General features: G+C 62.6%; 49 protein-coding genes and 2 tRNA genes (1 of these 51 only partly in view). 27 read left to right on the top strand and 24 right to left on the bottom strand.

Going from position 1 to position 56643, the window contains the following annotated elements; translation table 11 throughout:
- A protein-coding gene (locus HHL26_RS10070) for a TraB/GumN family protein (RefSeq protein WP_197672713.1) crosses the window boundary here: on the bottom strand, positions 1 to 58 show its 5' portion. It extends 839 nt beyond the left edge of the window; only the first 58 of its 897 coding nucleotides appear in the window; its start codon is at positions 56 to 58; the stop codon falls past the left edge of the window.
- A 1-nt stretch (position 59) separates the two neighbouring features.
- Positions 60 to 989 (bottom strand): TraB/GumN family protein, encoded by a 930-nt coding sequence (locus HHL26_RS10065; RefSeq protein ID WP_066557974.1) that lies wholly within the window; start codon positions 987 to 989, stop codon positions 60 to 62.
- Between the two features lie 176 nt (positions 990 to 1165).
- On the opposite strand from HHL26_RS10065, the gene HHL26_RS10060 reads away from it, so the two are divergent.
- From HHL26_RS10060 to ppdK, 3 genes are all read left to right on the top strand, one after another.
- Positions 1166 to 2038, top strand: coding sequence for a glycine--tRNA ligase subunit alpha (locus tag HHL26_RS10060; protein WP_066557971.1), 873 nt, complete (start codon positions 1166 to 1168; stop codon positions 2036 to 2038).
- Positions 2038 to 4203, top strand: a complete 2166-nt coding sequence (gene glyS / locus HHL26_RS10055; protein ID WP_169576102.1) for a glycine--tRNA ligase subunit beta — start codon at positions 2038 to 2040, stop codon at positions 4201 to 4203. The genes HHL26_RS10060 and glyS overlap by 1 nt, the downstream gene beginning before the upstream one ends.
- A 145-nt stretch (positions 4204 to 4348) precedes the next feature.
- Positions 4349 to 7051, top strand: coding sequence for a pyruvate, phosphate dikinase (gene ppdK / locus HHL26_RS10050; RefSeq protein WP_066557968.1), 2703 nt, complete (start codon positions 4349 to 4351; stop codon positions 7049 to 7051).
- A 36-nt stretch (positions 7052 to 7087) separates the two neighbouring features.
- Here the strand turns inward: ppdK and HHL26_RS10045 are convergent, their stop codons facing one another.
- Positions 7088 to 7588 carry a hypothetical protein gene (locus tag HHL26_RS10045; RefSeq protein WP_066557965.1) on the bottom strand — a complete coding sequence of 167 codons (501 nt, stop codon included), beginning with the start codon at positions 7586 to 7588 and terminating at the stop codon, positions 7088 to 7090.
- Positions 7589 to 7728: 140 nt separating this feature from the next.
- Between HHL26_RS10045 and HHL26_RS10040 the strand changes: the two genes are divergently transcribed.
- Positions 7729 to 7805, top strand: a tRNA-Arg gene (locus HHL26_RS10040).
- Between the two features lie 150 nt (positions 7806 to 7955).
- Positions 7956 to 8032, top strand: a tRNA-Arg gene (locus HHL26_RS10035).
- Between the two features lie 69 nt (positions 8033 to 8101).
- Here the strand turns inward: HHL26_RS10035 and HHL26_RS10030 are convergent.
- From HHL26_RS10030 to HHL26_RS09990, 9 genes are all read right to left on the bottom strand, one after another.
- Positions 8102 to 9484 carry an HlyD family type I secretion periplasmic adaptor subunit gene (locus tag HHL26_RS10030; RefSeq protein WP_066557963.1) on the bottom strand — a complete coding sequence of 461 codons (1383 nt, stop codon included), beginning with the start codon at positions 9482 to 9484 and terminating at the stop codon, positions 8102 to 8104.
- 7 nt (positions 9485 to 9491) lie between these two features.
- Positions 9492 to 11204 (bottom strand): type I secretion system permease/ATPase, encoded by a 1713-nt coding sequence (locus HHL26_RS10025; protein WP_082748598.1) that lies wholly within the window; start codon positions 11202 to 11204, stop codon positions 9492 to 9494.
- A 190-nt stretch (positions 11205 to 11394) separates the two neighbouring features.
- Positions 11395 to 12846 (bottom strand): cobyric acid synthase, encoded by a 1452-nt coding sequence (locus HHL26_RS10020; RefSeq protein WP_066557961.1) that lies wholly within the window; start codon positions 12844 to 12846, stop codon positions 11395 to 11397.
- Between the two features lie 38 nt (positions 12847 to 12884).
- Complete coding sequence (locus tag HHL26_RS10015; RefSeq protein WP_066557959.1) at positions 12885 to 13112, bottom strand: hypothetical protein; 228 nt, start codon at positions 13110 to 13112, stop codon at positions 12885 to 12887.
- A 25-nt stretch (positions 13113 to 13137) separates the two neighbouring features.
- Entirely contained in the window at positions 13138 to 14397 is a 1260-nt protein-coding gene (locus HHL26_RS10010; protein ID WP_066557957.1) for an N-succinylarginine dihydrolase, read from the bottom strand.
- The gene (locus HHL26_RS10005; protein WP_066557954.1) at positions 14394 to 15413 is read right to left on the bottom strand and encodes an arginine N-succinyltransferase; all 1020 of its coding nucleotides are present in this window, start codon (positions 15411 to 15413) and stop codon (positions 14394 to 14396) included. The genes HHL26_RS10010 and HHL26_RS10005 overlap by 4 nt, the downstream gene beginning before the upstream one ends.
- Positions 15410 to 16633, bottom strand: coding sequence for a hydrolase (locus HHL26_RS10000; protein WP_066557951.1), 1224 nt, complete (start codon positions 16631 to 16633; stop codon positions 15410 to 15412). The genes HHL26_RS10005 and HHL26_RS10000 overlap by 4 nt, the downstream gene beginning before the upstream one ends.
- Before the next feature lie 46 nt (positions 16634 to 16679).
- Positions 16680 to 17579, bottom strand: a complete 900-nt coding sequence (locus tag HHL26_RS09995) for a DUF481 domain-containing protein (RefSeq protein WP_066557948.1) — start codon at positions 17577 to 17579, stop codon at positions 16680 to 16682.
- 42 nt (positions 17580 to 17621) lie between these two features.
- Complete coding sequence (locus HHL26_RS09990; protein WP_066557946.1) at positions 17622 to 18107, bottom strand: RNA pyrophosphohydrolase; 486 nt, start codon at positions 18105 to 18107, stop codon at positions 17622 to 17624.
- A 199-nt stretch (positions 18108 to 18306) separates the two neighbouring features.
- Between HHL26_RS09990 and HHL26_RS09985 the strand changes: the two genes are divergently transcribed.
- Positions 18307 to 19683 (top strand): deoxyribodipyrimidine photo-lyase, encoded by a 1377-nt coding sequence (locus HHL26_RS09985; RefSeq protein ID WP_066561767.1) that lies wholly within the window; start codon positions 18307 to 18309, stop codon positions 19681 to 19683.
- A gap of 35 nt (positions 19684 to 19718) precedes the next feature.
- Entirely contained in the window at positions 19719 to 20984 is a 1266-nt protein-coding gene (locus HHL26_RS09980) for a cyclopropane-fatty-acyl-phospholipid synthase family protein (protein WP_066557944.1), read from the top strand.
- A gap of 185 nt (positions 20985 to 21169) precedes the next feature.
- On the opposite strand, the gene HHL26_RS09975 is transcribed toward HHL26_RS09980, so the two are convergent.
- Both HHL26_RS09975 and purF read right to left on the bottom strand, forming a co-directional pair.
- Positions 21170 to 21895, bottom strand: a complete 726-nt coding sequence (locus HHL26_RS09975; protein ID WP_066557935.1) for an SDR family NAD(P)-dependent oxidoreductase — start codon at positions 21893 to 21895, stop codon at positions 21170 to 21172.
- An 84-nt stretch (positions 21896 to 21979) separates the two neighbouring features.
- Entirely contained in the window at positions 21980 to 23458 is a 1479-nt protein-coding gene (gene purF / locus HHL26_RS09970; protein WP_066557927.1) for an amidophosphoribosyltransferase, read from the bottom strand.
- Positions 23459 to 23642: 184 nt separating this feature from the next.
- Between purF and ccmC the strand changes: the two genes are divergently transcribed.
- The 8 genes from ccmC (at position 23643) to HHL26_RS09935 (ending at position 30534) form a co-directional block, all read left to right on the top strand.
- Entirely contained in the window at positions 23643 to 24365 is a 723-nt protein-coding gene (ccmC, locus tag HHL26_RS09965; protein WP_066557925.1) for a heme ABC transporter permease CcmC, read from the top strand.
- A gap of 3 nt (positions 24366 to 24368) precedes the next feature.
- The gene (locus HHL26_RS24490) at positions 24369 to 24494 is read left to right on the top strand and encodes a hypothetical protein (RefSeq protein ID WP_254911672.1); all 126 of its coding nucleotides are present in this window, start codon (positions 24369 to 24371) and stop codon (positions 24492 to 24494) included.
- A complete protein-coding gene (ccmE, locus tag HHL26_RS09960) occupies positions 24491 to 24937 on the top strand; it encodes a cytochrome c maturation protein CcmE (RefSeq protein ID WP_066557923.1) in 447 nt (148 codons plus the stop codon). The genes HHL26_RS24490 and ccmE overlap by 4 nt, the downstream gene beginning before the upstream one ends.
- Before the next feature lie 12 nt (positions 24938 to 24949).
- A complete protein-coding gene (locus HHL26_RS09955; protein ID WP_066557922.1) occupies positions 24950 to 26890 on the top strand; it encodes a heme lyase CcmF/NrfE family subunit in 1941 nt (646 codons plus the stop codon).
- Positions 26887 to 27414 (top strand): redoxin family protein, encoded by a 528-nt coding sequence (locus HHL26_RS09950; RefSeq protein WP_197672712.1) that lies wholly within the window; start codon positions 26887 to 26889, stop codon positions 27412 to 27414. Before HHL26_RS09955 ends, HHL26_RS09950 begins: the two co-directional genes overlap by 4 nt.
- Positions 27411 to 27821, top strand: a complete 411-nt coding sequence (locus HHL26_RS09945) for a cytochrome c-type biogenesis protein (protein WP_066557918.1) — start codon at positions 27411 to 27413, stop codon at positions 27819 to 27821. The genes HHL26_RS09950 and HHL26_RS09945 overlap by 4 nt, the downstream gene beginning before the upstream one ends.
- Positions 27818 to 28465, top strand: a complete 648-nt coding sequence (locus tag HHL26_RS09940; RefSeq protein WP_066557916.1) for a cytochrome C biosynthesis protein — start codon at positions 27818 to 27820, stop codon at positions 28463 to 28465. Before HHL26_RS09945 ends, HHL26_RS09940 begins: the two co-directional genes overlap by 4 nt.
- 140 nt (positions 28466 to 28605) lie before the next feature.
- On the top strand, positions 28606 to 30534 hold the full coding sequence (locus tag HHL26_RS09935) for a potassium transporter Kup (RefSeq protein WP_066557914.1): 1929 nt from the start codon (positions 28606 to 28608) through the stop codon (positions 30532 to 30534).
- A 55-nt stretch (positions 30535 to 30589) separates the two neighbouring features.
- Here the strand turns inward: HHL26_RS09935 and HHL26_RS09930 are convergent, their stop codons facing one another.
- Positions 30590 to 31054 (bottom strand): Hsp20 family protein, encoded by a 465-nt coding sequence (locus tag HHL26_RS09930; RefSeq protein ID WP_066557912.1) that lies wholly within the window; start codon positions 31052 to 31054, stop codon positions 30590 to 30592.
- Between the two features lie 481 nt (positions 31055 to 31535).
- Here HHL26_RS09930 and HHL26_RS09925 point away from each other — a divergent pair, with 481 nt between their 5' ends.
- Both HHL26_RS09925 and HHL26_RS09920 read left to right on the top strand, forming a co-directional pair.
- Positions 31536 to 32786 (top strand): lipoprotein-releasing ABC transporter permease subunit, encoded by a 1251-nt coding sequence (locus tag HHL26_RS09925; protein ID WP_066561765.1) that lies wholly within the window; start codon positions 31536 to 31538, stop codon positions 32784 to 32786.
- Entirely contained in the window at positions 32779 to 33468 is a 690-nt protein-coding gene (locus HHL26_RS09920; protein WP_066557910.1) for an ABC transporter ATP-binding protein, read from the top strand. The genes HHL26_RS09925 and HHL26_RS09920 overlap by 8 nt, the downstream gene beginning before the upstream one ends.
- On the opposite strand, the gene HHL26_RS09915 is transcribed toward HHL26_RS09920, so the two are convergent.
- On the bottom strand, positions 33454 to 35262 hold the full coding sequence (locus tag HHL26_RS09915; RefSeq protein WP_066557908.1) for a diguanylate cyclase: 1809 nt from the start codon (positions 35260 to 35262) through the stop codon (positions 33454 to 33456). The genes HHL26_RS09920 and HHL26_RS09915 overlap by 15 nt on opposite strands.
- A 128-nt stretch (positions 35263 to 35390) precedes the next feature.
- On the opposite strand from HHL26_RS09915, the gene dnaE reads away from it, so the two are divergent.
- Entirely contained in the window at positions 35391 to 38927 is a 3537-nt protein-coding gene (gene dnaE, locus HHL26_RS09910) for a DNA polymerase III subunit alpha (RefSeq protein WP_066557907.1), read from the top strand.
- Between the two features lie 8 nt (positions 38928 to 38935).
- Here dnaE and HHL26_RS09905 read toward each other — a convergent pair whose 3' ends face one another.
- Positions 38936 to 40003 carry a PA0069 family radical SAM protein gene (locus HHL26_RS09905; RefSeq protein ID WP_066557904.1) on the bottom strand — a complete coding sequence of 356 codons (1068 nt, stop codon included), beginning with the start codon at positions 40001 to 40003 and terminating at the stop codon, positions 38936 to 38938.
- A gap of 81 nt (positions 40004 to 40084) precedes the next feature.
- On the opposite strand from HHL26_RS09905, the gene HHL26_RS09900 reads away from it, so the two are divergent.
- Positions 40085 to 40594 carry a YbjN domain-containing protein gene (locus HHL26_RS09900; RefSeq protein ID WP_066557902.1) on the top strand — a complete coding sequence of 170 codons (510 nt, stop codon included), beginning with the start codon at positions 40085 to 40087 and terminating at the stop codon, positions 40592 to 40594.
- A 13-nt stretch (positions 40595 to 40607) separates the two neighbouring features.
- Here HHL26_RS09900 and moaB read toward each other — a convergent pair whose 3' ends face one another.
- The 3 genes from moaB to HHL26_RS09885 are packed head-to-tail and all read right to left on the bottom strand — an operon-like array spanning position 40608 to position 43398.
- On the bottom strand, positions 40608 to 41135 hold the full coding sequence (gene moaB / locus HHL26_RS09895) for a molybdenum cofactor biosynthesis protein B (protein ID WP_066557901.1): 528 nt from the start codon (positions 41133 to 41135) through the stop codon (positions 40608 to 40610).
- A complete protein-coding gene (locus HHL26_RS09890; RefSeq protein WP_066557885.1) occupies positions 41135 to 42937 on the bottom strand; it encodes a lytic transglycosylase domain-containing protein in 1803 nt (600 codons plus the stop codon). Before HHL26_RS09890 ends, moaB begins: the two co-directional genes overlap by 1 nt.
- Positions 42934 to 43398, bottom strand: coding sequence for a uracil-DNA glycosylase family protein (locus tag HHL26_RS09885; RefSeq protein ID WP_237229794.1), 465 nt, complete (start codon positions 43396 to 43398; stop codon positions 42934 to 42936). Before HHL26_RS09885 ends, HHL26_RS09890 begins: the two co-directional genes overlap by 4 nt.
- Before the next feature lie 380 nt (positions 43399 to 43778).
- Here HHL26_RS09885 and HHL26_RS09880 point away from each other — a divergent pair, with 380 nt between their 5' ends.
- The 7 genes from HHL26_RS09880 to HHL26_RS09850 all read left to right on the top strand — a co-directional run bounded on the left by HHL26_RS09880 (position 43779) and on the right by HHL26_RS09850 (position 51679).
- On the top strand, positions 43779 to 45431 hold the full coding sequence (locus HHL26_RS09880) for an electron transfer flavoprotein-ubiquinone oxidoreductase (RefSeq protein WP_066557880.1): 1653 nt from the start codon (positions 43779 to 43781) through the stop codon (positions 45429 to 45431).
- Positions 45432 to 45450: 19 nt separating this feature from the next.
- Entirely contained in the window at positions 45451 to 47073 is a 1623-nt protein-coding gene (locus tag HHL26_RS09875; protein ID WP_066561763.1) for a tetratricopeptide repeat protein, read from the top strand.
- Positions 47060 to 47959, top strand: a complete 900-nt coding sequence (locus HHL26_RS09870) for a 4-(cytidine 5'-diphospho)-2-C-methyl-D-erythritol kinase (protein ID WP_066557878.1) — start codon at positions 47060 to 47062, stop codon at positions 47957 to 47959. The genes HHL26_RS09875 and HHL26_RS09870 overlap by 14 nt, the downstream gene beginning before the upstream one ends.
- Positions 47956 to 48672 (top strand): N-formylglutamate amidohydrolase, encoded by a 717-nt coding sequence (locus tag HHL26_RS09865; protein ID WP_066561762.1) that lies wholly within the window; start codon positions 47956 to 47958, stop codon positions 48670 to 48672. The genes HHL26_RS09870 and HHL26_RS09865 overlap by 4 nt, the downstream gene beginning before the upstream one ends.
- Positions 48673 to 48805: 133 nt before the next feature.
- Positions 48806 to 49072, top strand: coding sequence for a hypothetical protein (locus HHL26_RS09860; protein ID WP_335339734.1), 267 nt, complete (start codon positions 48806 to 48808; stop codon positions 49070 to 49072).
- Positions 49062 to 50456: an NAD(P)H-hydrate dehydratase gene (locus tag HHL26_RS09855; RefSeq protein ID WP_082748904.1), complete on the top strand. Its 1395-nt coding sequence runs from the start codon at positions 49062 to 49064 to the stop codon at positions 50454 to 50456. Before HHL26_RS09860 ends, HHL26_RS09855 begins: the two co-directional genes overlap by 11 nt.
- A gap of 14 nt (positions 50457 to 50470) precedes the next feature.
- The gene (locus tag HHL26_RS09850) at positions 50471 to 51679 is read left to right on the top strand and encodes a class I SAM-dependent RNA methyltransferase (RefSeq protein WP_066557866.1); all 1209 of its coding nucleotides are present in this window, start codon (positions 50471 to 50473) and stop codon (positions 51677 to 51679) included.
- 70 nt (positions 51680 to 51749) lie between these two features.
- On the opposite strand, the gene HHL26_RS09845 is transcribed toward HHL26_RS09850, so the two are convergent.
- From HHL26_RS09845 to HHL26_RS09830, 4 genes are all read right to left on the bottom strand, one after another.
- Entirely contained in the window at positions 51750 to 52943 is a 1194-nt protein-coding gene (locus HHL26_RS09845; protein WP_066557864.1) for a type III PLP-dependent enzyme, read from the bottom strand.
- Between the two features lie 147 nt (positions 52944 to 53090).
- A complete protein-coding gene (locus HHL26_RS09840; RefSeq protein WP_066557862.1) occupies positions 53091 to 54278 on the bottom strand; it encodes a carboxynorspermidine decarboxylase in 1188 nt (395 codons plus the stop codon).
- Positions 54279 to 54369: 91 nt separating this feature from the next.
- A complete protein-coding gene (locus HHL26_RS09835) occupies positions 54370 to 55575 on the bottom strand; it encodes a saccharopine dehydrogenase family protein (RefSeq protein WP_066561760.1) in 1206 nt (401 codons plus the stop codon).
- Positions 55576 to 55659: 84 nt separating this feature from the next.
- Positions 55660 to 56010: a GFA family protein gene (locus tag HHL26_RS09830; RefSeq protein ID WP_066557861.1), complete on the bottom strand. Its 351-nt coding sequence runs from the start codon at positions 56008 to 56010 to the stop codon at positions 55660 to 55662.
- Positions 56011 to 56141: 131 nt separating this feature from the next.
- Between HHL26_RS09830 and HHL26_RS09825 the strand changes: the two genes are divergently transcribed.
- Positions 56142 to 56471 carry a hypothetical protein gene (locus HHL26_RS09825; RefSeq protein ID WP_145907328.1) on the top strand — a complete coding sequence of 110 codons (330 nt, stop codon included), beginning with the start codon at positions 56142 to 56144 and terminating at the stop codon, positions 56469 to 56471.
- The last annotated feature ends 172 nt before the right edge of the window (positions 56472 to 56643 follow it).

Here is a 56643-nt window from a genome sequence, read left to right as displayed (position 1 = left end):
GAAATAAGGCCGCCAGTCCAAGCTCCAGGGTCAGCCAACGCGCCCACCGGCGCATCATTTTACTGCTTCACCCGCGCCGAAGAGACGCCCAGCGCCTTCAACTGATCCTGCACGCTGCCCTTGCCCGCCAGATGCCCGGCGCCCACGGCAATGAACACTATGCCCGGCCGGTCGAGCCGCTGTTTGATCCACTTCGCCCAATTGGCGTTGCGCTGGATCAGCAGCACCTTCGCCAGCTCCGGCGTCGCCTCCAGCGATTCGTTCATTTCGACCGCCAGCTTCTCCGGCTCGCCACCCTGCCAATGCGCGACCAGGCTGGCGAATTCCTTGTCCATGTCGGGCAAACCCTCGATGGTCGCGGTCAGGAACTTCACCTGCTGCTCCATCGGCAGCCCCGCAAAATAGCCGAGCTGTTGCTCGACCGTCTCCAGCGCGTCGACCTTCTTGCCCGAAGCCCTGGCCGCCGCAGTCAGCACCTTCTCCGCGCCAAGATCGGACTTATACCCCAGCTTCTCCAGCGGCTGCACCGACAGCGCCATGCCCGCCATCCAGGGATTGAACATCTCGAAAGCTTGCCAGGGCAGGCCATTGACGGTCATCGCCGTCAGATATTTGCTCCGCTCGTCCGCGCCCAGCCGGTCCGACAGCTTCACCCCGTCCCGCGCCAGGGCTGCCCCCGCCATGGTCGACGCCAAGGCATTGGAATCTTCCGGCTCGACGATTTCCAGAACCAGCTCGTCCGACCGTTCGAAGGCCGATTTGACCCCGCCCTTATACCAATCGACCCCCGGCTTCATCACATGCACCGTGCCGAACAGATAGATGGTGGTGTCGGCATCCTTCACTGTCCACAGCGCGGGCGTCACATAGGTCGAGCGCGCCGCCGTATCGCGAGCGGAAGCGGGCCGCTCCAGCGCGCATCCGCCAAGCAACATCATGGCGGGCGCCAGCCATTGGAGATTGGGCCAGCGTAAATTGGGCCATTTCATGCGGTTTTTACGTCCATCTGATCGATCTGCCCCCATCCATGCGTCCCCCAACGCGACAGAGCAAGCGGATTTACCCTTCTTCCCGCCCTCTTTCCCTTGACCCTGCGCCCTCGCTGCGCCAAGGCGCGCCGCAATTGAACCGTCATTTTTCGAGCCGTGATTTCTGGGGATCATCCGTGGCGACAAGCAAAGCGCTCTCCTTTCAGGATCTGATCCTGACGCTCCATGCCTATTGGGGTCGCCAAGGCTGCGTCATCCTGCAACCCTATGACATGGAAGTGGGCGCGGGCACCTTCCATCCGGCGACGACGCTGCGCAGCCTTGGCCCGAACGCCTGGAACGCCGCCTATGTGCAGCCCAGCCGCCGCCCGACCGACGGCCGCTATGGCGAAAATCCGAACCGGCTCCAGCATTATTACCAATATCAGGTCATCATGAAGCCGTCCCCGGCGAACCTTCAGGAACTGTATCTGGGGTCGCTGGTCGAGATCGGCATCGATCCGCTGGTCCACGACATCCGCTTTGTCGAGGATGACTGGGAAAGCCCGACGCTGGGCGCGTGGGGCCTTGGCTGGGAAGTCTGGTGCGACGGCATGGAAGTCACCCAGTTCACCTATTTCCAGCAGATGGGCGGCTTCGATTGCAAACCGGTCGCGGGCGAGCTGACCTACGGCCTCGAACGCCTCGCCATGTATATTCAGGGCGTCGACAGCGTTTATGACCTCAAATTCAATGACGCGGGCGTCACCTATGGCGACGTGTTTCTTGAGAATGAGCGGCAGATGTCGAAATGGAATTTCGAGATCGCCGACACTGAAAAGTTGTTCCGCTGGTTCAAGGACGCCGAGGCGGAATGCAAGGCATCGCTGGAGGTCGGGGTTCCGCTCGCCGCCTATGACCAGGCGATCAAGGCAAGCCATGTCTTCAACCTGCTCCAGGCGCGCGGCGTCATTTCGGTGCAGGAACGCGCCAGCTATATCGGCCGCGTGCGCGATCTGGCCAAAGGCGCCTGCGAAAAGTGGATGGAAGTGAACGGGTGGGCCGCGTGATGACCGATTTCCTGCTCGAATTGCGCTGTGAGGAAATTCCGGCGCGCATGCAATTGAAGGCATCGGAAGACCTCGCCCGCCTCTTCACCGAGGAACTGGCGAAGGCTGGTCTGAAGCCGGAGAGCCTCGACAGCTTTGTCACGCCGCGCCGCCTCGCGCTGATCGCGCGCAACCTGCCGCTGGAAACCGCCGCCGTCAGCGAGGAGTTCAAAGGCCCGCGCACGTCGGCGCCTGCGCAGGCGCTCGAAGGCTTCCTTCGCAAGACGGGTTTGACGCAAGATCAACTCGAAGAGCGCGACGGCGTCTGGTTCGCCGTGGTCAACAAGCCCGGCCGCGCCACCGCTGGGGTGCTGGCCGAAGCCGTCCCCACGATCATCCGCGCCTTCCCCTGGCCCAAGTCCATGCGCTGGGGTGCCGCTTCGCAGACGACGGAAAGCCTCCGCTGGGTTCGTCCGTTGCAAGGCATCGTCGCGATCCTGGGCGACGATCTGGTCAATATCGAGATCGAAGGCGTCAGATCGGGCTATGCCACGCTCGGCCACCGCTTCCATCATCCGGGCGAGATCACCATCGGCAGCGCTCATGATTATGTGGAGAAGCTGCGCGCCTGCCATGTGATCGTCAGTCATCAGGAACGCCAGTCGATCATCGAGGCCAAGGCGAATGAAGCCGCCGCCGCCCATGGCTATACGGTGATCGAGGACAAGGGCCTTATCGCGGAAAATGCCGGCCTGACCGAATGGCCGGTACCGCTGCTGGGCGATTTCGCTCCGGCCTTTCTTGAGGTACCCCCTGAAGTCATCCAGCTAACCCTCCGTATCAACCAGAAATATTTTGTTCTGCGGGATAGCGCGGGCAAGCTTGCCCCGGCCTTCATCTGCACCGCCAATATCGAGGCGAAGGATCATGGTGCGGCGATCATCGCGGGCAACCGCAAAGTCCTTGCCGCGCGCCTGTCGGATGCCCGCTTCTTCTGGGAGCAGGATCGCAAGACGAAGTTGGAGGACCACGCGAAGAAGCTGGAGCGGATCACCTTCCACGAAAAGCTCGGCACTGTGGCCGACAAGGTGGATCGCGTCGCAAAACTGGCGCGCTGGTTGGTTGATGCGGATATCGTTAAGCCGGAGGAAGATACGCCGCAGGCTAAGGTTCAGCTTTTCAACAATGTGTACGCAGCCGTCAAGCTCGCCAAAGCCGATCTTGTCACCGAAATGGTCGGTGAGTTCCCCGAGCTTCAGGGCGTCATGGGCGGCTATTATGCCCGCGCTGAGGGCTTGCCCGATGCCGTGGCTGATGCCATCCGCGACCATTACAAGCCGGTGGGCCAAGGCGATGAGGTTCCGGGTGCTCCGGCGACCGTTGCCGTTTCCCTTGCGGATAAGCTGGATATTCTCTGCGGCTTCTTTGCAGCGCGTGAACGGCCCACTGGTTCGAAAGATCCCTTCGCGCTTCGGCGCGCGGCGCTTGGACTCGTTGCTTTGACATTGGAAAATGACCTGCGGTTTTCGTTGTTGAAACTTATTGGTCAGCATGACGCGCTAAACGAGGGCTTCTTCCGAAAGCTTTGGTTGGAAGGTGTCAAAAGTTATGAAGACGGTCTGCCCAAGGGATCGAAGCTCGCACCGGCAAATGAGAGTCACCTGACTTTCGCCTTTGATCTTCTGGACTTCTTCGCAGATCGCCTCAAGGTCCAGCAGAAGGAAGCAGGCGTCCGCCACGACCTGATCGACGCCGTGTTCGCGCTCGGTGGCGAGGACGATCTCGTCCGCCTGCTCGCCCGCGTGAAGGCGCTCCAGTCCTTCATCGTAGCCGATGACGGCGCCAACCTGCTCGCCGGTTACAAGCGCGCCGCCAACATCCTCAAAAAGGAAGGTGTCGAAACCGCCGAGAAGGTCGAATTGACCTACGTCCCCGAACAGGCAGAGGCTGACCTGATCGCCGCCCTCGACGCCGCCGAGCCTCGCGCCACCGCCGCCGTCACGGCGGAGGATTTCGGAGGCGCCATGGCTGCACTTGCAACATTGCGCGCGCCGATCGACGCCTTTTTCGAAAGCGTGACGGTGAACGACGCCGATCCGGCAAAGCGCTCCGCTCGCCTCGCGCTGCTTGCGCGGGTACGGGACGCTGTCCACGCAGTGGCGGATTTCTCGAAAATTACAGGCTGATACCGAAAGATACCCGCCCAAGCGGGAAAATCAGTGAAATAAGAGAGCAATCATCGTAAAAGTGGGTGCGTTTGTCGCCTGCTTGTTGTTAAAGTTTTGTTGCATCGCACAAATACACGGCAATCAGTGCAGGAGAGCCGCGATTATGTTGACAATGGAAGAGGCCAGCATGAGCACGACCGCTACCCGTTATGTTTATCGTTTCGGCGGCGGCGTCGATGACGGCGGCAAGGGCGACAAGAATCTTCTCGGCGGCAAGGGCGCCAATCTGGACGGCATGGCCGCCATTGGCCTGCCCGTGCCTCCGGGCTTCACCATTACGACCGAGATGTGCACCCGCTATTACACCGACGGCGGCGTCTATCCCGAAAGCCTGACCGCGCAAGTCGCGGACGGCATCGCCCATATCGAGGGCATCACCGGCAAGAAGTTCGGTGACAAGGCCGACCCGCTGCTGGTGTCCGTCCGCTCCGGCGCGCGCATTTCGATGCCCGGCATGATGGACACGGTGCTCAACCTTGGCCTCAACGATGAAACCGTGCTCGGCCTAGCCGTCGCTTCGGGCGATGAGCGTTTCGCCTGGGACAGCTATCGCCGTTTCATTCAGATGTATTCCGATGTGGTCCTGGAACTCGACCATGGCGCCTTCGAGGAAGCCCTTGAAATCGCCAAGGAAGACCAGGGTTATACGCTTGACACGGAAATGACCGCTGCCGACTGGAAGGCGCTCGTTGCCGAATATAAGGCTCTTGTTTCAAAGCTTTGGAACAAGCCCTTTCCGCAGGATGTGAACGACCAGCTTTGGGGCGCGATCAGCGCCGTGTTCGGGTCGTGGCAGGCCGACCGCGCCAAGGTCTATCGCCGCCTGAACTCGATCCCGCATGATTGGGGCACTGCCGTCAACGTGCAGGCGATGGTGTTCGGCAATATGGGCGACACCTCAGCCACCGGCGTTGCCTTCACCCGCGACCCCGCGACCGGCGAGAACGCCTATTATGGCGAATATCTCATCAACGCCCAGGGCGAAGACGTGGTGGCGGGCATCCGCACGCCGCAATATCTGACGCTTGCAGCACGCGAGCGGGCAGGGGCCAAGCCGCTGTCGATGGAAGAGGCGATGCCCGAAACCTATGCCGAGCTGGCGCGGGTGTTCGAGATCCTCGAAAAACATTATCGCGACATGCAGGACATCGAGTTCACGGTGCAGCAGGGCAAGCTTTGGATGCTCCAGACCCGCTCAGGCAAGCGCACCGCCAAGGCCGCGCTCAAGATCGCGGTGGATATGGCGAATGAAGGTCTGATCACCGAGGAAGAAGCCGTCGCCCGCGTCGATCCCGCCGCGCTCGACCAGCTTCTTCACCCGACGCTCGATCCCAAGGCGCCCCGCGATGTGCTGACCAAGGGTTTGCCCGCGTCGCCGGGTGCAGCTTCGGGCGCGATCGTGTTCGACGCCGACACCGCCGAGCGTCGCAATGAGCTGGGCGATTCGGTCATCCTCGTCCGCGTGGAAACCTCGCCGGAAGACATTCACGGCATGCACGCGGCCAAGGGCATCCTGACCGCGCGTGGCGGCATGACCAGCCACGCCGCCGTGGTGGCGCGCGGCATGGGCCGCCCCTGCGTCTCCGGTGCAGGCAGCCTGTCGATCGACAACAATGCCAAGACGCTCCGTATTGGCGACCGCACGCTCAAGGAAGGTGACATCCTCACCATTGATGGCGCCACCGGCGAGGTGATGGCAGGCGAGGTGCCGACCGTGCAGCCGGAACTGGCTGGCGATTTCGGCGTGCTGATGGCCTGGGCCGACAAGGTTCGCCGCCTCAAGGTCCGCGCCAATGCCGAAACGCCGCTGGACTGCCAGACCGCCCGCGATTTCGGTGCGGAAGGCGTGGGCCTGTGCCGCACCGAGCATATGTTCTTCGACGCCGCCCGCATCACCGCCGTTCGCGAGATGATCCTCGCTGACAGCGAAAAGGGCCGCCGCGTGGCGCTCGACAAGCTGCTGCCCGAGCAGCGCGATGACTTCGCGCAGATTTTCATGGTGATGGCGGGCCTGCCCGTCACCATCCGCCTGCTCGATCCGCCGCTGCACGAATTCCTGCCGCATGGCGAAGCGGAGTTCGAGGAAGTGGCCAAGGCGGCGGGCGTCGGCGTGGAAACGCTCAAGCGCCGGGCCGCGGAACTGCACGAGTTCAACCCGATGCTGGGCCATCGCGGTTGCCGTCTGGGCGTCACCTATCCTGAAATCTACGAAATGCAGGCCCGCGCCATCTTCGAAGCCGCGCTGATCATCAAGCAGCGCAGCGGTGAAGCGCCGATCCCCGAAATCATGATCCCGCTCGTCGCGACGAAGAAAGAGCTGGAACTGATGAAGGTGATCGTCGATCGCGTCGCCAGCGAAGTATTCGAGGAGCAGGGCGCCAGCGTCGAATATCTGGTCGGCACCATGATCGAACTGCCGCGCGCTGCATTGAGAGCGGGCGAGATCGCTGAAGTGGGCGAGTTCTTCTCCTTCGGTACCAACGACCTGACGCAGACGACCATCGGCATCAGCCGCGACGACGCCGGCCGTTTCCTGACGCAATATGTCGACAAGGGCATCTTTGCCCGCGACCCGTTCGTCAGCATCGATGTCGAAGGCGTGGGTGAGCTCATCCAATTGGCTGCCGAACGTGGCCGTGCAACCCGCAGCGGCATCAAGCTGGGTATCTGCGGCGAACATGGCGGCGACCCGGCCTCCATCGCCTTCTGCGAGCAGACTGGCCTCGATTACGTCTCGGCCTCGCCTTATCGTGTGCCGATCGCTCGCCTTGCCGCTGCCCAGGCGGCGCTGGCGAACCGGAAGTAATAGCCAGGGGCGGGACATGATCCCGCCCCTTATTTTTCAGACATGGGTGGTGCGCTGTTCATAAAGTCGCGCATGCTCATCATCCTTGCGGGCATCGAGCAGACGGGCCTGCTCCCGCCATTCCTCCCGCGAAATCACGCCTTGCCGAAGGCCTAATCGCGTCTCCAGCGCGGCTTCCTGCTCGCTGCTGATGGCGGCGATCTGACCATAGCGCTGATAGCCTGCCTCATGGAGCGCGATTTCATCCTGCGGCGTGATGCCGCGAATAAGGCTGAAATCGTCGCGGCCGTGCACGGTTCCAGCACTTACCGCAGCGCCGCCTCGGCCGATCGGCCCCGACTGGCGTTCCAGTTCCGCGATCCCTTCCTGCGCCGCCGTCAGCCGCGCATCCCGATCCTTGATCGCCTGGGCGTGGGCAAGCTGTTCATCGCGCCAATAGCGCTTATATTTGCCCCGCCCGCTCATGATGAGGCCCAGAACCAGCCCCACGAGCAGCACGATCAGCAGCAGCGCGATTTCGTTGAGGGTGAAGATCATCTCAGCATCCTTTCCTGACCGTCGAACGAGTGGGCCCGGAGAAAGGTTGCGGTTGGGCGCCGCCGATCGGCCGGGCTGTCGGAAAAGTGTAAAAAGGGCTTGCCCAAAGGCGCGGGCGCTTCTATCTGCGCCACTCCAACGCACCCGTAGCTCAGCTGGATAGAGCATCAGACTACGAATCTGAGGGTCGGACGTTCGAATCGTTCCGGGTGCGCCATTTTCCCTTGGATTTGCTGTTGAATCCCGTCCCCAGGGCGATGACCGCGCTCGTCCGCGATGGAAGGCGGATCATATTCTTTTTAATTTGAAATAGTCCAGTTTAGGGGTTGCCAGACTGCTCTGCCCCTTCTATCTGCCCCTCCACAACGCACCCGTAGCTCAGCTGGATAGAGCATCAGACTACGAATCTGAGGGTCGGACGTTCGAATCGTTCCGGGTGCGCCACTTCCCAAATTTGCCGGAAAACAGGTCTCAAGGGCGCATCAGTCCGGAGCTGCAATGACCTGTTGAGGATCAATGCTCCCTGAAAGACAGCCACAGCGATTGGGTGAGCGGTTCGAACGCATATTGCAACGCCGTCCGCCGCCGCAGCGGCACCAGCACTTGCACCGGCATCCCCGCCTTCAGACTGAAATCCTGGCCGCGCACGGTCCTGATGACCTCCAGCTCCTTCGACGGCACGAGCACTTCGGCAGTGTAGAAGGACACGCCCGCCTTTTCGTCCTGAAAGCTGTCCGCCGACAGGCGGGTGATCTGGCCGTCCATGATCGGCAGGTCGCGCTCATGCAGGCTGTTGAACTTGATTTGCGCCTTCTGGCCCGCCTTCAGGTCGTCAATGTCTTCCGGCGAGATCCGCGCCTCTATGACCAGGCCCGCGCGGTCGGGGACGATGTCCATCAACTTCTGTCCGGGGGAAATCACCCCGCCGACGGTAAAGACGTTGAGGCCGACGATCGTGCCCGTCGCGGGAGCCCGAATCTGGAGCCGGGCTAACTGATCCTTCGCCGCGCGATATTTGGGGAGCACTTCGTTGAGCGAGAATTCCACGTCACGCAATTCCGATGCGGCCCGTTCCTTATAAGCCTTTTCCGCCTCCAGCGCTTTCAGCCGGTTTTCGCCCGCTTCCGCGCCGGAGCGAGCGATGCTGGCGGAAAATTGCCCTTCCTGCCCTTGAAGATCGGCCCGCGCCCGCTCCAGCGCTCTGATCCGCGATTTGGAGACGAAGCCCTTTTCCGCCACGTCGCGCAGGCTCTCCAGCTCTTCCCCGATCAGCCTTGCCTGTTCGGTCGACGCCGCCAGTTGCGAATGATAGCCGCGCGCCGTCTGCTGCACCTGACTGGCTTGCTCGCGCAGCACGCCGGTCTGCGCCGTCAGCACTGAGGAGCGGGCATTGAACTGCGTCAATTGAAGGCGGATCGCTTCCTGCGCATCCTCCTGCTCCTGCCCTTTGAGGGTGGTGAATTCGGCGGGCCAATCGATATGGCTGGCGCCTAGCTGCTCGGCTATCAGCCTTGCCCGTTGCGCCTTGAGCGCGATGAACTGCGCGCCATACATGCGCGCCTGGGCCCGTACTTCGGCCGATGCCAGCTCCATCAGCGGCTGGCCCTGCCGAACATGCTGCCCTTCCTTCACGAAGATCGCGCCCACCACGCCCCCGTCGCGATGCTGCACCGATTGCCGTTGCCCGGACACGGTGAGTCGGCCGGGCGCATAGGCCGCCGCATCCAGCCGCGCAAAGGCTGCCCAGCCCAAAAACAGGACGAAGAACAGGACGGTGATGATGGTGCCCGTCCGCATGTCGCGATCCGGCCGGTCATCGATTATCTCGGCGTCTTTGGCGGCAGGGTGGTAGAGCTGGACGGTCCCGCTGGCGTCGCTGATCTGAATATCCCCCATGACGGCCTTACCCCTCCGCAGACTGTGGCGCAGGATGATCTTCGGAGCGGATCGCCTTCAGCCGCCCCAGCACTTCATCGCGCCCGCCAAAGGCTTCCACCCGTCCGTCGCGCATCACCATGATCTTGTCGACCACGCCCAATATCCCCATGCGATGGGCGACGATGACGACGGAAGCGTTCCTCTTCTTGAGGTCGGCCAGCGTCGCCACCAGCCGCACCTCTCCTTCGGCGTCGAGATGCGCATTGGGCTCGTCCAGGAAAATGAGCGGCGGCGCGCCATAGAGAGCCCGGGCGAGCCCCACCCGCTGCGCCTGCCCGGCAGAAAGCCCGCGCCCGCCCCAGCCCAAAGTCAGATTATATCCGCCCGGCAAATGCTGGATCATGTCGTGTGCGCCGCTCAGCCGGGCCGCTTCGATCACGTTGTTGTCGATAGCTTCTTCATCGTCAGACAGGAAATTGCCGAAGCGCGCGATATTCTCCTTGATCGTTCCGGCGAACAGCGAGGTGTCCTGTGGCAGATAGCCGACAAAGCTGGCCAGCCGTTCCGAATCCCAATCCTGAATGTTCGCGCCGTCATAGCGGATCGATCCGCGCAGGGGGCGCGCCGCGCCGGACAACATGCGCAGCAAAGTGGATTTGCCCGCGCCGCTCGGCCCGACGATCGCGACGACTTCGCCCGGTTCCATGGTGAAGTTGATGTCGGCCAATATCGGCTTGTCCAGGCCGGGGGTGAAATAGGTCAGATGTTCGACCGCGACATGCCCGATCGGTGCGGGCAGCCGGGTGAGCGCGATGTCCGCATCCCTGCCGGCCAGCAGATCGTTGAGCGTCGTATAGCTCGCCCGTGCATGGACGACATTACGCCATGCGCCCAGCAACTGGTCGATCGGCGCCAGCGCGCGCCCGATTAGGAAGGAGGAGGCGAAGATCGCGCCTGCCGAAATCTGGTTGTTGATCGCCAGCCACGCGCCAAGGCCCAGCGCCAGCGATTGCAGGACCAGACGGATGAACTTGCTGATGGCGACATAATGGCCGCCCGCGAAGCTCGCATTGGCCTGAAGGTTCAGCATGGCCCGACGTTCGATCAGATGGCGCCGCACCAGCGCGCTTCGCATGCCCAGCGCGCGGATCACCTCCGCCCCGGCAAGCGTCTGCTCCTGGCTGACATAGGCCTTGTTCGCGGCCTCATTGGCCTGTTTCAGCGGGGCGTTGGTCTGTCTTTCATTACATAGGGCGATGAAGAGGAGCGCGCCGCCGCCCACGACCGCCATCGCGGCGATAGCCGGGTGGATCAGGAAGCAGACGATGACGTAAACGGGGCTCCAGGGAAAATCGAAGATCGACAGGATCGTCGGCCCGGTCAGCGCTTGTCGCAGCGTGTCGAATTCGCGCAGAACCTGCTTGTTCATGGCCTCGCCGGTCGAGCCACGCCCGCTCAATGTCGTGTCGAGCAACAGGCCGGAAAGTTGCCGGTCGAACCGGATGCTTGCCCGCACCAGCAGACGGGAGCGCACCTGTTCGAGCAGCGCCAACGTAGCGATGACGAAGATGATGATGATGGTCAGAAAGAAAAGGGTCAGTCTGCCCTGTCCGGCGACGACGCGATCATATACCTGCAGCATATAGAGAACAGGTCCGATATAAAGGACGTTCATCAATGCGCTGAATATCAGAGAAGAAAGAAAATGGCGCCTGCACGATGACAAGGCGGCCTTCATCGGGGCGGCTGGTTTATGAAGGTTACGTAACATAATCTCCCCCTTGCCCCCTGTCTTGCCGGCTATATTATTAGCAATATGCCTAATGTCTTAGTATAATATTTTGCCGATTTTTCGTAAATATAACCAACAGCATAGATGGGCGACCGTCCCGCAATGAGGCAGTCTTCCCTTGCGCGCCGCGACCCTCTCAACGGATGGCGATCCGGACCAGCGCGTCCATGTCCACATGCTCTTCCAACTGCATCGCTATCTGATCCAGCGCGTCGTTCACCGACATTTGATAGTCCCCCAGGGCGGACTCGTGGCCAAGCCGCGCCAGAAAGGCTGCGCGCAACCCGGTACTGGTGAACAGGCCGTGTATATAGGTGCCCATGACCGTGCCGTCCTTGCTCGACCCGCCATCCGGCCGGCCTGCTTCCACGATGGCGAAAGGCTGCGCGCAGTCGGGGCCGTCGGTCATGCCGACATGCATTTCATAGCCCGAAAATGCCTGCCCCAGCGCGGTTCCGCTCGTTCTCTCCAACGTCTTGACCGGGGTCAGCCGGGTTTCCACGGCCAGCAGGCCAAGGCCATCGACACTGCCGGGCGGACCTTCGATCCCGTCCGGATCGTCTATTCGTCGTCCCAACATCTGATAGCCGCCGCAAATGCCCAATATCGGCCTGCCACGCCGATGATGCGCGCGGATATCGATGTCCCACCCCTGATCTCGAACCGCCTGCAAATCCGCGATGGTGGCTTTGGAGCCGGGCAGGATGATGAGCGCGGCCTCTGCCGGGATGGGCTGGCCCGGCGGCACCATGACAACATCGACGCCGGGCTCCAGCTTCAGCGGGTCGAGATCGTCGAAATTGGCGATGCGCGGCAGGATCGGGCAGGCGATCAGCAGCCTTTCGCTCAGACCGTCCTGCCTGCGTTCGAGAACCACTGCGTCTTCGCTTGGCAGGCGGCTGGCCTGACTGAGCCAGGGGATGACGCCAAAGCCCCTCCATCCGGTCAATTGCTCGATATGGCGATAGCCGTCCTCGAAAAGCGCGGGATCGCCCCTGAATTTGTTGATCAGGAAGCCATGGATCATCGCCGCGTCGGCCGGGTCGATCACTGCCTTGGTTCCGGCGATAGCCGCGATCACGCCGCCCCGGTCGATGTCGCCCACCAGGATCACCGGAACATCGGCGGCCCGCGCAAAGCCCATATTGGCGATGTCGCCCGCCCGCAGGTTCACTTCCGCGGGTGATCCGGCGCCTTCGACCACGACAATATCGCATTGCGCCTGCAACCGGCGATAGCTGGCCAGCACAGCCTCCAGCAATTCTCCCCGCGCCGACCGGAAATTCCCGCTGCTGAGTTTCCCCCGCACCTGGCCATGAACGACGAGTTGCGATGTGCGATCGGCCTGCGGTTTCAGCAGGACCGGGTTCATGTCCGTATGCGGTTCGACTCGTGCCGCGATGGCTTGAAGCGCCTGCGCTCGCCCGATTTCTCCGCCATCGGCGGTGACGGCGGCATTATTGGACATATTTTGCGGCTTGAAAGGCCGGACTTCGTATCCGCGATGGACCAGGGCGCGGCAAAGTCCCGCAACCAGCAAGGATTTGCCGACGTCCGATCCCGTTCCCTGAAACATGATGGCAGCCATGACGCCGCTCCTGCATGGGGCAGGCGGCGGATACAAGCTTAATAGGCGCTGTAGGCGCTGCGCCGCATCTCCACGGCGTCCAGGAGCATGCCGCCGGCCATGAACACGCTGCCCGTGCAGGCCAGCGCCAGCAGATGCCCGCCGGTGCCCGGATATTGCTGCATGTAGACAAAGCCCCGCTCGGTCGCGCCAAGCGCCAGGGCGTAGATTACGAGAAACGCCTCGAACTTGGTCTTGATGGTGAAGAGGCGCTTAATCCGTTCCATCTGATTCCGCCCGGCTTGTGTGCCGTCAGGGAATTAAATCGCCCGAAAGTTGCAAATGGTCAACAAGCGTTAACCATGATTGTTCGATGCGGGCGATCAGCCGGGTGTCTGCCAGATCGTCCGGCGCGATGGTTTCGGGCCAATAATCCCGGAGGATGTCGGCAATGCCGTCCAGCTTCGCCTCATCCACCAGGAAGCGGGGATCGATATTGGCAGGATCGGCCACGACGCGCAGGCGTAGGCAAGCAGGGCCGCCGCCATTGGCCATGGACTGTCGTACGTCCACGGGCACCAGTTTCCGGATCGGGCCATTGCCCGCAACCATCTGTTCCAGCCATGACCATATGGCCGGCATATCCCGCGCCTCGGTCGGCAGAATCAGCGCCATGGTGCCATCGGGCAAGGTCACAAGCTGCGCGTTGAAGATATAGCTGCGGATCGCGTCGGACAGGCTGATCGCGCTGGCGGGAACCTCTACGATCTCGACCGAAGGCAGCTTGGCGCGCAGATCGGCGTAGAAGCGCTCCTTGTCGGCAAAGGCCTGTTCATGGGTGAAGAGCACGCGCTCATTGGCGACGGCGACGACGTCATTGTGGAAGGCGCCAGCGGCGATGGCCTCTTCCGATTGCATGACGAACAATGTGCGCTCCGGATCGAGCTGGTGCAGCCGGGCGACGGCCTTGCTCGCCTCGACATGCTGGCGGGCCGGGAAGGGGCCGCCGGACTGGCCATAGACAAATATCTCCACGCCCGCTTCGCCATGGCTGTTGCATAGGCGCATATGATTGGCCGCGCCCTCATCGCCAAAGGGGGCGGGGATGGGGCCATGCACGGCAAAAGCGCTCTGGTCGGAAAAGGCGATCCGCAATTGCGCCAGGGTTTGCGGCCATTCATGGCTGCGATGCGGCATGGTGACGAGATTGGCGACGGTCAGATGCGTGCGTCCGTCCGCCGTGTCGGTTGCGGGTGAGACGGTGGCGGCATTGGCCGCCCACATGGAAGAGGCCGACATGGCGGCCGCGCGGATATGCGCCTCCGCATTGCCGACATCGGTTCCGAGCGCAGCCAGCCATGCGCCGTCGGGCCGCCATTGCGGCAGGAACAGCCCCTGTGTCAGCCCCAGGCGCAGGTTCGATCGCATCTTTTCGATCCCTTGCAACGCTGCCGCTCTGGGATAGGACACCGCTCCCGCATTGCGCGAAGAGGCCAAATTGCCGAGGCTCAAGCCCGCATAATTATGGCTGGGGCCGACCAGACCGTCGAAATTGATTTCCCTTGCCGTCATGCCCGTTCCGCCATGGTGAAATTCTGCCCCGGCTCCAGCCCCAGCAATTGCGCCGAAGCCTGATCGAGCGACATGCTGCCATCCTCCCGTTCGATGACGTAGCCATAAGTGCAGCGATAATCCGCCAGCCGCCCGGTCGCCACCAGCACTTTGTCCCCGCCCTTTTCGTGCACGGCGCCCAGCGTGACGTCGGCGGCGTGGGCGATGGTGCGCAGCGCGTTGATCTGCCCCACCATGGTCGGCCCGCCGTCGAAAATGTCGACATAGCCGGGATTGGTGAAGCCCTCCGTCTCCAGCATCCGCATCGCCGCCCGGCCATTGGGGTGCGGCATGCCGATGACGCCGCGGGCGCTGTCGGTCAACATGGCGGTGTAGATCGGCGTCTTGGGCATCAGGTCCGCGATGAACTGGTTGCCGTTCACCGCATTGAACTCGTCCGCCTCCTGAAAGCTCATGCCGAAGAAGCGCCCGGCCAGACCGTCCCAAAAGGGCGATCCGCCCGCTTCGTCGATCACGCCGCGCAACTCAGCGATGATCCGCTCCCCGAAGCGAGCGCGATGGTTGCGGATGTAGAGATAACGGCTGCGCGCCAGCAGCAGGCCCAGCCCCTCCGCCCGCTCGCGGGGATGCAGGAACAGGCCGCCCACTTCCGTCGATCCCTCCAGATCGGTGACGAGCGAGAGCATCTCGGCCCGGAAGGTCCGCGAAAGCTCCCGGCTATGCTGGGTCAGCACGCCCAGCCGATAGGAATAGAAGGGCCAGTTCTGCCCGACCGTGCTGAATATCTGGCAGGTGCCCCGGACCTGCCCGGTCTCGCTGTTTTCCAGCACCATGACGATCAGCTCGTCCTCGACGCTTTCCGTCTGGCGGGCCAGCGCCTGTTCGGTCCGTTCCAGCTTGGCGGCGAGCGCTTTGCGATCGGGCGGCAAGTTGGTGAAACCACCTCCGGTCAGCTTCGCCATCTCATAAAGGGTCTGCAAATCGTCGGCACGCGCTGTTCGCATGAAAAAACTCATGCCTTCATCCCCTTCGTGAAACGTCCTTCGGCAATCCGAAGCAGCGTCAATGCCGACAATTGTGCCCTTTCGGCCAGGCTGTCGACGATCAGATATTCCGAATCGCTGTGAATATTGCCGCCGCGCACGCCCATGGTGTCGACCACAGGCACGCCACATGCTGCGATATTATTACCGTCGCACACGCCACCCGTGTCCCGCCAGGCAATGGAAAGGCCCAGATCTGCCCCGCATTGCCGCACGAGCCCGAACAAGGCTTCCGCCTGCGCATCCATCGGCTTGGGCGGACGGCCAAAGCCGCCATGGCGGTGCAACGACACGTCATGTTCTTGTGCAACCTGCGCCATGGCGTCTTTCAGCAGGTCGTCGGCGGCCTGTTCGTCAGCCGGCGTCCTGGGCCGGAAATTGACATGCAGAACGGCATGATCGGGCACGACATTATTTGGGCCGCCGCCCTCGATCCGCGCCGGATTGCAGGAAAAGCCGTTCCCGCTGCCCGCCTTCAGCCGCAGTGCGAGATCGGCCGCCGCCAGCAGCGCGTTTCGCCCGTCCTGCGGATTGCGCCCCGCATGCGCGCTCTTGCCGGTGACGATGATGGCGAAGTTGCCGCTGCCCGCCCGCGCACCTGCCAGCGTCCCGTCGGGCAGGGCGGGTTCATAGGTGAAGGCGGCGAGCTTGCCCGCCGCAACCTTGCGCAACAGCGCAGCCGAGGAAGGACTGCCGACTTCCTCATCGCTGTTGATGATCACATCATAGCCAAGCCGCTCCGCGCCCGGCGCCGTCTCCACCGCGCATAAGGCAGCCAGCATGACGGCAAGGCCGCCCTTCATGTCGGCCACGCCCGGCCCGTTCAAGGTCGCCGGGTCGATCCACCGCAGCGCCTGAAAGGCATGATCGACCGGAAAGACCGTATCCATATGGCCGGTGAGCAGGATTTGCACGGGCGCCTCGGGCCGGACCGAGAGGCGAAGATGGCTTCCATGGGTCAAGACTCCCAAGCGCCCATCGGGCCGGACCGTCTCGACAGGGTCGGGATCGACCAGGGTCATCGCGCCCGGCAATCCGGCAAAGGCATCTGCCAGCATCGCCGCCACGGTCGCGAGGCCAGGCAGATTGCGCGACCCGCTGTTCACCGCCGCCCATTTTTCAGTCTGGGCGAGCATGGGCGCGTTTGCCGCGCTTTCCATGACGCTCCGTTCGAACGACGAAATGCCTCTCATCCTGCCGACCCTATCAGAGCGGAGACGGCGCCTCCACCCCTCGGCCCTAAAAGTCGTAGGTGAGGGTCAGGCGGCTCAACGTATCGGAATCCCGGGCCGACAGCAGCGTTTCCGATTCATATTGCACATTATAGGAAAAGGCGGCCGACCAGCGCGTCCCAACCTTCGTCACGAGCGATGTCAGCGAATTGAGCGTATAGACGTCGCTTTCCGCATAGCCCGACGCGGTCTGCTTGAAAATCAGCGTCGGCGCCAGCCGCCAGGCGAAGTCCATGGAGGCGCGGGCTCCCAATTTGGTCTCGCGCTCACCGATGATATATTTGGCGTGACGGATCGAGGGGCCGGCATCCAGCGAAAGGTCGATCGGTTTGCTGACGATCAGCTTGTAACCGATGCCGGCCGAGGCGGTGTAACGCTCGTCATAGCCGATCGATGTGTCCCGCTCGAATTGCGTCAGCCCGTAGGCGAAGCCCCGGGGGTCGAATTCATAACGCGGTTCGTAGCTCGCCGTGTAGCGTTCGCGTGACGTCACGCCATTGGCGCGCCGATAATCGATGCTGGCGGCCAGCTTGTGCGACCATTGGATGCCTGTCCGCTTGATCGCGGCGCTGGCGCTGATGCCGAGTTCGCTGGTGGAGCCGGTGGAGCGGAATCCGCCGGCTTCGACCTTTCCCGTCCACAATTCGGTAAAGCGGGCTTCCCGAATCACGGTTTCCTGCGTGGCCTTGGTCCGTTCCTTCCAACTGTTGACCATGCGCTGGATCTCGTCGGCGGAACCGGGATTGGTCTGCTTGGCGATCTTGGCGACCGTGGCGATCTCGGTCTCATTGCCGTTGGCGATCGCCGCCTCCAGCATCTCCCGCACCGATGGGGGCAGAAGCACGGGATAGTTGGCCCAGGCAGGCGTCGACAGGAGTAGGGGAAGAAGGGCCAGGCAATGAAGCATGCGCCTCCTCATACCGGCATGATCGCTGATTTTAACCCTCTTTCAGATCAAGTCCCTGAATTCCTGTAGAATATCGCGGTATAGCTTGCGTTTGAACGGCACGATCAGGTCGGGCAGGCTTTCTGGCTCGGCCCATTTCCACTCGCGAAATTCCGGGTGCGCCGTCTGGATATCGATGTCCTCGTCAGTGCCCAGAAAGCGGGCGAGGTACCAATATTGCCGCTGGCCGCGATATTTACCGCCCCACAGCTTGCCGATCAGCTCGGGCGGCAAGTCATAGAAATGCTCTTCCCGGGCCTTGGCGATGATTTCGACATGCTCGCGGATGATGCCGGTCTCCTCATTCAGTTCGCGGAGAGCGGCTGCCTTCATGTCTTCGCCGTCATCGATGCCGCCCTGCGGCATCTGCCAGGCTTCGACCGCATTATCGATCCGCTGGCCCACGAAGACCTGGCCATCCATGTTGACGAGCATGATACCGACGCAAGGCCGGTAGGCGAGTTCTGAATCATTCGGCATCGACGCCATCGTTTAGTCCCTGGTCGTTGTCTCCAGCATGCCGCCCCGGCTTTGCGCCCGGCTTGCCGCTTTGTGCAGTGCGAGAATAAGCGGCGCCACGCCGCACGTCCATGGCCGAAAATGTCCGACGCGGCGATTTGTGCAGCGCTTCGCATCAAATGGGGACAAAGGCTTGGAACCGCGCCCCGCCCATGGCATGGCCGCTTCCATGCCGAACCCCGTTCTCGTCTGGTTTCGCCAGGATCTGCGCCTTGCCGATCAGGCCGCGCTGGCCGCCGCCGTGCAGGAGGGGCCGGTGATTCCCGTCTATGTGCTGGACGATCAGGCGCCCCGTCAGTGGAAAATCGGCGGTGCATCGCGCTGGTGGCTGCATCACAGCGTCACCAGTCTGGATGAAAATCTGCGGGACAGGGGTTCCCGCCTGATTCTGAGGCAAGGCGACTGCATCGATCAGCTCACCCAAATTGCCGAGGAGACTGGAGCCCGGCGCGTTCATGCGCTGCACCATTATGAGCCATGGTGGCGCAATGCGGAAAAGGCGCTCGCCAAAAGGCTGGACCTTTGCCTGCACGATGGCGGGTTGTTGTTGCCGCCGGGTGCGGTGCGGACGGGCGGAGGAAACAGCTATCGAATCTACACGCCCTTCGCGCGCGCCGTGATGGAACAGATGCCCCCCGCTGCGCCAGCCCATGCGCCCTCGCATATAGATGCGCCTCCGCAATGGCCGAAAAGCGATTCGCTCGACGATTGGCGGCTTTTGCCGACGAAGCCGGATTGGGCCGCAGCCTTTTCCCGCGATTGGACGCCTGGCGAGGCGGGGGCACGGGCCAATGTCGCGGCATTTCTGGACAAGGCGGCGGATTATGACAGAGCGCGGAACCTGCCGTCGCAGGAGGGAAGCTCGCGCCTTTCGCCCCATCTCCATTTCGGGGAAGTGTCGCCCGCCTATGTCTGGCACCGGGTCGCCGGAGCGCCCGGCGATGCGACCACCTTCCTCAAGGAATTGATCTGGCGCGACTATGCTCACACCCAGATCTGGGCGATGCCCACTTATGGTTCCGAAAATGCGCGGGAGGCGTTCGACGCCATGCCCTGGCGCGATCTTGGAGAGGCCGGAAGCGATTTTGAGGCGTGGAAAACCGGGCGCACCGGCTATCCGATCGTCGATGCGGGGATGCGCCAGCTCTGGACGACCGGCTGGATGCACAATCGCGTCCGCATGATCGCGGCAAGTTTCCTGATCAAGCATCTGCTGATCGACTGGCGGCACGGCGCGCGCTGGTTCTGGGATACGCTGGTCGATGCAAGCTACGCCAATAACAGCGTCAACTGGCAATGGGTTGCGGGCAGCGGCGTCGATGCCAATATCTTTTCGCGTATCATGGCGCCCCTGACACAGTCGGAAAAATTCGACGCCGCCGGCTATATCAGGACATGGGTGCCGGAGCTGGCGCATCTGGACGATGATCGCATTCACGACCCCGACATTCATGGCGTGCGCCCGCCCGATTATCCGGCCAAGTGCATCGGCCACAGGGAAGGACGGGAGAGCGCACTGGCCGCCTGGCGTCACTGCAAGCCATGATTGCGATGCCGTAAACCATCGGGCAGAATGGAAAAATGAACGCCATCGAACCTCGTCGCGGCAGGGCGGCAGTGCCGGTCAGGCGCCCGCTGGATCGCCGCAGCCACGCGTGGCTGGGCCAGCTTGCGGCCCGGCAATTTCACAAGCTGCTCGACCGCATCGATCTGGGGCTGGAGAGGGGCTCCTTGCACGCCATTCTGCCCGACGGCAGCCAGCGCTTGCTCGGCTGTCGAGAACCGGGGCCGGAATGCGAGGTTCATCTGCTGCGGTGGCGGGCGCTGCTTCGCCTGATCGCTAGCGGATCGGCAGGCTGGTATAGAGCCTGGGCGCGCGGGGAGTGGACCAGTCCCGACCCGGTTCCGCTTTTCGCCCTGTTCATGGCCAATGCCGTCAGCCTGGGCAATGTCGCCCGTCCACGCGGGCCAGCCCGCTGGATCGGCCGGGTGGTGCATTGGGCGCGCCGCAACAGCCGCAAGGGTTCACGCCGCAACATCGCCTATCATTATGATCTGGGGAATGATTTTTACGGATTGTGGCTCGACCGGACCATGCATTATTCCAGCGGCCTGTTTCGCGATCCCGATGACCGGATTGAAAGTCTCGAACGGGCGCAACAAAGGAAGGTCGACGCCATTCTCGACCGGCTCGACCTGCGCGAAGGCGACTCGTTGCTGGAGATCGGCTGCGGTTGGGGCGGCCTTGCCGAGCAGGCGATGGCGCGCTGCCCGATCCATTATGACGGGCTCACGCTGTCGGTCGAGCAGGCGTACTATGCTCGTGATCGGCTGGGGTCTGGGGCGAACATCATTCTTCGGGATTATCGCGACGCCCAGGGGCAATATGACGCGATCGCGAGCGTGGAAATGGTGGAGGCGGTAGGGGAACGCTATTGGCCCGCCTATCTTGAGGCGATCGCCAGGCTGCTCAAGCCGGGAGGGAGGGCGGCGATTCAATATATATTGATCGATGACGCGATATTCGAAAGCTATGCCCGCGGGGCGGACTTCATCCAGAGCTATGTATTTCCGGGCGGCATGCTGATTTCAGAAAGCCGCTTTCGCGCCCTGGCGGAAGCCCGGAGCCTGGAATGGAGCGATGTCCACCGCTTTGGGCCGCACTATGCCGAAACGCTTCGGCGGTGGCGCGAACGCTTCGACCGGGCGATCGACAAGGGGTTGCTGCCTGCCAGCTTCGACCAGCATTTCGTCGATCTCTGGCGCTATTATCTGATGTATTGCGAAGGCGGCTTTCGCGGCGGTACGATCGATGTCGCGCAGGTTACGTTGGTGAAACCGGCTTAGAATGTCGGGAATTCAGCTTAGCCTATGGCTGTAATGGGTGGGAAGCGGACTTTCAGTTTCCGTTCGCCCTGAGCTTGTCGAAGGATCTTGCTGAGCGAAGGCGAAGCATGGGAGCCTCGCTCCGCCCGAACGGATATCTCTCGTCAGCAATTGGCCAATTCCAGCCACGACCGAATCCCGAACGCCTAATCGATACGCGTCCGGTATCCGTCGGGCGTATCCGCAATCGCCAGATCGACAATAGCGCGTCCCACAATAGCCGGATCCTTGAGCGCCGTCGGATCTTCGCCGGGAAAAGCGCGCGCGCGCATCGCCGTACGCGTGGCGCCTGGATCGACGATATGGGTACGAATGGCGGAAATATTCTTCACTTCCTCGCCATAGGCGCCGACCAGCGTTTCCAGCGCCGCTTTCGAAGCCCCATAAGCGCCCCAATAAGCCCGCGGCTTTGCGCCGACCGAGGAGGTGATGGCCACAACCCGCGCATCGCCACTCGCCCGGAGCATGCCGTCAAAGGCGGCGATCAAGGCTTGGGGCGCGGCTATGTTCAGCGTCAGCAAACGAGCGAATTCCTTCGCGTCGATGGCTGGAACCGAAGCGAGGCTGCCCAGCGTCGCCGCATTGAGAACCAATATGTCGAGCGCCTGCCAGCGGCCTGAAATGGCTTGCGCCAATCGCCCGACACTTTCGCCGTCGATCAGGTCCAGTGGCGCTATGGTCGCGCTGCCGCCGGCCTGATGGATGCGATCCTCTACCTCTTCCAGCCCGCCGTTGGTCCGGGCGGTAAGGATGACATGCGCGCCAGCGGCGGCCAGCGCTTCTGCCGTGGCGGCGCCGATACCGCGGCTCGCTCCGGTGACGAGAGCAAGCTTACCGGAAAGGGGCTGGCCGGAAAGAGGCTGAGTCGACATGGAATATCCCTCATCAGGGTCAGGAAGAGACGGGCCGGAAGCTGCAAAGCGTCAGGCCCGTCCATGTAGCGAAATAAAAGGGGTTCAGACCACCCGTTCGGCCAGCAATTCGAGCTGGTTCTGCACCACGACCTCGTCCTGGTCGGTCAGGGTCGTGGGATAATCGCCGGTGAAGCAGGCATCGCAATATTGCGGCCGGATGTCCGCGCGCTTGGCTTCACCCAGCGCCTTGTACAGGCCATCGATCGAGATGAAGGACAGGCTGTCGGCGTGGATGAAATCCTGCATCCCGCCAATGTCCAGCCGATGCGCCAGCAGCTTGGTCCGCTCCGGCGTGTCGACGCCATAGAAGCAGCTATGTTTGGTCGGCGGGCTGGCTATGCGCATATGCACCTCCTTGGCGCCCGCTTCGCGCATCATCTGCACGATCTTGAGCGAGGTGGTGCCGCGCACGATCGAATCGTCGATCAGGACGATACGCTTGCCCTCGATCAAAGCGCGGTTGGCATTATGCTTCAGCTTCACGCCCAGATGGCGGACCTTGTCGCCCGGCTGGATGAAGGTGCGGCCGATATAGTGCGAGCGGATGATGCCCAGTTCGAAGGGAATGCCCGACTGCTGAGCATAGCCGATCGCCGCCGGAACGCCGCTGTCGGGTACCGGGATGACATAGTCCGCCTCGACCGGATTTTCGATGGCAAGCTGCGCGCCGATCGCCTTGCGGACGGAATAGACGCTGGAGCCGTCGACGACCGAATCGGGACGGCTGAAATAGACATGCTCGAAAATGCAGGGGCGCGCGTGCGTCTCGCCAAAGGGGCGGTGGCTGCGCACTTCGCCGTCATGGGTGACGATGACCAGTTCGCCCGGATCGATCGAGCGGACATGCTCCGCGCCCACCACGTCGAAGGCGACGGTTTCGGAAGCGAAGATGATCGAATCGCCCAGCTTGCCCATCACGAGGGGGCGAATGCCCAACGGATCGCGGCAGGCGACCATGCCCTCGGGCGTCATGACGATCAGCGAATAGGCGCCCTCGACCTGCTTCAGCGCATCGATGAATTTGTCGAGCAGCGTCCGGTAGGTCGAGGTGGCGACCAGATGGATGATGACCTCCGTATCGGAGGTCGACTGGAAGATCGATCCGCGGCGGATCAGCTCCCGGCGCAGCTTCATGGCATTGGAAATATTGCCGTTATGCGCGACGGCGAAACCGCCCGAGCTTAGCTCTGCGTAAAGCGGCTGGACATTGCGCAGCGACGTTTCGCCAGTGGTCGAATAGCGGACATGGCCGCAGGCCGCGCCGCCGGGAAGAGCCCGAATCACTTCGTCGCGATCGAAATTGCCAGCCACATGCCCCATCGCCCTATGGGTGTGGAAATCATGGCCGTCCCAACTGGTGATGCCCGCGGCTTCCTGGCCGCGATGCTGGAGCGCATGAAGGCCAAGAGCGACCATGGCGGATGCGGTTTCAGCGTTGAAAACGCCGAAAATGCCGCATTCCTCACGCAGTTTGTCGTCGTCGAACGGGTTCGTCGTAAACATGGGTTTTTGATGGTCCATTGCCAATCCTGTCCGCACTCATCAGGGCGGCTTTTGCGCGCATATAGTGCGTCAGGGACGGTTTGTCGCCTGTCTGTCACAAAAAAGGGGACATGGCCGGGGCCAATCGCGATTTTCCGGCGACTTAAATTGGGAAAAAGGTCTACTGGCCTTGAGGCATTTGGAAAGCTAATAGCCTCTTCTCATGCATCGTTTCGCCAATCCTGCACGCTTCCTCAAAATTGCCCGGCCGCTGACGGTCTGGCTGTTCTGGCCGGGGCTGATTTTGCTGCTGACCGGGGCTGGCTGCGGCCTGTTCCTGACACCGGCGGATTATCTTCAGGGCGATACGGTGCGGATCCTCTATATCCATGTTCCCGCCGCCTGGCTGGGCATGGGGGGATGGACCGGCATCGCCATCGCCGCGCTGATGCAACTGGTCTGGCGCCATCCGCTTGCCGCCGTGGCGGGGCGGGCCATTGCCGTGCCGGGAGCCTTTTTCACCGCGATCTGCCTCATCACCGGATCGATCTGGGGGCGTCCGACCTGGGGCACCTGGTGGGAATGGGACGGGCGCATGACCTCCATGCTGGTGCTGTTGTTCCTCTATCTCGGCTATATCGCGCTCGCCAATGCCAGCGCGCGCCAGGGCAGCGGCGGGGTCAGTCCGGTCACCGCCATTTTCGGACTGGTCGGAGCGATCAACATCCCGATCATCAACCGCTCTGTGGTGTGGTGGAACAGCCTGCATCAAGGCCCCAGCATCACCCTGCGCGGGTCGAGCATCGATACGGCGCTGCTCTGGCCGCTGGGTTTCACCCTGCTTGGATTTACCTTGCTTTTCGCCGCGATCGTGCTGATGCGCATGCGCGCCATATTGGCGCAGAACAAGATCGAAGCGCGGATGCAGCGGCTTGCTCGGGGATAATGGATGAATCAGTGGGCTTTCGTCATCGGCGCCTATGCGCTGACCTTGTTGGGTACCGGCCTCATCAGCCTGCTCAGTTGGCGCGCGATGCGCGGCGCTGAAAGCAAGGCAACGGCGGACCGCGCATGAAGGCGAAGCATCAAAGACTGATCCTGGCCGTGGTGGCATTGGCCGCGCTGATCGGCGCGGGCCTGCTGGCGGCGTCCGCGCTCAAGGACGAGGCGGCTTATTTCTACGCCCCCAATGACGTGAAGACCAAGGGCGTCGAGCCGGGCAAGGCGATCCGGCTGGGCGGCATGGTGGTTAAGGGCAGCTTCAAGCGGGCGAGCGACGGCGTCACCATCCATTTCGTCGTCACCGACGGCAAGGCGACCGTACCTGCCAGTTTCAGGGGCATTGCCCCTGATCTCTTTCGCGAAGGTTCGGGCGTGGTGGCGGAGGGGGCGTTCGATGCAGGCGGCACCTTCCAGGCCACCAATTTGCTGGCCAAACATGATGAGCGCTACATGCCGCGTGAGCTGGAAGGCATGAGCTATGATGAGAAGACCCACAAGATGAAGGCGGATCAGTGAAGCGGAGCAGGCATGATCGCTGAGGCTGGCCTTGCCGCATTATGGCTTGCCGCGTCGCTGGCCCTGCTTCAGTTGGCATTGGCGGCGATCGGCCTTGCCGGAGGCAAGAGCGAACTGCTGGGCGCGGTGCGGCCCGTGGCGGTGGCGCAGGGGGTGCTGACGGCGATGGCCTTTGCCCTGCTGATCACGCTGTTCCTGCGATCCGACATGTCGGTCCTGCTCGTCGTCACCAACAGCCATTCGATGAAGCCCTGGCTCTACAAATTCGCCGGAACCTGGGGCAATCATGAAGGGTCGATGCTGCTCTGGGTAACGGTGATGGGCGTGGCGGGCGCCGCCGTCGCCCTGTTCGAGCGGGCGTTGCGGCGCGAAACGCACATGGCGACGCTGGGCGGGCAGGCGGCGATCAGCCTCGGTTTCTACGCTTTCCTGCTTTTCGCCTCCAATCCCTTTGCTCGCATCGATCCGCCGGCAGCGGACGGGCAGGGGCTCAATCCGCTGTTGCAGGATCCGGGCCTCGCCTTCCATCCGCCGACGCTTTACCTCGGCTATGTTGGCCTGTCCGTTGCCTTTTCCTTCGCCGTGGGCGCGCTGCTGACCCGGCAGGTGGACGCCGCCTTCGCGCGCGCCATGCGGCCCTGGGTTCTGGGCGCGTGGATATTGCTGACGCTCGGCATCACGGCGGGCAGCTATTGGGCCTATTATGAGCTGGGCTGGGGCGGTTGGTGGTTCTGGGACCCGGTGGAAAATGCTTCGCTCATGCCTTGGCTGGCGGCGACTGCGTTGCTGCATAGCGTGACCGTGCTGGCGACGCGAGACGCCTTGCGCGCATGGACGGTGATGCTGGCGGTGATTGCTTTTTCCATGTCGATGGTCGGCACTTTCCTGGTCCGGTCGGGCATTTTGACCAGCGTCCATGCCTTTGCCGTCGATCCGGAGCGCGGCACTTTCATTCTGGCGCTGCTCGGCATCTACATCGGCGGCGCGCTGGCGCTGTTCGGCTGGCGCGTCGGCGCGGTTCGTGAGGGCGCGCCGTTCGAGTTGGTCAGCCGGGAAACCATGCTGGTCGTCAACAATCTGCTGCTCTCGGTGATATTGGGGCTGGTGCTGATCGGCACGCTCTATCCGCTGCTGACCGAAGCCTTTGGCCATAAGGTGTCGGTCGGCGCGCCCTATTTCGACCGCATCGCAGGCCCGGTCGCGCTAACGTTGATGCTCGTCATGATCCTCGGCCCCCTGACCCGCTGGCGGCGTGACCGGATGCGGGAAGTGACCCGGCGCATGATGGTCCCGCTGGCGGTGGGAATATTGGTCTTTCTCGCATTGGCGGTATTGGCCTGGGGGCGGATCGGCATATTGCCCTTCCTTGGTCTGGTGATCGCTCTGGCGGTCGCCGTGGGAAGTGTCGCGCCGCTCTGGAAGCGCAATCTGCGCCGGACGCCGCTCTTCACCTGGGGCATGGTGATCGCTCATTTGGGCTGCGCGGTCAGCCTGGCTGGCATGGCCTGCGATTCGGCCTTTACGGTGGAAAAGCTGGTGGCGGCACGCCCCGGCGACACGGTGGAGACGGCGGGCTGGACGCTCCGTTTCAAGCAGATATTACCGATCGCGGGCGACAATTGGACCGCGCTCCAGGCCGATATGGAAGCGAGCCGCGATGGAGGCGAACCTGTCCTGCTGCATCCCCAGTCACGCTTCTTCGCCTCTCCGCCGACGACCACGACCGAAGCCGCGCTGCTGACGCGCTGGAACGGCCAGCTCTACGTCGTGCTGGGACAAGAGGCAGATGAGGGCCGCTGGCAGCTCCGCATCTGGTGGAAGCCGTTCGTGACGCTGATCTGGTTTGGCGGCTTCCTGATCGCGCTGGGCGGCGCGCTGGCGATGGTCGGGCGGGAGCGGCGCGGCTGGCTGCTCAAATGGCGCATGCGGAAGGCCATGGAGGCCGTCGCATGAGGAAGCTGCTCATCTGGCTGCCGCTGGCGCTGTTCCTCGGCTTTTTCGGGTTGTTCGCGAGCGGGCTGCTGCGTCCCGACGACCGGATTATCAGCTCGAAACTGGTGGGCAAATCGCTGCCCGCCTTCGTCCTGCCCGCCGCCGCGAGCGATCGGCCTCCGCTCGCAAGCACAGAGCTCGCAAGCGGCAAGCCGCGCCTGCTCAATATCTTCGCGAGCTGGTGTGTTCCCTGCGCGGCTGAAGCGCCGCAATTGCTGGCGCTCAAGCAGGCAGGCGTGGAAATCGACGCCATAGCCATCCGCGATGCGCGACCCGATGTCGACGCCTTCCTCAAGCGCTACGGCAATCCCTATGCCCACATCGGCCTGGATGCGCGGAGCGAGGTGCAGATCGCGCTGGGTTCGTCCGGCGTTCCCGAAAGCTTCATCATCGACGGAAAGGGCCGCATCGCCTATCAGCATGTGGGCGACATTCGCGAGGATGACGTGCCGATGATCCTCGACCGGTTGAGGAGCGCGCAATGAAGATGGTGGTAGCCTTGCTGGCGCTGATGCTGAGCGTCCCTGTCTTCGCACAGTCCGCTCTGCCCCCCGCGCCCTATGCCGACCGCCAGATCGAAGACCCGGCGCTGGAGAAAAAGGCGCGGACGCTCATGGAAACGATCCGCTGCCTCACCTGTCAGAGCCAGTCGATAGCCGACAGCAATGCCAGCATGGCCGGTGACCTGCGCTCGCAGATCCGTGAACGTATCATGGCGGGCGAGCAGCCCGAACATATCCGCGCCTGGCTGATCGAGCGCTATGGCGACTGGGTGAGCTATGAGCCGACAGCCGAACCGATCCTCTGGCCGCTTTGGGCCGCGCCGCTGGTTCTGCTGGGGCTGGGACTGCTGCTGCTGCGCGGGCGGATCAAGCGGTGGAGGCGGTCATGACCGGTTGGATCATCGCCGCCGCATTGGTGATCATGGTGAGCGTGGCGCTTGTAGCGATCGGCCGGATTCCGCGCCCGGCCTGGGAGATCACGGCCGCTGCCCTGCTGCTGGGCCTTGCTGGCTACGCCTGGCAGGGGAAACCGGGATTGGCGGGCTCGCCCCGACAAGCGGCGGACAAAGGCGGCGCGGCCTTTGACGAGAAGCTTGCCGAACAGCGCCGGGGCCTTGCCGAGCGCTATGGCAAGGCGGGCCAGTGGCTGATGTTGTCGGATGGCCTCGGGCGTCAGGGGAAGACGAAGGAAGCGGCTAATGTGCTGCTGTCCGGTCTTCGCGAAACGCCCGACGATCCCAATCTGTGGCTGGGATTCGGCAATGCGTTGGTGGCGCATGCAGGCGGGGTGCTGTCCCCATCGGCCGATTTCGCGTACCGCCGCGCCATGGCGATCGATCCCGAAGGTCCGGCGCCGCGCTATTTCTACGGTCTGGCGCTTGCCCGTGCGGGGCAACTCAAGGAGGCTCGTGCGCTCTGGGCGCCGCTTGCCGTTAGCGCGCCCGAGGGCAGCGAGGTCAAGAAGGAACTCGAAAGCAACATCGCGCGTATCGACGCCATGCTTGGGTCTGGGCTTGGGCCTGACAGCCGATAAGCGATCAAAGCCGCAGCGGCATCATTGCCACCACTCTGGAGCCATGATAGGGCGCGGCGGTTTGCGGGGGCTATGAAATGGCAAGACGGTCGCTTCCCCGTTCGGGTGTCCAAAGATCATGACAATTCGGCATTTTCTCCATGGCTGACGGGATCACTGGCGGCGCCGTGCGCGCCGATGACGAAAGCGCCCATGATCACGGCCATGCGGGACAGAAGGCGACGCTGAAGCTGGTCGTCGGCGCGATCGGGATCGTGTTCGGCGATATCGGCACCAGCCCGCTTTACGCATTCCGGGAAACCTTTGCCGGGCATCATCATCTGGACCTCGATCCGGACCATATATTGGGCGTCATCAGCCTGATGTTCTGGTCGATGATGCTGGTCGTGACCCTCAAATATGTCACCGTCATCATGCGCGCCGACAATAAGGGGGAGGGGGGCAGCCTTGCCCTGCTGGCGCTGATCAACGGCCAGACCAAGACGCAGCGATGGTCGCGGGGGATCGTATTGCTGGGCGTGTTCGCGACATCGCTTTTCTATGGCGACTCGATGATCACGCCCGCCGTTTCGGTGCTGTCGGCGGTCGAGGGGCTGGCGGTCTATAATAGCAACCTCGCCCCGCTGATCCTGCCGGCGGCGATCATCATTCTGCTGGGCCTGTTCTGGATACAGGGATTGGGGACGAATCGCGTCGCTTCGCTGTTCGGCCCGATCATGCTGTTCTATTTCCTGACGATCGCGGTTCTTGGCATTATCAGCATCGCCAAGACGCCCGGCATTCTCTACGCGTTCAACCCTTATTGGGCCGTCATGTTCTTCGTGACCGATCCGCTCCCCGCCTTTCTCGCTTTGGGCGCGATCGTGCTGGCGGTGACGGGTGCCGAAGCGCTCTACGCCGATATGGGCCATTTCGGACGCAGCCCGATCCGGGTGTCGTGGCTGACCTTCGTCCTGCCCGCGCTGATGATGAACTATATGGGGCAGGGCGCGCTGCTGTTTCGCGAGGGCGCTTCGGCCCTGCACAGCCCCTTTTATTATCTGGCGCCGCAATGGGCCCAATTGCCGCTAGTCGGCCTTGCGACGCTGGCGGCGATCATCGCCAGCCAGGCGGTGATCTCCGGCGCCTTCTCCGTCACGCAGCAGGCGATCCAGCTCGGCTTCATGCCGCGCTTGCGGATCGCCCATACCAGCGCGTCGACCGCAGGGCAGATTTACATTCCCCTGATCAACTGGGGACTCATGATCATGGTGATCCTGCTGGTGCTGGTGTTCCAGACGTCATCTAACCTGACCGCAGCCTATGGCATCGCCGTCACGGGTGCGATGTTCATCGACAATGTGCTGCTCACCGTGTTGCTTTACCGCCTGTGGAAGTGGCGCTGGTATTATTCCGCGCCCTTGCTGTCGGTGCTGTTCCTGGTGGATGGCGCCTATCTGGCCGCGAATCTCACGAAGGTGCCCGCCGGCGGCTGGTTCCCGCTGCTGATCGGCTTCGTGATCTTCACGCTGCTCACCACCTGGTCGCGGGGACGCCGGCTGGTGCAGGACCGGCTGCGCGAAGCGGCCATGCCGATCCCTGTCTTCGTCGCGTCCGCCGCGAACAGCGCCGTCCGCGTGCCTGGCACGGCGGTTTTCATGACCTCGACGCCCGACGGCGTTCCGCATGCGCTGCTGCACAATCTCAAGCATAACAAAGTCTTGCATGAGCGCGTCATCCTGTTGACCGTCAAGATCAAGGATGTGCCCGTTGTCGAGGATGACGGGCGTTGCAGACTGGAAGATCTGGGCCGCGGTTTCTTCCGCCTGGTCCTGCAATATGGCTTCATGCAGGAGCCTGATGTTCCCGCCGCGCTCAAAAATGTGACAGGTTGCGGCCAGGCGTTCAGGATGATGGACACCAGCTTCTTCCTCGCGCGGCAGACTCTGCTGCCGTCCGCCAAGCCGGGTATGCCGCTCTGGCGTGAGAAGATTTTCGCCTGGATGCTGCGTAACGCGGAAAGCGCGATGGAATTCTTCCGGTTGCCGACCAATCGCGTGGTCGAACTGGGCAGTCAGGTTGAGATCTGATCTAGAAAAACGGGGCGCGGCAGGATCGCCGCGCCCCGTTTTTAAGTGAAGCGGATCAGGCAGCGTCGCGGTCGCCGTTGATCTCCACAAGCTGGCCACCGTTGATCGCGATCTTCTTCGGCTTCATCGCCTCGGGAACTTCGCGCACCAGTTCGATCGTCAGCAGACCGTCGGCCAAATCGGCCTTTTCCACCCGCACGAAATCAGCGAGTTCGAAACGGCGTTCGAAGCTGCGATTGGCGATGCCGACATGCAGGAAATGGGAGCGGGCGCCTCCCTGCGCTTCATCCTTCCGTCCAGTCACCTGAAGCAGGTTCTGCTGGGCAGTGATGTCGATCTCATCGGCGCGGAATCCCGCCACGGCGAGCGTGACGCGATAGCGATCTTCGGAAAGCCGTTCGATGTTGAACGGGGGATAATTGTCGCCTTGGCTCAACCGTGCATTGTTTTCAATCAGGTCGAACAGACGGTCGAAACCCACGGTCGAGCGGCGATAGGGGGTCAGGTCAAAACCACGCATTGTCATAATCTCCCAAAGAGCAAAATGAACATGCCGGACCCAGGACAAGGCATCCGGCGGAACCATGTCCAACCCCGTATGGCGGTTGGACGCATTCGATATGGTTCGACGGAAGTGCGTTTCAAGAGCTATTGAAATGCGAATATGGCGCGGGCGATGGCCCAAATAAAAAGTACCCGGGCCATGTTTCCACGACCCGGGTACTAATGGACGATTGCTCGTCTCCCCCTTGGCCTGCCTCAACCGCTTCTTAGCCCCCTAAGCTCGAAGCGGGATGCAGTATCCCTGAACCACGGCCATTTACCTGTGCTTCGAGGCCTTTGCTATGGGCAGAGCGGGCCGCTGTCACGGGCTATTTCCGGGCATTGTAATTTTCCCCAGACGGCTGTGGCTCCCATGCAACAATCGGCAATGCTTGCCGTCGGTCGAGAGCGTGCTAGACGGGCTGCCCTATCCCAATCGAGAGGCCGTCCGCGCCATCATGATTCTATCCCGATACGAACGCATGATTGCCAAGCGTTACCTGCTGCCCGGCAAGGGGGAGGGATTTATCTTCCTGGTCGCCGGCATCAGCCTGGTGGCGGTGATGCTGGGGGTGGCGGCGCTCATCATCGTGATGAGCGTGATGAACGGCTTCCGCGCCGAACTGTTCGACAAGATCGTGGGCCTCAACGGCCATGCCGTCGTTCAAGGCTATGGCGGGCGCCTGCCGGACTGGAAGGCGGTGCTGAAGGAGGCGAAGGCGACGCCCGGCGTGACCAGCGCCACGCCGCTGATCGAGCAGCCCTTGCTCGGCAGCTTCCAGGGCCGGGTGGAAGCGGTGCTGGTACGCGGCATGATCGTGAACGACATTCGCAACAATGCGACGCTAAAGGCAAAGGTCGTCGCAGGCAGCCTGAACGCGCTGACACCTAATGGCGGCAAGGTGGCGCTCGGCTCGCGCCTGGCGGAAAATCTGGGCATCCAGTTGGGCGACAGCATCACCATCATCAATCCGGCGGGCCGGTCGACGCCCTTCGGCACTGTTCCGCGACAGGTTTCCTATCAGGTTGCCGCCATCTTCGAAGTCGGCATCTATGATTATGACAAGGCGTTCGTGGTCATGCCCATGGAAGACGCACAGACCTTGTTGCTGCTGGGCGACGTGGTCGGCATGATCGAGGTCGAGACCGTGAACGCCGACCGGGTCGCCGCGATATTGGAGCCGCTGGCCGGCAAGGTCGCAGGGCGCGCCGTCGTGACGGACTGGCGTCAGATGAACGCGTCCCTGTTCGAAGCACTGGCGGTGGAACGGGTCGCGATGTTCGTGGTGCTGTCGATCATCGTGCTGGTGGCGGTGTTCAACATCCTCTCGTCGCTGATCATGCTGGTGCGCGCAAAGACCCGCGATATCGCGATTTTGCGCACCATGGGGGCGAGCCGCGTAGGCCTGGTGAAGATATTCATGACCGTGGGTGTGACGATCGGGTCGCTCGGTATGGCGGCGGGCATGGCGCTGGGCTTCACCTTCCTGTTCTTCCGTCAGAGCGTGGTGAACGCGATCCAGTTCCTGACCGGGCAGAATCTGTGGGATCCCTCGATCCGCTTCCTTACCGAATTGCCGGCCAAGCCCGATCCGGTGGAGATCGCGATCATCTGCCTGATGGCGCTGATCTTCAGCTTCCTGGCGACGCTCTATCCCGCGTTCAAGGCCGCCAATACCGATCCCGTGCAGGTGCTGCGCTATGAATGAGATATTGAAGGTCGGCGGCCTCAAACGCAGCTTCACTCAGGGCGGCATCACCATAGAGGTTCTGCGCGGCATCGATCTGGCGGTAGCGCAGGGGGAGATCGTGGCGTTGCTCGGTCCTTCGGGATCGGGGAAATCGACATTGCTACAGGCGGTCGGGCTGCTGGAGGGCGGCTTCGACGGATCGATCCGCATAGGTGGCGAAGAAGCGGCGAAGCTCGACAATGACGGGCGGACGCGGTTGCGCCGTGACGCGCTCGGTTTCGTCTACCAGTTTCATCATCTGCTGCCCGACTTCAATGCGGCGGAGAATGTCATATTGCCGCAGGTGATACGTGACGCCGACATGGCGACGGCCCGCGCCCGCGCTGAATCGCTGCTGGGATCATTGGGGTTGGGGCATCGCCTTGAACACCGGCCGAGCCAGTTGTCCGGCGGCGAACAGCAGCGCGTGGCTGTGGCGCGGGCGCTCGCCAACCGGCCCGCTCTCGTTCTGGCGGACGAGCCGACCGGCAATCTGGACGAGCGGACCGCCGATGTCGTGCTGGCGGAGTTCCTGCGGCTGGTGCGGGAGGAAGGCTCCGCCGCGCTGGTGGCGACGCATAATGAACGGCTGGCCCAGAAGATGGACCGGGTGGTCCGCCTTCACGAAGGCCTGCTGGAGGAAGGTTCAGGCCGGATGTGACGCCGCATCCCGGACCGTCGCGATGACGATCTGGTTGCGCCCTTGATTTTTCGCCCGAAGCAGCGCGGCATCGGCTGTCCGGACCAGCCTTTCCGCCCGGCCATGGTCAGGAAAGACGGCAAGGCCGAAGGATGCGGTGATCGGCCCCAATTCCTCGCCCCGATGGTCGACGCGCAGATCCTGCAATTTCTGTTGCACCTGAATGGCCCGGTCGATCGCCTGATCCTGTGCGAAGCCCGGCATGAGCAGCACGAACTCCTCGCCGCCCAGGCGGAAAGCGCAATCCTTTTCGCGCAGCGCTTCGTTCAGTACCCCGCCCACGGCGCGCAGCACCGCGTCGCCAGCATCATGGCCGTGCGTGTCGTTGAACCGCTTGAAATGGTCGATGTCCACCATCAGGCAGGCCAGCGGCGTCATCGCGCTTTCGGCACGAATCACCTGCTCCTTGTATACCGTGTCGAAGCGGCGCCTGTTGGCAAGGCCGGTCAGCGGATCGGCCATCGCCATCTGCCGCAGCACGTCGCGCAACCGCAGATTGGCAAGCGCCAGGCTGATATTCTCGGCCAGCATCTCCAGATATCGTTCGGTGCGGCTGATCTGATCGGCGGTCCCGTCATCAGGCTGCTCGACATAGAGTAGGCCGATGCTCTCCCCCTGTGCCGTCAGCGGTATGCAGATGGTGGGAGACAGGACGTTTCCGGCCAGATGCTCGCAGGGAATGTCGACCAGTTCGCCGGTCGGTTTATGGATTTGCCCGCGCCGCAGCGCCCAACAAGCCGTCGGCGCGAATTCCTCGCCCGACTGCCGGGGCGACAGCCAGTCGCACGCCTGCACCATCGCATTGCGGCGGGTGTCGTGGATATAAAGCCGCCCGGCAAAACCGGGCGCGATTTCAGGCGCGAAACGCCGGACGACCTCGACAAGATCGCCTATGCTGTCGCATCCTTGCAGGCGCTGCGTCATGCGCGAAAGCTGGTCGCGCGTGATCCGGTCCGTATCCCGTTCCTGTTCCAGCCTTTGCCTTTCCAGCCCGTTTTCCCGGAAAATGCGGACGGCCTGGGCCATGTCGCCAATTTCGTCCACCTGGGGGAAGTCGGGCGGCACGGCAGCGAAATCCTGCGCGGCCAGCCGCGTCACGACATCGCTCAACCGCACCACCGGGCGCAGGATGCGCTGCTTCAGGATGAAATAGAGGACGCACAGGAACAGCAGGGCGGTCGCGCCCAGCATGATTTCCGACATGAAGCGCCATTGCCGTGCCGATTCGGTCGCCTGCCGGACGGTGTTTTCCGTTCGTTGATCCAATATATATTGGAACTTGCCGATCTGAGCGGCGATGCGATCAAGTTCCCGGCCATATTCGTCACCGAACAGGATCTTGCGCGCGGTTTCCTGATCGCCTTTTTCGGCGGCGTTGATGGCCGCTTCCTGCTCATCGGTCAGTCCATCGGCCCAGTGCAGCCCTTGTTGCAGGGCCGCGAGTTCGCTGACGCTGGCTCCCCGATCGCGCAGATGGAGAATTCTCTGTTCGACAGAGCGGAGCGTCGCCTTTTCCCGGCGATAGGCGATGACATGCGAAGGATCGCCTGTGATCGCATAGGCCCGCGCCTGTTCGGTCTGGCGGTAGGTGTCTTCCTCCAGCGTGGCGGTCATCTGATCGAAGGCGGCCCGCTGTTCGACGGCGGCCCGTTCTTTCTCTTCCGTGCTGGACGCCATGAGCATGACGGCGCCCGATGCCAGTGTCAGGGCCACGGTGGCGCCATAGGCGTAGTTGGTGATGGTGGATAAGCGCATAATCCTTTCAAGCTAAGCCCAAAGTCTTGGAGAGACGTTAATCGGCGGTCGTTCGCGGTGCAATTTTACCCACGACTTTCTTGGCCTGGGGGCTGGTGCCGAATCGGTGGGAGTGCCTAGATGGGCGCATGCCTCATGCCGGTTTTGTCCCCCTTCGCGTTTTTTCTTCCTTCACCATGCTGGAAGGGGCGATCGACCCCAAGAAGATCGCGAAACAGGCCAAGGCGCTGGGCTTTCCCGCTGCCGCCATCACGGATCGGAACGGCCTCTACGGTTCCATGGCCTTTTCCGACGCCTGCAAGGGGGAGGGGGTGCAGCCGGTCATCGGCGCGATGGTCGGCATAGCCCGGCCCGACCGCCCGGCCAATGCGGCGCCCGTGCACGACTGGCTCGCCCTCTATGCGCAGGATTCAACGGGCTACGACAATCTTTGCGCACTGGTTTCGATGGCGCATCTCGACCGCCCGGTCGAGGAAGTGCCGCATATCAGCATGGATAGTCTGGAAGGCCGCACCGATGGCCTGATCGCGCTGACGGCGGGGGGCGAGGGTGCGCTGGGGCGTCTGTTCGCGGAGGATCAGCCCGCCGCGGCGCTCGCCTATGCGAAGCGGCTTGAGGCTCTGTTCCCCGGCAGGCTCTATATTGAGATATGCCGCCGTCTGGACCCGGTCGAGGGCAAGGCGGAGCCGGAACTGCTCGAACTTGCCTATGCCCGCGACCTGCCCTTGGTGGCGACCAACCCAACCTGCTTTGCCGAGCCGCATTTTCATGAGGCGCATGACGTGATGCTCTGCATTGCCGACAGCGCCTATGTCGAGACGCCTGACCGGCGAACCAGCTCGCCCGACGCCTGGATGAAACCGGCGGCGGAAATGAAGCGGTTGTTCGAGGATCTGCCCGAAGCGCTGGCCAACACGCTGGTGGTGGCGCAGCGCTGCGCCGTGGCCGCGCCCAAGCGTAAGCCTATCCTCCCAAGCCTTGCCGGCGATATCGAGGGCGAGGCGAAGATGCTGCGCGAGCAGGCGAGAGACGGGCTGGAAGCGCGGCTGGCCAAGGCGGGCATCACCGGCGAGGAAGCGCGCAAGCCCTATTTCGACAGGCTGCAATTCGAAACCGACATCATCATCCAGATGGGCTTTCCCGGCTATTTCCTGATCGTTGCCGACTTCATCAAATGGGCGAAGGATCATGACATTCCGGTGGGGCCGGGCCGTGGTTCGGGCGCTGGATCGGTCGTCGCCTGGGCGCTGACGATCACCGATCTCGATCCGTTGCAACTGGGGCTGCTGTTCGAACGCTTCCTGAACCCGGAACGCGTGTCGATGCCGGACTTCGACATCGACTTCTGCGAAACCCGGCGCGGCGAAGTGATCCGCTACGTCCAGCAGAAATATGGCGCGGATCATGTCGCGCAGATCATCACCTTCGGTAAGTTGAAGGCCCGCGCCGTGCTGAAGGACACCGGCCGCGTTCTGCAGATGAGCTATGGGCAGGTCGATCGCCTTGCCAAGCTGGTGCCCAACCATCCGACCGATCCCTGGACGCTGGAACGGTCCCTGAACGGCGTGGCAGAATTCAGGGCGGAATATGACAATGATGCGCAGGTCAAGCGCCTGATCGATTATGCGATGAAGCTGGAAGGCTTTCCGCGCCACAGTTCCACCCACGCGGCGGGCGTGGTGATCGGGGACCGGCCGCTGTCGCAACTGGTGCCGCTCTATCGCGATCCCCGGTCCGACATGCCGGTGACGCAGTTCGACATGAAATATGTCGAAGGCGCGGGGCTGGTGAAGTTCGACTTCCTCGGCCTCAAGACGTTGTCGGTGTTGCAGAAGGCGGTGCAACTGCTCGCCGGGCGGAGTGTGGAGATCGACCTCAATTCGCTCGGCTGGGACGATCCGGCGGTCTATGAACTGTTGCAGCGCGGTGACACTGTGGGCGTGTTCCAGTTGGAATCCGAAGGCATGCGCAAGACGCTGGCCGCCGTGCGTCCGACCAATTTTGGCGACATCATCGCGCTGGTGTCGCTTTATCGCCCCGGCCCGATGGACAATATTCCGATGTTCGGACGTCGCAAGAACGGTCAGGAAGAGATTGAATATCCTCATATTCTCCTGAAACCTATCCTCGAAGAGACTTACGGCATCTTCGTCTATCAGGAACAGGTGATGCAGGCCGCGCAGATATTGGCGGGCTATTCGCTGGGAGACGCCGACCTTTTGCGCCGCGCCATGGGCAAGAAGATCAAGGCGGAGATGGACGCCCAGCGCGCCCGCTTCGTCGATGGCTGTGCGAAGAGCGACATCGCGGCGGGCAAGGCGAACGAACTGTTCGACTTGATCGACAAGTTCGCCGGCTATGGCTTCAACAAATCGCACGCGGCGGCCTATGCCCTGCTCGCCTATCAGACGGCGTGGTTGAAGGCGCATTATCCGGCGGAATTCTACGCCGCGTCCATGGCGTTCGATATTCACCTGACCGACAAGCTGACGGTGTTCGTGGACGACATGCGCCGCATGGGCCTGGCTTGTCTGGCGCCTGACATCAATCGCAGCCTGGCGGATTTTTCGGTCGAGACGATCGAGCGGGAAGGCGACGATCGGCGCCTCAGCTTTGCCGTGCGCTACGCACTTGGCGGCCTGAAAGGCGTTGGCGAGAAAGCGATGGAGCAACTGGTCGCGGAGCGCGATGCGGGCGGCCCGTTCAAGTCGCTGGACGATTTTGCCGACCGGATCGAACCGCGCCTGCTCAATCGGCGGCAGTTGGAAAGTCTGGCGGCGGCAGGTGCCTTTGACGGCGTGCATGCCGACCGGGCCGGGGTTCATGCAGCGGTCGAAACGATCCTCAGCGTGGCATCCAGCGCTGCGGAGGCGCGAGAAAGTGGGCAGGGCGGCTTGTTCGGGGATGTTGAAACGCCGCATGCCGATGTTCGCATTCCGCCGCATCAGACCTGGTCGACGGTGGACCGCATGGCGCAGGAGAAGGACGCATTCGGCTTCTATTTTTCCGCGCATCCGGTCGATCGCTACCGACATCTGGCCGAAGCGCGGGGCGCGAAAAGCTATGGCGCGATTTGCACTGAACCTGTTGCTGAGGGCGGCCGGGCCAATGGCGTGATGGCAGCCATGGTCGAAGATGTGCGATGGCGCGAAACCAAGCGTGGCGCCCGCTACGCCGCCGCCACTTTCTCCGACAGCAGCGGCCAGTTTCAGGCGAGTTGCTTCGATGAGGATGCCTGCAAAGCCATCGAGGACATGGCCCGCGAAGGCGATTGCGCTTTGCTGATGGTGGAGCTGGATCGGCTGCCGGGCGAGGAAACGCCGCGTGTGACGATCCGCGGCGTCGAGCCTTTCCGTCAACTGGCCAATAATTCCCGCATGGAGTTGGTCGTCGATGTCAGCGATGCAGTGGCGATCGATGCTCTGGCGCAACTATTGACGCGCGCAAGGGGAGGGCGGAGCGAAGTGTTCCTTCGGGCGCCGGTGGGTGGCGGCAAGGCAGCGCGGTTGTTCCTGGGCGACGATTATCTGATCGGCGCGGATCAGGTGGACAGCATCGCGACGATAGCAGGTCTGCACATCGGCTATTTTGAACGGATGGAAGCGAAGGCCGACGGTTATCGCGCGCGCAACCGGCGGTCCGGGCTGCGGTTGGTGGCGGGGTGACATTCCCGTCACAATAGCCGCATCTGGCTCCCTTCCGGCTTGCGGAACAGATCCGTGCGGAGGGTCACGCGTTCTCCGGTAAAGCCTGCGCGTTTGCGCGCCTTTTGGAAACGGGCGCGGATCAGGTCCGCCCAGACGCCCTGACCGCGCATGCGAGTGCCGAAATTCGGGTCATTGTCGCGACCGTCCCGCATATCCTTGATGATGGCCATCACTTTTGCCGCCCGATCGGGATAATGTTCGTCCAGCCAGGCGCGGAACAAAGGGGCGACTTCATGCGGCAACCGGATGGGGATATAGCTTGCATTCTGTGCCCCGGCGGATGCGACGCAGGCGACGAGAGCCTCAATCTCATGGTCGGTGATGCCGGGGACCACTGGCGATATGCTGGCTACCACCTGTATGCCGGCCTGCGACAATTTACGGATCGCTTCCACCCGGCGCAGCGGATGTGGCGCGCGCGGTTCCAGCGTCCGGGCCGTTGCCGGGTCGAGCGAAGTGACCGAAATCATCACCGCCACCAGCCCTTCCCCGGCCATGGAAGCCAGCAGGTCGATGTCGCGCAATATCCGGTCCGACTTGGTCGTGATATAGACAGGATGACGGCATTCCCATAATATTTCAAGGCATTGCCTGGTAATCCTCCAATCCCGTTCGATCGGCTGATAGGGATCGGTATTGGTCCCCATGGCGATCGGAGTGACCATATGGGATTTGCTGGAAAGTTCCTTGCGCAGCAGTTCAGCGGCATTGGGCTTGGCGAACAGGCGGGTTTCGAAATCGATGCCTGGCGACAGATCGTGATAGGCATGGGTCGGGCGCGCAAAACAGTAAATGCAGCCATGTTCGCAGCCTCGATAGGCGTTGATCGACTGGCTGAACGCGATGTCGGGAGAGCTGTTGCGGCTGATGATCGTGCGAGGCTGCTCTACGGTGACCTCGGTGCGCCGTCTGGGTGGTGCGCCGTCAATCTCCAGCAAGGCGTCGAGCCAATCGCCATCAGCGATCCGCTCGGGCATGTTGAAACGGCGGCTTTCGCCGTTCAGTGTCGCGCCTCTGCCCTTTTCCGCAGCCATGCCGCATTAGAACATAATGAGAACATATTGACAAGAGGCACTGGCCGCAGCACCTATGGTTCGGGTTAAAGAGGGGGTATTATGCGGAAGATTGCCGTGATCGCGGGATTGTGGATAGCTATGCTGGCAGCGCCTTGCCTAGCGGCAGATGCTGATCCTTGCGGCGCGAATCTGATTTGCGCGAGCGATCCGCAAACGGTGATCCGGGCTTTGCAAGCCGAAGGATATAAGGCCGCCTTGAGCAAGAGCGCCCAGACCGGAAATCCGAAGATAGAGAGCGCGGCCAGCGGCTATAATTACACGATCTACTTCTATGAGTGTGAGCAGACGCGCCAGTGCGGCTCCCTGCAATTTCAGGTGAGCTTTGAGGATGACGGCGGCAATACGCCCCAACTTGCCAATAAGTGGAACAAGGACAAGCGGTTCGCGCAGATGTCGGTCTGGGACGACGGGTCACTGGCCCTGGCCTATGACGTGACGACCGTGGGCGGCCTCAATCAGAAGAATTTTGCGGATGTGGTCGATTGGTGGGCGGTGATGCTGGGCGAGGCCGGGAAGTTCTTCAAGGACAACCCGGCTCCCGCGAAATAATCGTTCAAGCCGTTTAGCGTTCAGTCAAACGCGGCATCAATTCCACGAAATTGCAGGGCCGGAAACGGTTGTCGAGTTGGCTGACGAGGATGCCGTCCCAGGCGTCCTTCACCGCGCCGGTCGATCCGGGCAGCGCGAAAATATAGGTGCCCCGCGCGACGCAGGCGGTGGCGCGTGACTGGATCGTCGATGTGCCGATGGTCTGATAGCTGAGCCAGCGGAACAGTTCGCCAAAGCCGGGAATTTCCTTGTCCTGCACCTGCGCTAGTGCCTCGGGCGTGACGTCCCGGCCGGTGACTCCCGTTCCGCCCGTGGTGATGATGCAGTCGATCTGCGGATCGTCGATCCAGGCATGAAGACGGGCGACGATGGCGGAGCGTTCGTCTCGCTCGATATGACGCGCTGCCAGGACATGACCGGCTGCTGCTATGCGTTCGGCCAGAATGTCGCCGGACCGATCGTCGGCTGCTGTGCGGCTGTCCGACACTGTCAGCAGCGCAATGCGCACCGGCAGGAATGGCCGGCTTTCATCGATTGGCATCAGTCGGAGCCGCCCGCGATGCTGGCGCTGACATTTGCGCTGGCCATCGGCGTCCTGGGCGTCAGGCGCACGAGACGCGTGCCCTTGGCCCCTGGGAAGGTCGGCCACAGACCCTGCGCCATGCCCGCCAGCGACTCCGCGCTGCCCTTCGCCTGGATCTGATACATCCAGTAATTGCGCATCACGATGTTCACATAGGCGCGGGTTTCATAATAGGGCAGCGATTCGATGAACAGCAGCGGATCGCCATTGTCCTTCACTTCGCTGTTCCAACGCTCGACCGGCAGAGGACCGGCATTATAGGCGGCCATGACCTTGGGCAGCAATCCGCCGGTCGCGCTCATGTCGCGCAGATTTTCCAGATAGCGCTGGCCATATTCCATATTGGTCGACGGCACGAACAACTGGTCGGACGCGGCTAGCCCCATCAGATTGCCGGTGCTGGGCAGCACCTGCATCAGGCCGCGCGCACCGGCGCTGCTGACGACATCCCGGCGGAATCCCGATTCCTGAAGCGTGTGGGCATAAACCAGCGCCGGGTCGACCCGCCATCCGCCGTCCGGCCGCCAGTCGGGTGCCGGAAAGCGCGCGAAGCTGCCCGGCTGCTTGCCCACCGGGCCGTTATGAGCAAGCCAGAGCTGCGTTTCCGGCAGGCTCAGCGCGCCGGCCAGGCGAAGCAGCGCATCATATTGCCCGGTCCCGCCGATCTTCGCCTGATAGCGAAGCATCTGGTCCGCCCGCGCATTCTCACCGATCGCAGACAGAGCGATCGCCGCCCGCACATTCGGGCTGTCCTTGAGTTGCTGCCATTCCGCAGCGCCGAAGCGAGGCGCGACTGGCCCAGCGCCCAACGGCATCGCCAGCGTTTCACGCGCCAGCAGGCCATAAAAGCTTTCGTCCGAACGGGCGGCCGTCTTCAGCAGATTTTCGACCTTTTCAGGTTCCCCGCACACCATATAGGCGCGTGCCGCCCAATAGGCGCCCGCCGCGCGCATGTCGCTATTGCCGGCCAGTGCCGTGACATTGGCGAAGGCAGGCGCGGCGGCGCGGCAATCATTCTGGCGCCAGGCGGCAAGGCCGGTCGTCCAATAGGCCTGAACCGCCCAATCGCCGCCGCTGCGGCTTTCCAGGGCCCTTGCCGCCATGCGCCGGGCATTGGCGTCGTCGCTTTCGATATAATAGGCCCAGGCGATGCGCTGCCGCACTTCGGTCAGTCCCTCGGGCGTCAGACCCGCTTCGCCACTGATGAGCAGCGCTTCGGCACCGGCCGGATCATCATTCTTGATGAAGGGCTGAATCTGGCCGACTAGCGTCTGGGCCAGGGCGTCGGTCTTGACGGCCGGAACATATTCGCGGCGCGGCGCGCTGCCCAGCCAGACCATCTTCTGCACCTGCGGCAGCGTGGGCAAGATGGTCGCGCCGCGTTTTTGCGCCAGCCGGGAAAGCTGATCGGCCTTGTCGAGCCATGGCGCCTTGTTGATCAGATCGAGCAGTTCGAACAATTCGACCTTGGGCGAATTCTTGCCGAGATAAAGTTCGGCCAGGGCGACCGGGCGGATGGCGTCCTGCGCATCCAGCGCGGTGATCATCGCCCTGGCATCAGTCCATTTCTGGTCGCGCAAGGCTCCGTAAATGGCGCTGTACCGGCTTTTATCGGTATCGCTCAATTGAAGCGGGGATGAAGGCATGCCCATGGAAAGGGCGGATACCGCGCTGGTCGTGTCGGCGTTTGCGGGCATGGCCGCCAATGCTGTGAAGGCAACGGCGGCCAGCCAGGACGAACGGGTTACGGCGCGAATCACTCGGGCATTTCCTCAATCAAACCTTGTAATATACGCCAACATTCTGCCTTTGCCGCGGGTTGCCCAAGCAACAAACGCGGATGAAATGTGGCGAATACGGATAAGGTGCCGCCATCATGGTTAAAAACCCGTGAACCTGAATCGGCCGCAGGCAACAGGGTGCGGATCGTTCGGTCGCCCAGCAATAATAACCGTCGCGGCGCGGCGAGCATCACATGCGTGCGCATCCGTGCGGCTGCGGCCGTCAGATCCGATGCCTCGACCATGGCGCCCGGCGGCCGGGACAGGAAGAGGGACGCCAGATGAATGTCGGCACGCTTCAGGCCGATCGCCCGCAACATCGCATCGAATAGCTGCCCGGCCCGGTCGCTGAGCAGGGCTCCGGCGCCGATGTCCGCAGGATCGGGCATATCGGTGATCACCATCAGAGGCGCATGGGTCGGTCCTTCGGGCAGGATCATGGCGCCTGGCCATCGCCGTTCCGGCTGCGTCGCATCCTCGGCAAGCCAGGTCAGGAACGTCTCAAAATTATGGGGCTTGGCTTGCGCGGGAATGTCGCCGGGGACGGAAACCGGCGTCCGAGTGGGCGTCTGAGCTGGGCGCAACCAATCGACCGGCTCCTCACCGACCGCGCAATCCACGCCGGCCAGATTCCACCACGCCATATAGGCATTGGCGGCCTCCGCCAAATTTTCCCGCAATATTCCCCGCATTGATTGTCTTGGGCCAGAGGTTGACGCCGTGGTCAAGTTTCTTCATCGCGCTGAGTGTCAAAACGTTTGGGTAGTGCGGCGACCGGATTGGGGAGGAAAACCGACGGCGCCCGCAAAATGGAGGGACTATGAGCGAACGGGATTCGATGCCCTATGACATCGTCATCGTCGGCGGTGGCCCGGCGGGGCTGTCATCGGCTATCCGGTTGAAGCAGCTTGCGAACGAAGCCGGGCAGGAATTGTCGGTTTGCGTGCTGGAAAAGGGTTCGGAAATCGGCGCGCATATCCTGTCGGGCGCGGTCGTCGATCCGAAGGCCTTGGACGAGTTGTTCCCGCAATGGCGGGACATGGGCTGCCCGATGGCGGAAGTGCCGGTCACGGACAACCAGCACTGGTTCCTGACCAAGGGCGGCAAGATGAGCATGCCGCACATCATGACGCCGGGCTGGATGCACAATAAGGGCACCTATACCGGATCGCTGGGCAATTTGTGCCGCTGGCTGGGCGAGCAGGCCGAGGGGCTGGGCGTGGAAATCTTCCCCGGCTTTGCGGCGGCGGAAATCCTCTACAATGAGGATGGGTCGGTGAAGGGCGTCGCGACCGGCGACATGGGGATCGACCGCGAAGGCAATCGCAAGCCCGATTATCAGCCGGGGCTGGAACTGCATGCCAAATATACCTTCTTCGCGGAGGGCGCGCGCGGGCACCTGACCAAGATCCTGAAGCGCCAGTTCGCGCTGGATGCTGACAGCGAGCCGCAGGTCTACGGCATCGGCATGAAGGAATTGTGGGATATCGATCCCGCCAAGCACAAGCCGGGTTTGGTGATTCACACCCAGGGCTGGCCGCTGACAGATGCCTATGGCGGCGGTTTCCTCTACCATCAGGCCAATGGGCAGGTGGCTTTGGGCTTCGTGGTCGGCCTCGGCTATCGCAATCCCTATCTCTATCCGTTCGAGGAATTCCAGCGCTGGAAACAGCATCCGGAAATCCGCAAATATCTCGAGGGCGGCCGCCGCGTCTCCTATGGTGCGCGCGCGATCAACGAGGGCGGCTGGCAGTCGATCCCGAAGCTGGTCTTCCCCGGCGGCGCGCTGATCGGCTGTTCGGCGGGCTTCGTGAACGTGCCCCGCATCAAGGGCACGCATACGGCGATGAAGTCCGGCATGCTGGCCGCCGAAGCGGCGTTTGAGGCGATTCAGAACGAGCGCGCCCGCGACGTCCTGCATGATTATGAGGACCGTCTGCGGTCGAGCTGGATCGCGACCGAGCTCCAGTTGGTGAAGAATGCCGAACCGCTGCTGTCGAAGTTCGGCAACACCATCGGCACTGTGCTGGCGGGCATCGACATGTGGATGCGCACGCTCAAGATCGGGCTTCCCTTCACGATGAAGCACAAGCCTGATTGCGAGAAGCTGTGGCGCAAGGAAGTCAGCAAAAAGATCGACTATCCCAAGCCGGACGGCGTGATCAGCTTCGACCGCTTGTCCTCGGTGTTCTTGTCGAACACCAATCATGAGGAAGACCAGCCGGTCCATTTGCAACTGAAAGACCCGTCGATCCCGATTTCCTACAACCTGCCCCTTTATGACGAGCCCGCGCAGCGCTATTGTCCGGCGGGCGTCTACGAAGTGGTCGGGCTGGACGAGGGCAATCCCCGCTTCCAGATCAACGCGCAGAACTGCGTCCACTGCAAGACGTGCGACATCAAGGATCCGACCCAGAACATCAACTGGGTCGTGCCCGAAGGCGGTGGAGGGCCGAACTATCCGAACATGTAGGCGTCTGTTTGCTGCGATGATGCTGGTGCTGCCCGCCGCGGCGGGCGCATCGGTGGACCCTGGCAGCGCATTGCATGCCTATATGCGGGGGCGCCTGGCCGATGGCGACGGTGCTCCCGGACTTGCGCTGAATAGCTATAGGGAGGCGCTGGCGGGCGATCCCGCCAGTCTCGAGGTTGCCCGGCGTTCCTATTTTCAGGCGGTGATCAGCGGGGACATGGCTCTGGCGCTGCGTTCCGCCGCCGTGCTGGAAAGCGACGGCCTGCTGCCGCGCGACGGCACCTTGCTCCAGATCGCCGGGGCGCTGAACCGCAAGGATTGGCCGGGCGCTCGCCTGCTTGTCGACCGGATGGTGGCGGAGGGCAATTTCGCCTTTCTGGCGCCGATCACCCGTAGCTGGATTTCGGTGGGCGAGGGGCGATATGCGCCGCCCGTCATCGATCCCGCCGATCGCTTCGCATCCCTAGCGAGACGTTATCTGGACGAACATCTGGCGTTTCAGGCCTTGCGCAACGGCGATCTCCCAAACGCGCAGTCCGCGATAAACCGCGCTCTTGCCTTGCGGACCGGGGAGATGGACGCGCTGCGGCTGATCTTCGCGGGGCAACTGGCCGCACGGGGAGCGAAGGCTGAAGCATTGGCGCTTCTGCCTGAAAAGGAAGCCAATTTCGCGCAGGCCCGGGCGGATATCGCCAGTGGCAAAGCGCTTTCGCTCCATGGCAAAGCGCTGACGGCAGGACAAGGTTTCGCCCGTCTGCTTACCCGGTTGGCGTCCGATATTTCGTCGGACGGCAGTACGGGAACGCTGGGTATCCGGCTTGCGCGCATCGCCGCCTTTGTCGATCCTGATGGTCCCACCGCGCATATCGTCGCCGCGGACTTGCTGAGCCGCGCCGGTCATGCGGCCTATGCGATCGAGGAGGCGCGCATGGTTCCCGCCCCCGGCTGGTACGGCGCGCTGGCGCAGGCCGAACTGGTAGAAGCGCTGGCGGCGGCGGGGAAGCGGGCGGAGGCTATCGGCCTTGCCCGCGCTCTGGCCGCCGTGCCGGACGCGGAGCCGGAACGCCATGTAAGGCTGGGCCAGTTGCTGGCGCAGGAGAAGGATTTTGAGGGCGCTGCCTCAGCTTTCCGCACGGCGCAGGCCGGCTATCCGGCCGACGCCGTTCCCTGGGCGCTGCTATTGTTTGAAGGCAGCGCGCTGGAACAGGGCGCGCATTGGAACGAAGCGCGGGCGGTGCTGGAACGGGCGGCGAGGCTGGCGCCCAATGAACCCACGGTGCTGAACTATCTGGGCTATGCGCAGATCGAGCGGCGGCAGAATATGGATGCGGCGGTGGAATTGCTGAAGAAGGCGAGCGCCTTGAAGCCGCAGGACTCGTCGATCACGGATTCCCTGGGCTGGGCGCAGTTCGTGACGGGCGACATCGACGCCGCCGTGCCGATGCTGGAGCGGGCGGCGGCGGGAGCGCCTGCGGACGCGACCATCAACGAACATCTGGGCGATGCGCTCTGGGCGGCGGGACGGCGATACGAGGCCCGCTATGCCTGGCGCGCGGCGGCGGTTTTTGCGGAAGGAGAGACGGCGCAGCGTCTGGCCGCCAAGACCAGAGAGGGGATGAAGCCCGAATATGCCGCACGTTGACGCGGAAGCGCCCGCCGCCTGCCCGGCGGATGCGGGCGAACTGGTCGAAACCGCTTTTGCCAAGATCAATCTGGCGCTGCACGTCCGGCATAAGCGGGCGGACGGCTATCATGCGCTCGAAAGCCTGTTCGCCTTTACCGAATTGGGGGACAGGCTGTCGGGTCGTATTCGGGCTGACGGCATGATCGGGCTGGATATTGACGGCCCCTTTGGTCATTCCTTGGACGCGGGGCCCGACAATCTGGTGATAAAGGCGGCACGCGCATTGCAAGCCCATTTGGGGGAAGGCTTTGGCGCTGATCTCAGGTTGAGCAAGATTTTGCCGGTCGCATCGGGCATTGGCGGAGGTTCCGCCGATGCTGCCGCTACCCTTCGATTGCTCAGGCGGCTCTGGAATGCGCCGGTGGCTGGCGAGACGCTGGAACGGATCGCGCTGACGCTCGGTTCGGACGTTCCCGCTTGCGTCAGCAGCGTTTCGCAGATGGTGCGAGGACGGGGGGAAGTGTTGCAGCGGCAGGCGATCGCGGGGCTGTCCGCTATGCCGATCTTGCTCGTCAATCCGGGCGTCGCCGTTTCCACCGCGCAGATTTTCAGCGGCTGGGATCGGGTGGATCGCGGCCCATTGGAGGCAACCGATCTGGAGCAATTGATTGCCGCTGGACGGAACGATCTGGAGGCTCCAGCCATGGCAGCGGCTCCGGTCATTGCGGATGTGCTGGCAGCATTGAGAGCGTGCGATGGAGTGCGCCTCGCCCGCATGTCGGGGTCTGGCGCGACCTGCTTCGCGCTGTTCGAAACGGATCGTCACAGGGCTACGGCAGCGGAGAGGCTGCGTGCCGACCATGGCGCATGGTGGGTCGCGGAAACGAGGATCAGGACGGCATGAGCGAGGCGTATACCGAGGTCGACGGCGGTGATCTGAATATCCTGATCATTGCCGACCATGCTTCGGCGCATGTGCCCGATGACGTCGACCTGGGGATCGATGCCGGATTGCTGAACGATCATATCGCCGTCGACATCGGCGTGGCGGAGGTCAGCGTCCTGCTCGCCGAAGAATTGCGCTGCAAGGCCGTGCTGGGCGGCGTTTCCCGCCTCGTGATCGACCTCAACCGGGAGGATGACGCGCCGGGCCTGCTGCCGGTCATGAGCGACGGCCATGTCATTCCGGGCAACCGCCATGCCGACCTGGCGGATCGGATGATCCGTTTCCACCATCCCTATCATCATCATGTCGCATGGCTGCTGGACGGCATGTCGTCTCCGTTCCTCCTGTCCGTCCACAGCTTCACGCCCCGGCTGGCCAGCGATCCCGATCAGAAGCGCCCCTGGGATATCGGCGTCCTTTATAACCAGGACGACAGGGCGGCGCGGATCGCCATCCCTTTGCTGGAGGCGGCGGGGCTCAAGGTGGGGGACCAACTGCCCTATTCGGGCAAGGTATTAAACGCCACGATGAACCGCCATGCGGAGGGCAATGGCATCCCCTATCTGGGTATAGAGATGCGGCAGGATCTGGTCAGCGATGGAGAAGGACAAAGGCGTTTTGCCGGAATATTGGCTCCCGTCGTGCTGGAATGCCGCAGCCAGCTTGCCTGAAGGGCGGCACAGCGGGATGATCGGTGTCACGCATCCACACCGGGCCTTGAAGGGAAGCTTGTTGTTGTGTTTAGCGCTGGCCGGATGCGGCCGTCCTTCCGGCTCCGGGAGCCTGGCCGACAAGGGCCATAAAATGATCCCTTGTGCGATCGGCGCGGATGCCGCCTGGAAGGACGATTGCCTGGTCGAACGCGATCGTGATCTTCTGACCATCCGCCATGCCGATGGCGGCTTTCGTCGCTTTCTGATCGTGCATGACGGACGCGGCGTCGTGCCCGCCGATGGAGCGGAAAACGCCACTATCCTCATTGCGGGCAAGGGCGAGATTGAATTGCGCGCCGGGCAGGATCGCTACCGCCTGCCTGCGCAGTTCGCTGGAGGAAGAAATGATGCGGAATGATGCGATCCTGACAGCGGCGCAGATGAAGGAGGCGGAACAGGCGGTCATCGCCGCTGGTGTCCCGGAATATGCACTGATGGAGAGGGCAGGCGCCGCTGCGGCGGAGATCATCTGGCGAGCGGGTGGAAAGCGTGATCTGCTGGTCCTGTGCGGTCCGGGCAATAATGGCGGTGACGGCTTCGTGATCGCGCGGCTGCTGCGGGCGCGGGGCGTGCCGGTTCGCGTCGCGGCCCTGGGCGAAAGCCGCACGGACTCCAGTCTCAAGGCGCGTGCGGCCTGGGGAGCGCCTGTCGAGTCCCTTGCCGACGCCGCGCCTGCGACGCAGATTGTGGACGCGCTGTTCGGTACGGGCCTGTCGCGTGGATTGGACGCGGAGCCAGCAGCAAAATTGCGCATGCTCACGGAACGGGCAAGTTTCAGCTATGCCGTGGATCTGCCGAGCGGGGTCCAGACGGATACGGGTGAATTGCTCTCCGACGTGCCGGTATTGGGGGTCTGCATTGCCTTGGGCGCGCTCAAGCCGGCCCATATGCTGCAACCGGCGGCAGGCTGCTGGCAGAGGCTGGTCTGCGCCGATATCGGCATCGATGTGTCCGGCGCGCAAATACACCGGCTTTCGCCACCGCAATTGCATCAGCCGGGATCCTTCGCGCACAAATATAGCCGAGGGCTGGTGGTTGTGATCGGCGGCGAAATGGGCGGGGCGGGCCTGCTCGCCAGCCAGGCAGCCGCTCGCGCAGGGGCAGGCATGGTCCGTCACATCGTTCAGGATAGGGATCATGGAGGACCGGGCGCTATCGTCACCCATCGCGCCGATGATGCTGCCGATGTCGCGAGATCGGTGAATGATTCCAGGATCAAGGCGGTTCTGGTCGGACCGGGACTAGGACGTGACGGCGGCGCTTCAGACAGGCTGAAACCGGCACTCGCTGCCGGTCATCCGCTCGTCCTGGATGCCGATGCATTATTCCTGCTGGCGGAGGAAGGGTTGGATGCCATTCCGCCCGGCTCGATCCTGACGCCCCATGAGGGCGAATTCGCCCGGCTGTTCGGAGATTTGCCGGGCAGCAAGATCGACCGGGCGCTGGAGGCGGCAAAGCGCTCCCGCGCAATCCTGATCTACAAGGGAAGCGACAGCGTCATTGCCGCACCAGACGGGCGCGCCGTCCTGTCTTCGGTCAGTTCCTCCTGGCTTTCGACGGCGGGAACCGGGGATGTTCTGGCAGGTCTGGTTGCCGGGCGGCTCGCCGGCACTGGCGACGGGTTCCTGGCGGCATGCGAAGCGCTATGGCTGCACGGGGAGGCGGCACGGCGGGCTGGCGCGGCTTTCATTGCGGATGATTTGCTTGTGGAGCTGCCAGCGGCTATCGCCTGCCGCCTGTAACCAAGACTAAGAACGTGACCGAAATCGACACTGACATCATCGTCCGCATCGCGGCCAAAGGGGACGGCGTGACCGCCAATGGCCGCCATGTTCCGCTGACCGCGCCGGGCGACCGGATCGCGGCTGACGGCAGCATTTTGTGGGGGCCGCATCATGTCGACCCGCCGTGCGTGCACTTTCCGATCTGCGGCGGGTGCGAACTTCAGCATATCGACGATGCGAGCTATGCCGATTTCGTGACGGCCCGCGTCGCCGGAGCCCTGGCCGGGCAGGGCGTGGAGCCCGGCAGGCTCCTGTCGCCGCATATCTCGCCTCCACAGGCCCGACGCCGTGCTTCCCTCAGGGCCAGCAGGCAGGGGCGGAAAATCGTCATCGGCTTTGCGGAATCAGGCAGTCATATGCTGGTCGACCTGACGATGTGCGAAATACTCGATCCCGCGCTGTTCGCTCTGCTGGCGCCGCTCAGGACGTTGTGCGGGATCATCCTTCCGGACAAGCGCGCCGCGCATGTCCGCATGTCGCTGACCGATCAGGGCGTCGACCTGCTGCTGGAAGGGGTACGGATCGAGGGGCTCGCCGCCGACGAGGCGCTGCTGGCCTTCGCGCAGGAGCATGCGCTGGCCCGGCTGACCATCGATGAGGGGGATGGTCCGCAGACCCGGTGGGAGCCGGAACCCGTCACGGTCAGCTTTGGCGGCGTGCCGGTCGCTTTCCCGCCCTTCGCCTTTCTTCAGGCAACGCCGGACGGCGAAGCCGCGCTGGTCCATGATGCGCAGCAAGCCATGCCGTCAGAGGGCGCCATTGCCGATCTTTTCTGCGGGCTCGGCACATTCGCGTTGGCTCTGGGCCAGAGCCGGCCGGTCTACGCGGCGGAAGCGGCCCGCGATCTCATCCTCTCATTGAAATCAGCGGCGAACAGAGCGCAGCGGCGGATGGTGGCGGATCATCGGGACTTGTTCAGGCGGCCGCTGACGCCCGCGGAAATCAATCGTTTCGCAGGGATCGTCATCGATCCGCCTCGTGCCGGGGCGAGGGAACAAGTGATGCAGCTTGCTGCATCGAATGCGCCGGTCATCGCCTATATTTCCTGCAATCCGGCCAGCTTCGCGCGCGATGCCGTGCATCTGATCGCCGGAGGATACAGGCTGGAGAGTGTGCGCCCGGTCGGGCAGTTCCGCTGGTCGACCCATGTGGAACTGGTCGGGATTTTCCGGCGCGGATAGGATTAGTCCCTCGCCGCGGGGGAGTGCGGCGAGGGACCTTGCATCCTCTCCTAAGGGGAGGCCTGAGCCTCTACCCCAGTTTGATGACAGTTGCGCGACGGCGGGCCGGGACGGCGTCGACATAGAGGCTGGCCATGGGCTCATCCTCGACCTCGATAACCGCTTCGGACGTGAAGCCGTTGAAACCGGTGCGCATCGCCGCGCCATAGGCGCCGAGCATCCCGATCTCGATATAGTCGCCCGCCTGCACATCTTCCGGCAGCATGAAGGGGCCGACCATATGGTCCATATCGTCGCAGGTCGGGCCGTAGAAGGAGAAGCCGGTCAGTTCCGCCTCGCTCTCTTCCTCGCGCAGCAGGGCAACAGGGAAGCGCCAGCCAATATGCGCCGCATCGAACAGCGCGCCATAGGCGCCGTCATTGATGTAGAGTTCGGTGCCGCGACGACGCTCCACGCGCACGACGACCGAGCTATACTCCGCCGACAAAGCGCGGCCGGGCTCGCACCACAGTTCCGACGAATAGCTGACCGGGAGGCTTTCGAAGCCGCGATGGATCGCGTCGAAATAAGCTTCCAGCGCAGGCGGTTCCATACCGGGGTAGACCGACGGGAAGCCGCCGCCGACATCGATGATGTCGACCGTGACGGCCGCGTCCACGATCGCCGCGCGGACGCGCTCGATGGCGTCGCTATAGGCTTGCGGGGACATGGCCTGGCTACCGACATGGAAGCAGATGCCCAGCGCATCGGCCGCCTGGCGGGTGGCCATCAGCAGTTCGCGGGTTTCGCCCAGTTCAGCGCCGAATTTGGACGCAAGGCTGAGTTCCGAATGCTCGGACGAAACGCGCAGACGCACGCACAGCTCCAGGTCGGTCGCATCGTCTGTGGCGCGCAGAATCTTTTCCAGCTCGTCCATCGTGTCGAGCGAGAAGGTACGCACGCCATGGACATGGTAAGCCTCTGCAATTGCTTCCTCGGCCTTGACCGGGTGCATGAAGCAGAGTTTCGCCTGACCCTCGAGAGTCTCCGCGACGAGGCGCACTTCCGCGATCGAGGCCACATCGAAATGCGTGATCCCGCAAGCGAACAGCGTACGGATCAGATCGGGAGACGGATTCGCCTTGACCGCATAGAGCGAGCGCCCCGGAAACTTCTCCGCGAAGAATCGGGCGGCCCGGGCAGCAGCCTGGGGACGAATAAGCGTTACCGGTGCTGCCGGTTTGAGGGTGGTCGCTACCCCCAGCGCGCTATGATGCTTGTGCAACTCAAGGGACCTCCAGTGTAGTCGTTGGCAAAAAGCTGCCTTGCGGTGGAAGTCCCATGGGGCAGCGGACGGCCGATATATGCTGAGGGGTCCCCCCTGTAAAGCGCATGCGTAAATTTTGTTGCGCGGGCGGCTATGAAATGTGCGTCAGGAGAGACGGGACTTGAAGTCCTCGTAGGAAAACTGGCGGATTTGCTTGAGTTCGTCGGTTTCCGAGTTCCAGAGCCAGATGGATGGCAAGGGCACGCCATTGAATGTATTGGTCTTTACCATCGAATAATGCGCCTGATCGAGGAAGGCGATGCGGCGCCCCGGAGTCGCGCCGCCGGGGACTCGATAGTCACCGATAATGTCTCCGGCGAGGCAGGAGGGGCCACCGAGTCGGGTGGGCTGGCCTTCCGTTTCCTCGTGCAGCATGGCGGGGCGGTAGGGCGCTTCGATGACATCGGGCATGTGGCATGTGGCGGAGATGTCGGTGATCGCCACCGGCATGCCGTTGTCGATCACGTCGAGTATTTCTCCGACCAGGATGCCTGCGTCGAGCGCCATGGCTTCGCCGGGCTCGATATAGAGTTCCAGGCTCGTTGCCGCCTTGATGCGATGCAGAAAGGCTATCAGGTCGTCGATCTGATAGTCGGAGCGGGTGACGTGGTGGCCGCCGCCGAAGTTCAGCCATTTGAGGCCGCCGACATGGGGCATGACGCGGGATGCGATTGCGGCCCAGGTGCGCTCCAGCGGCAGGAAATCCTGCTCGCAGAGATTGTGGACGTGGAGGCCGTCGACGCCCTCCAGATGCTCGGCGCGGAGTTGGTCGATGGAAAAGCCCAGGCGGCTGTGCGGCTGCGAGGGGTCATATTTGGGCACTTCGCCCTCGGCATGGAGGGGGTTGATGCGCAGGCCGATGTCGAAGTTCACACCGTTCTTTCGCGCATCGTCGATGACGGGTTTCAGGCGGGCGATCTGGCCGGGGCTGTTGAAGATGACATGGTTGGAGATTTTGAGGATTTCGGCCAGGTCTTCGGGCTTGTAGGCGGCGCAGTAGGTTGCGACCTCCTTGTCTCCATGGGGGCCGACATATTCCTCGCGGCCGAGGCGGGCTTCGTAGATGCCGGAGGCGCAGACGCCGTCGAGATATTCCGCGACGACGCCCCCGAGGGACCACATGGAGAAGGCCTTGAGCGCGCCCAGCACCTTGATGCCTGCGCGGTCGCGGATGTCGCGTAGGACACTGAGGTTGCGGCGTATCGCTGCCTCATCCACCACGAAGGCGGGCGAAGGGACGCGGTTCAGGTCGAAATGCGCGAAGGCGGCGGGATCGCCGGCTTTGGTTTCCATGCTAAATCCATTCGATGCCGTGTTCCTGCGCAGGCAGGAACCCAGTTCAGACGGTGGAACTAGGCTCCTGCCTGCGCAGGAGCGCATGGGCTTAAAAATCCAGCGGCGCGGCCAGTTCCTTCACCTGCCAGGGCAGGCCGTGCTCGTTCAGCATGTCCATGAAGGGATCGGGATCGAACTGTTCGATGTTGAACACGCCTTCTCCCTTCCATGCGCCCGTCAGCATCATCGCCGCGCCGATCATCGCCGGGACGCCGGTGGTGTAGCTGACTGCCTGATTGCCGGTTTCGGCATAGGCGTCCTCATGGTCGCAGATGTTGTAGACGTAGACGGTCTTTTGCTGGCCGTCCTTCTGGCCGGTCGCGATGTCGCCAATGTTGGTCTTGCCCCTGGTGGTCGAACCCAGACTCGACGGTTCGGGCAGCACGGCCTTGAGGAACTGAAGCGGGATGATTTCTTGCCCATTGTAGATCACCGGATCGATGCGGGTCATGCCGACATTCTGGAGCACTTCGAGATGCTTCAGATACGCATCGCCAAAGGTCATCCAGAAACGGATGCGCTTGATTTCCGGGTAGAATTTGGCAAGCGATTCCAGTTCCTCATGATACATGAGGTACATGTTCTTCTGCCCTACAGACTCGAAGTCGAACACCTGCTTGTGCTTCAGGGCCGGGCCTTCGACCCACTTGCCGCCTTCCCAGTGGCGCGAGGGCGCGGTGACTTCGCGGATGTTGATTTCCGGGTTGAAGTTGGTGGCGAAATGCTGGCCATGGTCGCCGCCATTGCAGTCGAGAATGTCGAGCGTGTCGATCCGGTCGAGCAGATGCTTCTTGATGTAGCTCGCAAAGACGCTGGTGACGCCGGGGTCGAAGCCCGAACCCAGCAGCGCCATGATGCCCGCTTCCTTGAAGCGCTCCTGATAGGCCCACTGCCAGCTATATTCGAACTTGGGCGTGTCGCGCGGCTCGTAATTGGCGGTGTCGAGATAGTCGACCTTGGTTGCGAGGCAGGCGTCCATGATCGCCAAATCCTGATAGGGCAGGGCCAGGTTCACGACCAGCTTGGGCTGGACCTTCTCGATCAGGGCGATGGTTTCTTCGACATTGTCGGCGTCGACCTGCGCCACGTCGATAGTGACGCCGGTGCGGGCCTTGACCGATTCGGCCACCTTCTCGCAGGAGATGATGCGGCGGCTGGCGAGCGTGATATGGCTGAAAATGTCACTGTTCATCGCCATCTTGTGAACCGCGACAGACCCGACGCCGCCCGCGCCAATGACCAGAACCTTGCTCAATTCAACTGCTCCATATTTCAAGCCGCGCCTGACGCGCGAAAGCGCCCATATAGGGGCTGTGCGTGACAGCGCAAAGTCAGACTGTCAGAAGCTGGCGCCGTCGACTTTCTTGATGCTGAGCGCGTCGAGATCGACGGAGGGCACGCAGCGCAGGTTGATGGCCTGCATGGTTGAGCCGTCCGGGCCTTTGCCCTGCGCGAAAGCTTGGCAACCGCAGACGGTGCAGAACTGGTGCGTGATCTTGTGCTTGTAGAATTGATAGTCGGTCAGCTTGTCCGCGCCGCTGTCGAGGGTGAACTGGTCGGCGGGCACGAAGGTCAGCAGGAAGCCCTTGCGGCGGCAATGGGAGCAGTTGCAGCTCATCGCTTCGGTCGGCGCGTCGGCGGCTACGGTGAAGGTGACGGCGCTGCAGTGGCAGCTTCCGGTGTAGGGCATGATGGCTCTCCTTTGTGGCGAGTTTATGCCGGGAAACAAAAGAAGGGAACTGCTTGGATTAAAGTGGGAAAACCTTGACGCCTCAAGGTCTGGTGATAAGGCGAATGTTGTCTTTTAAGGGGGAGAAGGCATTGAACAAGATAGCAATAGTGCTTGGTGCAGTTATTCTTTTGCCATCGACGGCTTTCGCGCAAAATGCTGAGCTTCCTACGACAGTCAATAGGTCGGTACGCAGCTTTGACGAGGTGGCAGATGAATGTTTTCAGTTTGCAGACTACCGTTCAGAATGGGCTGCCTCTCAAGCTCCGGATTATGATGGAGATAGCATTGGCGGAGCTATTGGTTCTGGTTTGAGCCTGAATATCGAACGTAAACGGTTACGTAAGAAGATTTATGCTTCGTGCATGGAAGGAAATGGCTTCCCAAATGCAAAAATGGTGAAGTCCAAGCCTAAATCCTAACCGAGTATCACTGGGGTGGCTGAGCTTAGCATACGGGTTTGCTAAGGGGCTGTCAGGAATTTCGTGTGCGGCGAGGCGGTTGACCATCAGGCCGTCATGGCCCTGATGAAGCGTTCGCCGAAGAGAACGGCAAATTGCGCCTTCGCCATGTTCCACTCGCGCGGCGGCATTT

The sequence above is a fragment of the Sphingobium sp. TB-6 genome (assembly GCF_012927365.1).
GTDB lineage: Bacteria > Pseudomonadota > Alphaproteobacteria > Sphingomonadales > Sphingomonadaceae > Sphingobium.
Note: the sequence above shows the minus strand (reverse complement) of the source record. Positions and strands in the feature narration are given on the sequence as shown.

What these genes read in the sequence shown, in the direction of transcription:
- ccmC (WP_066557925.1), top strand. Translation starts at nt 23,643, where the DNA reads ATGCATCGTTTCGCCAATCCTGCACGCTTCCTCAAAATTGCCCGGCCG.
- HHL26_RS09935 (WP_066557914.1), top strand. Translation starts at nt 28,606, where the DNA reads ATGGCTGACGGGATCACTGGCGGCGCCGTGCGCGCCGATGACGAAAGC.
- HHL26_RS10065 (WP_066557974.1), bottom strand. Translation starts at nt 989, where the DNA reads ATGAAATGGCCCAATTTACGCTGGCCCAATCTCCAATGGCTGGCGCCC.
- HHL26_RS09990 (WP_066557946.1), bottom strand. Translation starts at nt 18,107, where the DNA reads ATGGCGTCGATGCCGAATGATTCAGAACTCGCCTACCGGCCTTGCGTC.
- HHL26_RS09975 (WP_066557935.1), bottom strand. Translation starts at nt 21,895, where the DNA reads ATGTCGACTCAGCCTCTTTCCGGCCAGCCCCTTTCCGGTAAGCTTGCT.
- HHL26_RS09855 (WP_082748904.1), top strand. Translation starts at nt 49,062, where the DNA reads ATGCGGAATGATGCGATCCTGACAGCGGCGCAGATGAAGGAGGCGGAA.
- HHL26_RS09875 (WP_066561763.1), top strand. Translation starts at nt 45,451, where the DNA reads ATGCTGGTGCTGCCCGCCGCGGCGGGCGCATCGGTGGACCCTGGCAGC.
- HHL26_RS09930 (WP_066557912.1), bottom strand. Translation starts at nt 31,054, where the DNA reads ATGCGTGGTTTTGACCTGACCCCCTATCGCCGCTCGACCGTGGGTTTC.
- HHL26_RS09865 (WP_066561762.1), top strand. Translation starts at nt 47,956, where the DNA reads ATGAGCGAGGCGTATACCGAGGTCGACGGCGGTGATCTGAATATCCTG.
- HHL26_RS10045 (WP_066557965.1), bottom strand. Translation starts at nt 7,588, where the DNA reads ATGATCTTCACCCTCAACGAAATCGCGCTGCTGCTGATCGTGCTGCTC.
- HHL26_RS10015 (WP_066557959.1), bottom strand. Translation starts at nt 13,112, where the DNA reads ATGGAACGGATTAAGCGCCTCTTCACCATCAAGACCAAGTTCGAGGCG.
- HHL26_RS10005 (WP_066557954.1), bottom strand. Translation starts at nt 15,413, where the DNA reads ATGAGTTTTTTCATGCGAACAGCGCGTGCCGACGATTTGCAGACCCTT.
- HHL26_RS09985 (WP_066561767.1), top strand. Translation starts at nt 18,307, where the DNA reads ATGCCGAACCCCGTTCTCGTCTGGTTTCGCCAGGATCTGCGCCTTGCC.
- HHL26_RS09995 (WP_066557948.1), bottom strand. Translation starts at nt 17,579, where the DNA reads ATGCTTCATTGCCTGGCCCTTCTTCCCCTACTCCTGTCGACGCCTGCC.
- HHL26_RS10030 (WP_066557963.1), bottom strand. Translation starts at nt 9,484, where the DNA reads ATGGGGGATATTCAGATCAGCGACGCCAGCGGGACCGTCCAGCTCTAC.
- HHL26_RS09840 (WP_066557862.1), bottom strand. Translation starts at nt 54,278, where the DNA reads ATGGAAACCAAAGCCGGCGATCCCGCCGCCTTCGCGCATTTCGACCTG.
- HHL26_RS09945 (WP_066557918.1), top strand. Translation starts at nt 27,411, where the DNA reads ATGAAGATGGTGGTAGCCTTGCTGGCGCTGATGCTGAGCGTCCCTGTC.
- HHL26_RS09830 (WP_066557861.1), bottom strand. Translation starts at nt 56,010, where the DNA reads ATGCCCTACACCGGAAGCTGCCACTGCAGCGCCGTCACCTTCACCGTA.
- HHL26_RS09860 (WP_335339734.1), top strand. Translation starts at nt 48,806, where the DNA reads ATGATCCCTTGTGCGATCGGCGCGGATGCCGCCTGGAAGGACGATTGC.
- ccmE (WP_066557923.1), top strand. Translation starts at nt 24,491, where the DNA reads ATGAAGGCGAAGCATCAAAGACTGATCCTGGCCGTGGTGGCATTGGCC.
- HHL26_RS10020 (WP_066557961.1), bottom strand. Translation starts at nt 12,846, where the DNA reads ATGGCTGCCATCATGTTTCAGGGAACGGGATCGGACGTCGGCAAATCC.
- HHL26_RS09940 (WP_066557916.1), top strand. Translation starts at nt 27,818, where the DNA reads ATGACCGGTTGGATCATCGCCGCCGCATTGGTGATCATGGTGAGCGTG.
- ppdK (WP_066557968.1), top strand. Translation starts at nt 4,349, where the DNA reads ATGTTGACAATGGAAGAGGCCAGCATGAGCACGACCGCTACCCGTTAT.
- HHL26_RS09905 (WP_066557904.1), bottom strand. Translation starts at nt 40,003, where the DNA reads ATGGCTGCGGAAAAGGGCAGAGGCGCGACACTGAACGGCGAAAGCCGC.
- HHL26_RS09900 (WP_066557902.1), top strand. Translation starts at nt 40,085, where the DNA reads ATGCGGAAGATTGCCGTGATCGCGGGATTGTGGATAGCTATGCTGGCA.
- HHL26_RS24490 (WP_254911672.1), top strand. Translation starts at nt 24,369, where the DNA reads ATGAATCAGTGGGCTTTCGTCATCGGCGCCTATGCGCTGACCTTGTTG.
- HHL26_RS10000 (WP_066557951.1), bottom strand. Translation starts at nt 16,633, where the DNA reads ATGAGAGGCATTTCGTCGTTCGAACGGAGCGTCATGGAAAGCGCGGCA.
- HHL26_RS10010 (WP_066557957.1), bottom strand. Translation starts at nt 14,397, where the DNA reads ATGACGGCAAGGGAAATCAATTTCGACGGTCTGGTCGGCCCCAGCCAT.
- purF (WP_066557927.1), bottom strand. Translation starts at nt 23,458, where the DNA reads ATGGACCATCAAAAACCCATGTTTACGACGAACCCGTTCGACGACGAC.
- dnaE (WP_066557907.1), top strand. Translation starts at nt 35,391, where the DNA reads ATGCCTCATGCCGGTTTTGTCCCCCTTCGCGTTTTTTCTTCCTTCACC.
- HHL26_RS09885 (WP_237229794.1), bottom strand. Translation starts at nt 43,398, where the DNA reads ATGATCCTGCCCGAAGGACCGACCCATGCGCCTCTGATGGTGATCACC.
- HHL26_RS09915 (WP_066557908.1), bottom strand. Translation starts at nt 35,262, where the DNA reads ATGCGCTTATCCACCATCACCAACTACGCCTATGGCGCCACCGTGGCC.
- HHL26_RS09870 (WP_066557878.1), top strand. Translation starts at nt 47,060, where the DNA reads ATGCCGCACGTTGACGCGGAAGCGCCCGCCGCCTGCCCGGCGGATGCG.
- HHL26_RS09955 (WP_066557922.1), top strand. Translation starts at nt 24,950, where the DNA reads ATGATCGCTGAGGCTGGCCTTGCCGCATTATGGCTTGCCGCGTCGCTG.
- HHL26_RS09920 (WP_066557910.1), top strand. Translation starts at nt 32,779, where the DNA reads ATGAATGAGATATTGAAGGTCGGCGGCCTCAAACGCAGCTTCACTCAG.
- HHL26_RS10025 (WP_082748598.1), bottom strand. Translation starts at nt 11,204, where the DNA reads ATGAAGGCCGCCTTGTCATCGTGCAGGCGCCATTTTCTTTCTTCTCTG.
- HHL26_RS09925 (WP_066561765.1), top strand. Translation starts at nt 31,536, where the DNA reads ATGATTCTATCCCGATACGAACGCATGATTGCCAAGCGTTACCTGCTG.
- HHL26_RS09950 (WP_197672712.1), top strand. Translation starts at nt 26,887, where the DNA reads ATGAGGAAGCTGCTCATCTGGCTGCCGCTGGCGCTGTTCCTCGGCTTT.
- HHL26_RS09980 (WP_066557944.1), top strand. Translation starts at nt 19,719, where the DNA reads ATGAACGCCATCGAACCTCGTCGCGGCAGGGCGGCAGTGCCGGTCAGG.
- glyS (WP_169576102.1), top strand. Translation starts at nt 2,038, where the DNA reads ATGACCGATTTCCTGCTCGAATTGCGCTGTGAGGAAATTCCGGCGCGC.
- moaB (WP_066557901.1), bottom strand. Translation starts at nt 41,135, where the DNA reads ATGCCAATCGATGAAAGCCGGCCATTCCTGCCGGTGCGCATTGCGCTG.
- HHL26_RS09880 (WP_066557880.1), top strand. Translation starts at nt 43,779, where the DNA reads ATGAGCGAACGGGATTCGATGCCCTATGACATCGTCATCGTCGGCGGT.